Below are 57,671 nucleotides of genomic sequence, written 5' to 3' on the forward strand. Positions count from 1 at the left end.
ACCGCTCTGCCACGCTTCCATGTGCGCAATAATACGGAGCTTTTAGGCGACTGACAAGTGAAAATTACAGTGAATCTCATCAACTGCATATAGTTTCATCAAATCCTTACAATTTTGCTGCCAATTCTGCCCCTTCACGAATCGCACGCTTGGCATCTAGTTCAGCAGCCAGCTTTGCTCCACCAATAATATGGTAATTCGCTAAAGTCTTTTGATCCTCTGAAGGCATGACATCTTTGACTGACTCCTGACCAGCACAAACGACGACCGTATCTACACGCAGCAATTGATCATGCCCACCCACTTCAATCCATAAACCTTCATCCGTGATCGATTTATAGTGCACACCGCGTAACATGCGTACGCCATGTTTTTTTAATTGGGCACGATGAACCCAGCCCGTGGTTTTACCTAAGCCTGCTCCTAAAGCAGTAGTTTTACGCTGCAATAGATAAATTTCACGTACAGGTGGCTCGACTTCTGATGGCTGCAGTCCGCCTTCACTTACATAATTTGCATGCAGATCTACACCCCATTCCCGTTTCCATTCATCTACAGGTTGCGGTTGTGGCTGATGCGGTGGCTTTAATAAAAATTCTGATACATCAAAACCAATTCCTCCGGCACCAATGACCGCGACACGACCTCCTACTGGTGCACCGCGCAATACTTCAGCATAAGACAGGACTTGAGGTGCATCACTACCGGCAATTTTCAATTCACGCGGAACAACGCCCGTAGCAACAATGACTTCATCAAAACCTTCGCGTTCCAGTTGTTCCCGATTCACTCGGGTATTTAAACGGACATCTACCCCGGTCTTTTCCAGTTGTACTTTGAAATAGCGAATGGTTTCGTGGAATTCTTCTTTACCTGGAATCACTTTGGCCAGATTAAATTGCCCCCCCACTTCATTAGTGGCTTCAAATAAAGTCACATCATGACCGCGGCTGGCTGCGACTGTGGCTGCGGATAGACCTGCGACTCCACCACCCACTACGGCGATGCCTTTAGGCTTTTTGGTTTTGACATAGACCAGCTCGGTTTCATAACCAGCACGTGGATTCACTAGACAGGTAGCGCGTTTACTTTTAAAGGTATGATCCAGACAGGCCTGATTACAGGCGATACAGGTATTGATTTCATCAACACGATTGGTTGCAGTTTTATTCACCCAGAATGCATCTGCCAATAACGGGCGTGCCATTTGCACCATATCTGCCTGACCCGATGCCAAAATCACTTCAGCTGTTTCCGGCATATTGATCCGGTTCGATGCAATGACTGGAACAGCAACATGCTTTTTGACTTCTGCGGTGTAATCTACGAATGCAGCACGAGGAACAGAAGTGACAATCGTCGGAATACGTGCTTCATGCCAGCCAATACCGGTATTCAGTAAAGTTATTCCAGCCTTCTCTAATGCTTTAGCGATGGTAATCACTTCCTGCATGGTATTGCCATCATGTACCAGATCTAGTAAGGACAAGCGGAAACAGATAATAAATTTTTCACCAATTTCAGCACGGATTGCTTTAACAATCTCCACCGCAAAACGCATGCGGTTTTCAATTTCTCCACCCCAGCGATCAGTACGCTGATTGACATGACGGCTTAAGAACTGGTTAATCAAATACCCTTCAGACCCCATGATTTCCACGCCGTCATAGCCCGCTTTTTTAGCCAGTTTTGCAGTTTTAACATAGTCCTGAACCGTATCCAGAATCTGGTTTTCAGACATCTGACGTGGTTTAAAAGGTGAAATTGGCGATTTGATCGGGCTCGCAGATACCACAAAAGGCTGATAGCCATAACGTCCAGCATGCAAAATTTGCAACAGAATCTTGGCCCCATGCTTATGCACGGCATGCGTAACCAGTCGGTGCGGTGCAACATCACCCAAGGTATTCATCGTTCCACCAGCGGGCAATAACCAGCCTTGACGATTCGGTGAAATCCCGCCAGTAATCAGGAGACCCACACCACCTTTGGCACGTTCACCAAAATAAGCGGCCAGTTTAGGATAATTATAAAAACGATCTTCCAAGCCCGTATGCATTGATCCCATCACCACACGGTTTTTAATCGTGGTGAAACCTAGATGTAATGGTTTTAAAATATTTGCATAGCGCGTCGTTGTCATAAAATATCCCTGATTCTTATTTGGCTAAAAGCTTAAATCTTATCCATGTACTTTAACTGATTTTCAGAGGCTTTTTATGACTATTAAGTCCGCTTTCTCAGGCACAAATACCAATTGTGATATTCATGCCGTACCTTAATGGTGAACTTATTGCTGCCATTGATTTTTGCTGGATTTCCATAAGGCAATTACGCCGAGTACTGTACCAATGGGAAAACTGAGCAGCATCAGGATCGCCATAATTCTGGACAAGGTGCGTCCTGAACCATTGCCCTGTTTGACCTTGAGACAGGCCTGAATATTCAAAATAATCAGCACTGCTAAAAGCAGCAACACAATACCCAAGCTCAGCATAGAAATCGTCGACTGCTGATATTCCAGATATAAAAATGCAACCGTACTAAAAACCAGCAAACCGGCATAGATTCCATGCACAATCGACAGGGTTTCATTTTTGGCAGCCGGTTGCAGATTAGGTAAAGGAGGAATATTCGGGCTCATGAGGGCTATCCTAAAGATGTTTTTTCTTAATGATGTTATTGAATCTTCCCAGATTTTCCTATTTTTTAAGCGTTTGTCAAAAATACGGTAATTTTATGATTATCTAAGCCTATTGAATCAAGATTTTGAAACGAGTTTTTCTTTTCTAAAGCAAACCTAAATAAAATAATGATACAATTGATGCAATATGTGTTTTTTCAGGCCACCACTTCTGGCGTGCCTATTTCATATCATTAGGATGAACAATGTCTGATAATGCAACTATCTTGCAGAATGTCCCAGTAGGCAAAAAAGTTGGTATTGCCTTTTCTGGCGGTCTAGATACTTCTGCAGCTCTTTTGTGGATGAAACAAAAAGGCGCTGAACCTTATGCTTATACAGCAAACTTGGGTCAGCCAGACGAAGACGATTACGATGCGATTCCAAAAAAAGCTGAAGCTTATGGCGCAGTAAAAGCACGTTTGATCGACTGCCGTTTACAGCTTGCATTAGAAGGTATTGCTGCAATTCAATGTGGCGCGTTCCACATTTCTACAGGTGGCGTTCCATACTTCAACACGACTCCTCTTGGCCGTGCAGTAACAGGTACCATGCTGGTAACTGCAATGAAAGAAGATGACGTGAACATCTGGGGTGACGGTTCTACTTATAAAGGTAACGACATCGAGCGTTTCTACCGCTACGGTCTATTGACCAACCCTAACCTGAAAATCTACAAACCTTGGTTAGACCAGACCTTCATTGACGAGCTAGGTGGCCGTGCAGAAATGTCACAGTTCCTGATCGACAATGGCTTTGACTACAAAATGTCAAAAGAGAAAGCTTACTCAACTGACTCAAACATGTTGGGTGCAACTCACGAAGCCAAAGATCTTGAATACCTGAATGCCGGTATCAAAATCGTTGATCCAATCATGGGCGTTGCATTCTGGAAAGAAGACGTTGAAATCAAACCTGAAGAAGTATCCATTACTTTTGAAGAAGGTTTTCCTGTTGCAATCAATGGTCAACGTATCGAAGATCCAGTTGAGTTCATTCTTGAAGCGAACCGTATTGGTGGCCGTCATGGTCTAGGTATGTCAGATCAGATCGAAAACCGTATCATCGAAGCGAAATCTCGTGGTATTTACGAAGCTCCGGGCATGGCCCTTCTTCACATCGCTTATGAACGTCTGGTCACTGGTATTCATAACGAAGATACCATCGAACAATACCGTATCAACGGTCTTCGTTTGGGTCGTCTTCTGTACCAAGGTCGCTGGTTCGATTCTCAAGCATTGATGCTTCGTGAAACTGCACAGCGTTGGGTTGCCAAAGCGATCACTGGTACTGTGACTTTAGAACTGCGTCGTGGTAATGACTACACCATCATGAACACTGAGTCTCCTAACCTCACTTATGAAGCTGAGCGTTTGACTATGGAGAAAGGTGATTCTATGTTCTCTCCAGCGGATCGTATCGGTCAGTTGACTATGCGTAATCTGGACATCACAGATACACGTGCAAAACTGGGTATCTATACAGATTCTGGCTTACTTGCAGTAGGTACAGGTTCTACAGTACCTCAGTTAAAAGACAAAAACAAATAAGTTTGTTATAACGTCAAAAAAACCGCTCATCTGAGCGGTTTTTTTATAGATTCGATTTAGGTATTCACACTGTTCGGCTTTGCAGTGCGGATCGACTGATAATAAATCTGATTCCGTCCTAGCTGTTTAGCTCGATACAACGCCTGATCAGCAATTCCCAATAAGGCATCCTTATCAATGAAGTCTTCACCACGATAAACGGTGATGCCTAAACTAATGGTGATATGGTCAGCTACACCAGATTTCTCATGTGGAATTTCCAGACGTTCAATTGCATTAAAGATATTGGAAGCCACTGCATAGGCGCCATGCGCATCAGTTTCTGGAAGCAGTACCACAAACTCTTCACCACCATAACGGGCCACAAAGTCCATATGCCGGATCGCATTTTTAATAGTGAAGGCTATACTGGAAATGACATCGTCCCCTTTTTGATGCCCATAGAAATCATTATAGTTTTTAAAGTGATCTACATCGATAAACAAAATCGCCAAAGCATGCTGATTGCGGCGGGAACGTTCAAAGAAGATATCCAGTGTTTCATCGAAGGTTCGTCGGTTGGAGATTTTGGTCAGCTCATCATGCTGGCTTAAATGCAGTAATTCTGTGGTATGAATCCGCTGAATTTTCTCACTGATTCTGGCCCGCATAGTATAGAGAAAGATCATACGTTCCCTAGCAAAAAGCATATAACTAATCACACATCCCAATAGACTACTGCCGATCAGAATCCGCCCCAAGACCAGCGCATTAAAGTCGATCGATAACATGGATAACAGCCAGACCGTACAAAGTGCGGCAAACACCCCCGTGATTAACATCTGTAAAGGTTTTACTCCGGTCAGAATATACCCCAGAATGTAGATAATGGTGATGATCGCCATCGACTGATGTTGCAAGCTTACTGTTTGAATAGACATGGTCAGATAGGAGGTCGAGACTATCATCCAGAACATCAGCAGCATGGAAGCTTGCGGAAAAAAGCGTTTGATTTTAGGTAGACAGGAGAAGAAATAAAAAGCAAGTAAAGCTAGACTACCATTGATCAGCCCCAGCATACAGCGCACAAAATCATATACGAAATATTGTGAATCGATAATCCAGTAGTCGGTCGGAACCATAACCAGCAGAAAAATAAAATAGGTCAGTACACCTGCCCAGACATACTTTTCGACATGTTTACGTGCCCGCTCCAGGTTTTTGCTCCAGAACTCCTGTTCCATATTCTGAGGGAAAACCGAGCCTACACGCTGACTTTGCCGTGTGATTAATTCTTCTATTTTTTCTTTTTCATCTTGCAATTTTGCTAGATTGTACTTGTATTTCATTGCCAAGTATTTATGTAATTTTTTTATTAATTTTAAAATATCATACTTTTATAAATTAATTTATAGATATCCCTTATTTTGTATATATTTCTCGTTACCATTTTGGGCATAGATGCATTATCATTTGTTTTATTTCTCCGATTGAATTCGCCTTGAATACGATTACCCTTCTCCAGCCAGATGACTGGCATGCCCACCTGCGTGATGGTCTCGCTCTGCAACGCACCGTTCCTGATCTAGCCAAACAGTTTTCCCGCGCAATCTGTATGCCGAACCTTGTTCCACCAGTTAAAACTGTGGAAGAAGCATTAAGCTACCGTGAACGTATTATGGCGCATGTTCCTGAAGGTAGCGATTTTGATCCACGCATGGTGCTGTATTTCACAGATAATACCTCTCCAAGTGAAGTCAAAAAGATTAAAGATTCTGCGCATGTCAATGCCATTAAACTTTACCCGGCTGGCGCAACCACCAACTCGGATAGCGGTGTAAGCGACATTCGTAAAGTATATTCAGTCATTGAACAGCTTGAAGAGCATCAGGTGCCTTTATTGCTGCACGGTGAAGTGACGCATAATCATGTGGATATTTTTGACCGTGAAAAACGTTTCCTGGATGAAGTCTTAGCACCGTTACTGAAACAGTTCCCGAAACTAAAATTGGTGCTTGAACATATCACCACCAGCGAAGCAGCTAATTTCGTGCTGGAACAGGATCGCAATGTGGCCGCGACCATTACTCCACAGCACTTACTGTTTAACCGTAATGATATGCTGGTTGGTGGGATCAAGCCGCACTTCTATTGCCTGCCAATTTTAAAACGTCAGACGCATCAGCAAACGTTGCTTGAAGTAGCAACCAGCGGTAATCCTAAATTTTTCTTAGGCACCGACAGTGCACCGCACTCAAAAAATGCCAAAGAAAATGCGTGTGGCTGCGCAGGATGCTATAGTGCACTGACTGCAATTGAGTTATATGCTCAGGCCTTTGATCAAGTAGGTAAAATCGACCGTCTAGAAGGTTTTGCTAGCCATTTTGGTGCAGATTTCTACGGCCTCCCACGTAATACCAAAACCATTACGTTGGTCAAAGAAGATCAAGTTATTCCTGAAAGTCTAGACTACTTGGATGGTGAACAAATCGTTCCGCTATATGCAGGAAAAACTATTCAATGGAGAAAAATGTGACAAATGAAACTCTTCCAGTCATTGGTCAGCGTTTCCGTGGATTTTTGCCTGTTGTTGTCGATGTTGAGACAGCAGGCTTTAATGCACAGACTGATGCCTTGTTAGAAATTGCGGCCATTCCAATTGTTTATAATGAAGATGGTCAGTTTGTGCCCGGTGAAGCTTACCATGCACATATCAATCCTTTCGAAGGTGCCAACCTGGATCGCCGCTCTTTGGAATTTATCGGGATTGACCCGTCAAATCCAATGCGGATCGCGATGGCTGAAGATGAAAAAACCGCGTTAAAACGTATTTTTAAATCGGTCAATGAAGTGCGTCGTCAGCAAAATTGTACACATGCCGTTTTGGTCGGTCATAATGCGCATTTTGATTTGGGCTTTGTACAGGCAGCAATTGCCCGTACCGGAACCAAAAACCAGAACCCGTTCCACAGTTTTTCTGTGTTTGATACCGTGACTTTAAGTGCAGTGATGTTTGGTCAAACGGTTCTGGCTAAATCTTGTATTCAGGCCGGGATTGAGTTTGATGGCAAAGAAGCACACTCTGCGTTATACGATACGCAAAAGACTGCGGAACTGTTTTGCTATATTTTAAACAAACTCGCACCTCACCTGCTTGACACTTTGGTGGCGGATCAATAAGATACCGCCATCTTCTAAACGTCCCTATCGTCTAGAGGCCTAGGACATCGCCCTTTCACGGCGGTAACCGGGGTTCGAATCCCCGTAGGGACGCCATCTTATTTATCCCCCTTCTTCTTTTATTTTTTCCAAGAAACCTCTTTTTCTTATTAATGCTTTCAATCCTATTGTTATAAATTTGCATGACTGAGTTTGGTGCCCTTTCTCATCTGCTTAGGCTATAATCAAGTTGATATTAGGTTTTGATCAATTTTCCCATGTTAAAGAAAATCCTGCTTGTTTTACTTATTCTGGCCCCTTCAGCGATTTATATTTATGTGATCAATCGTGATGATAAAACTGCAGAGAGCCAAACAGAGCCTACACCTGCTGAAAAAACATCAAATGAGCAATACCAGACCCCAGATCACTAGTTTCTAAGGGGATTCCCAAATATTTATTTTTTAAATTAAAAGAAGAACTTTATGAGGAAATTCCAATTTATGTGATATTTCACATAATTAAAACTAAAATACTTTTTTTAAAATCTCTCCTTTTAATTGAGCTATGCAATCTCCCTCTCCACCTTCACAGCATTCGTCTGTTGAGGGTCAAACTCCGTCATTAAAACGTGCCATGGGCACACGTCATCTGATCATGCTTTCCCTTGGTGGCGCAATTGGTACCGGCCTGTTTATGGGTTCCGGTGAAGTGATTTCACAAGCTGGACCTTTGGGCGCAGTACTTGCCTATATTATTGGTGGCTTGATTGCCTATATGGTAATGCTCTGTCTTGGTGAACTGGCCGTACATTTACCCGTGTCTGGTTCCTTTGGTGCCTTTGCAACCCATTATATTGGGCCGGGTACAGGCTATATGGTGTCCTGGATGTACTGGCTGGGCTGGTCAGCCACCTTGGGTACCGAATTTACTGCCGCTGCGATTTTGATGCAGGAATGGTTCCCGCAAACTTCAATCTGGTTATGGACATTGATCTTTGCTGCAGGTGTACTGCTCTCCAATTTAAGCTCAACCCGTACCTTTGCCGAATCAGAATTCTGGCTATCACTGGTTAAAGTTGCGACTGTACTGATTTTCATTATTCTGGGCTTTGGCTGTATCTTTGGCTTTATTCCCTTTCAAGGTTATGAATCCGCACCGCTGTTCAGCAATCTGACTGAACATGGCTGGCTGCCAAATGGTTTAATTCCGTTATTCACCACATTATTAATCGTGAACTTTGCCTTTAATGGTACCGAGATGATCGGGATCGCTGCCGGTGAAACTGAAAATCCTGAGAAAAATGTGCCGAAAGCAATTCATGCTGCGGTATGGCGTCTGATGATTTTCTTTGTCGGCACCATCATTGTGATCAGCTCATTACTGACTTATACCGATGCAGGTCTACAGGTCGGTGGTCATGGGGGCTTAAGCAGCAGTCCGTTTGTATCCGTGTTTACCCAAATGGGTATTCCTTATGCCGAAGATTTCATCCGTTTCGTAATTATCACTGCACTGCTGTCGACTGCAAACTCTGGCCTTTATGCGGCTTCACGGATGATGTGGGCATTGTCTTCACAAAACCAGTTACCGCGACTGTTTGCTAAAGTCAGCAAATCCGGCGTGCCTTATGTAGCAGTCTGGGTCACCATGATTGGCGGTTTGCCTGGTCTGCTCTCTGAACAGTTTGGTGCTGATGTTATTTTCAAGAACCTGATGGGTGTTGCCGCTTTTACCATGGTGATTGTCTGGATGAGCATCTGCTGGAGCCAGTTTAATTTCCGTCGCCAATGGCTGAAATCTGGTCATAGCGTATCTGAGCTTAAATTCCGTACACCTTGGTTCCCCTTAGTTCCCATTCTAGGTTTTGTAACTTGTACTGCAACTGGTCTGAGTATGGCAGCTGACCCTGAAATGCTCTCTGGTTTTATTGGCTGTTTATTGTTTATGGCAGCATGTTATGCAAGTTACTACTGGCTTTATCATCAAAAAGCTTAAATTCTAAACTTTTGGACTGAAATAATTTCTTTAATAAACCCAATTCCGATTGGGTTTATTTTTTCATATCAGGTAAATCCGTTCAGAAAATAACATCTTAATAAAATAAAGTTTTTGTTTTGCCTAATGTTTAAACTGTTAAATACATTTTAGTAAAAACTCTTTTGACAAAATCCGGCTTAGTCCTTAATATAACCATCACCTCGCAACGTCCCTATCGTCTAGAGGCCTAGGACATCGCCCTTTCACGGCGGTAACCGGGGTTCGAATCCCCGTAGGGACGCCATTATCTGATCGCACACGATCAAGTCTTATACATAATCCATATTAATACGTTGCAGATTTGTAGTTTTTCACTACAATAACCCGCTTCATTCTTTTATTTTTTGACTCCTATGCACTCATCTCCGAATGATGCTACGCATCAGGGCAATTCTGCGCCTTTAAAACGCGCTATGAGTACTCGACATCTGGTCATGATTTCGCTTGGCGGCGCAATCGGAACAGGCCTATTTTTAGGTTCGGGTGAAGTCATTGCACAAACGGGGCCTGTAGGTGCCATTCTTTCTTATCTCCTTGGCGGGATCATCGCTTACATGGTTATGCTATGTCTGGGTGAACTTGCCGTTCATATGCCCGAATCGGGCTCATTTGGCGCCTATGCCAAACGCTATATTGGACCAGGGACTGGCTACACCATTACCTGGCTATACTGGCTGACCTGGTCAGTAACCCTGGGAACTGAATTTACCGCTGCAGCTTTATTAATGCAGGAATGGTTCCCGGATAGCTCCATGTGGATGTGGACACTGATCTTTGGTGCTTTCGTATTCGCACTGAATATGATTTCCACTCGCTGGTTTGCTGAATCTGAATTCTGGCTGGCACTGGTTAAAGTTGTTACTGTCGTGACCTTTATCCTGCTTGGCCTACTCGCTATCTTTGGTGTAGTAAGCTACCAAGGACAGGAAACTGCTCCGCTATTCAGTAACCTGACAGCTCAAGGCTGGTTCCCCGAAGGTTTATTTCCAATCTTCACAACCATGCTGATTGTAAACTTCGCTTTCTCTGGAACTGAACTGATTGGTGTGGCTGCGGGTGAAACCAAAGATCCGGCCAAAAATGTACCGAAAGCGATTAATACTGCAATTTTCCGCTTACTGATTTTCTTTGTAGGTACGATTATTGTGGTGACCTCCCTTCTTCCGCATCAGGAAGCAGGTCTGGCAGCTGAAGGTGTCAGTAGCAGTCCATTCGTGACAGTATTCCAGCATATTGGTATTCCTTATGCCGAAGATATTATCCGCTTTGTGATTATTACAGCACTGCTGTCTGCTGCTAACTCAGGTCTATTCGCTGCATCCCGTATGATGTGGTCATTGTCTTACAGCAAACAGTTACCAGCAGTATTTTCCCGCTTAAATGCGCGTGGTGTACCTTATATTGCAGTCATTGTCACCATGATTGGCGGTATGCCTGGTTTGCTGTCTGAACAGTTCGCACCGGAAACCATCTTCACTAACTTGCTAGGTATTGCAGCATTTACCATGGTAGTGGTCTGGATGAGCATCTGTCTCAGCATGTTTAACTTCCGCCGTGAATGGTACAAACAGGGTAAAACAGCGAATGATCTTGATTTTGCTGCGCCATTGTTCCCGATCGTACCGATTCTGGGTTTTCTGTTCTGTCTGATTACCTGTATCAGTATGGTGTTTGATCCGAGCATGCGTATCAGTTTCTTTGGCTGCTTGCTGTTTATCGCACTGTGCTATGCCAGCTACTACAAGTTCTATCACAAAAATGCTTAAACATTAAAATGACCAAAAGAGCAGCTTCGGCTGCTCTTTTTTATTTATACTGAAAATGTTCTAGGCAGCCAGCGTGGTGTGTCGATGAAAATTATTTATATTCATGGCATGAACAAGCAGAAATTCAGTTCTGCGTCTCTGCGTCAACGTTGGCTGAGTCTACTAAAACGCGGTCTGGAACAGTCACATCAACAGGCACATTTTGCTTATCTGAAACGGCATATCCGTATCCCTTTTTATGGCGACTTACTGTCCCGTCATCATTTACATAATGTGCTAAATGCCAGCACCTTAATGCCGCAAGACTGGCCTCGCTTTCCTTTCCAGTCTCCAATTAAATCCCAGCCACCACCCCATCTCAATCAATATTCACCTGAAATTTGTGAAATTCCCGAGCTAAAGGTTGAGGATGCCATGACCTTTAACCAGAAGCTGAAGTTTATTAGTATATTAAGCCGGAATACTCTATTACGGGATTTTGTAATCTTACTGAATCATTTCCCTCAGCTGCATGATACGCTGATCAAAAAATTCCTGATTGAAACCTATTCTTATCTGGCAAATTCCACATTCATGCAGCAGGTGCATCAGCGAATTGGCCAGAAAATGCATGGCGATAAACCCTGTATCCTGATGGCTCATTCTTTAGGAAGTGTGATTGCCTATCATTATCTGCTTCTGCATCCAGAACTGAATGTACAGCGTTTTATCAGCATGGGATCACCAATGGCTTTCCGGGTCATTCAGGAACATTTGCCACAGCCTGTTCACCGGCCAGAAGCTATTAAAGGTGACTGGATTAATTTTTATTGCAGTGATGACTTTTTAACTGCCTTTCCATTATCAGAACCGCCTTTTCAGTTTCAGCCGGCAATTATCAATCGGGAGATTCGTACTTCAATGTATCATCCGCATGATATTGATGGCTATGTCCAGCATCCGGAAGTCATCGAAGCCCTGCTGGAATTACTCTAAAAAGCATCTCAATTTACAGATTTAATTTTAATATTTTCTTTGTACTATTTTTCTGCTGAGTCAAATTCTTTATCCATACCTACTCATTTTCTGGTTTATTTATGACTCTTTTATAAATATACATATGTCTGTTAATTATTGTTTTATCAAAGATAATTTACACATTAACACCACAAAAAGCGCTGCTTTTGCTACGTTAATTTTTTCTATACTGTAAATATAATTCTATCGAACTCAGTGGGGTGTCGATGAAAGTTATTTTTATTCATGGAATGAATCAGCAACATCATAGCGCTGCCTCCATCCGCCAGCGCTGGCTCCATATACTTCAAAAAGGGATGCGCAAACATCAACAAGATGCCAGATTTAGTTATTTAAAACGTCACATTCGTATTCCATTTTATGGCGATCTGCTTTCACGTTATAATGTCCGCAATATTCTAGAAGCCGGCACCCTGATGCCACAGGAATGGCCCAGCTTTCCTTTTCGCAAGCCGGCTCAACCTCAGCTTCCTGCCCCTGTTCCACGTCCTGGCTGGCGTAGGCCCACAATTACCGATTTTTCCCAACCCGGTTCAAGTGACACCATGGATTTCAGGCAGAAATTCAATTATTTTACCGCTCTCGGCAGGAATGTGGCGCTTCGGGATTTTGCCTTATTGCTCAATTATTTTCCCACTCTGCATCGCACTCTGTTGCAGAGATTTCTGATTGAAACTTATCTTTATCTCGATAATCCTGATTTCATGAGGGAAGTACATGAACGGATTGCCAGACAACTGAGTGGTCGCAAACCCTGCATTGTCATTGCCCATTCTTTAGGAAGTGTGATTGCCTATAATCATCTCATCCAGCACCCTGAACTGAATGTACAGCGTTTTATTACTTTAGGTTCACCATTAGCCTTTCAGGTGATTCAATCCAGCCTGGCACAACCGGTGGTACGACCTGCGGCAATTAAAGGCGACTGGATCAATTTCTATTCAACAGATGATTATCTTACCGCCATTCCACTTACTCAACCGCCATTCAAGTTTGAACCTGAAATCATCAATCATGGCATTCGTACACATATTCACCGGCCACATGACATTACTGGCTATTTACTGCATCCTCAGGTTGTTGAAGCTATTCTGGAATTGCTTAAAAATCCGGCCTAAATCCTGCATTTTTCAAGTATTCTACTAATATTGTTTTAAATTTATGCACTCAAAAGAAAAATTCCAAAAAACTCTGGAAAAGCGTTTGACACCCCCCTGTTTTCACCCTAATATACGCCCACCTCTGAAACGTCCCTATCGTCTAGAGGCCTAGGACATCGCCCTTTCACGGCGGTAACCGGGGTTCGAATCCCCGTAGGGACGCCAATTTCAGAAGTAATATTTTATTAAGTCCCTATCGTCTAGAGGCCTAGGACATCGCCCTTTCACGGCGGTAACCGGGGTTCGAATCCCCGTAGGGACGCCATTACTTCAAATCAAAAGTTCTGGTTTAAAATATCACTTCTATACTGTCCCTATCGTCTAGAGGCCTAGGACATCGCCCTTTCACGGCGGTAACCGGGGTTCGAATCCCCGTAGGGACGCCATATTCGAGATGGTTAATTTAATTAACTTCTCATAAAAAAGCCCAAGCATGATGACTTGGGCTTTTTTATTGCATGTTCCTTCATTCCTGTTTTTTAATGTTTGATCAAATTGTCTCGATTGCAATTGTATTTGTTTATAAATAATTCATTCAAAAATCTTATTCTTTTACATTTCCCTTCAACTCGTTATCCATTCAATTTCATTTACAGCAATCGCACTATAAATCCGAACAAAAAATCAACACCGGTGGTATAAGCATGCCATTAAGGTAGAAAGCATAATATATCTGCAAGGATCAGATTATGTTCGTCAGTACAAAGTTAAGTTCGCCTGAATCATCTATTAAAAATCATAATCATCAATTTAATAACTTTAAAGATTGGGTCAACTTCTTTCAAGATCAACAGATTTCGACGACAGTAAAGACCGAACAGGCTGAGAACTATTTAAGAGGTTTAATCCATCAAGTTGATGTGGCTGGATTGGAATGGCTGGATCAATCCAGACATGTAGAGCAACATTTTCTGGAACAGCACCACCAAACCTGCGCAATTTTCCAGTCGTATGTAGAACGGCGTAAACAGCAGCAAGGACGTGAATACTTCCCGACTGTTTCACATGCATTTGAGTTCTTGGCCAAAGTCGCACCTGTAAAACTGGTAGACGGCTCATGGCTATATTCGACTGTACAAAACTGGAATCGTCCGGAAAATAAAGACCTGATTTATATCTATCTGGAAGAACTAGGCATGGGTCATACCCGTGCCAATCATGTCACCATGTATCAGGATTTGTTGAATCATTATGAGCTGAACAGCTATGCCGAGCAGCTGGATGCCAGTTACTATGAACAAGCGGCTGTCCAATTGGCACTGGCCTACGCACCACCCGAATATTTGCCGTTAGTGATTGGTTTCAATCTGGGTTATGAGCAGCTGCCCTTACACCTGTTAATTACCAATTATGAGCTGTCTGAACTCGGTATTGATCCACATTATTTCAATGTACACATTACCATTGATAATGCTCACAACGGTCATGCACAAAAATCGCTGCAAGCGTATTTAGATCAGTATGCACTCGCTGAAGATCCTGCCCAGTATCTAGACCTGATTAAAAAAGGTTATGTGCTGAATGATATTGGTAAAAGTTCTGCCAAGATCATCAAGCAACTGGATACTGAAAAACTGGCTTTGAAAGTGTTCCAGAACAAAGCGCTGATTGGACAATATATCCATAACCAGAAATGCCAGTTTAGTGGCAAGACCATTAATGAATGGTTATCCGATCCGGCACTGATTGCAGACTTCCTGAAAGTCATGATTGAAAAAGGCTGGATTGTAAAAGATGCACCTGTAGAACAAAGCCGTTTCTGGAAAATGATTGATGATCCAGATGGTAAAATGTTTGGTGTATTTAATGCCACTGAAAAACAGATTATTAAAGACTGGATTCAAGGTGAGACTTTAGCTGCTCGTCTGTCATCACGTAGCAGATCTCAAGTACATAACCAGATGGAACCGGTGTTGAACCGTATCGACCAGCAACAGATTCATCAGTTGAAAAGCCGTCTGAATCGCTGTGCCGCTGCCGAACAAAAGATTGATTTATTGATTCCTTATGTAGTACCGCATATGCATCATCAGGAAGTAGGCTTGTGGGCAACACGTCAGCTTTCCCAGCTGCTCTTCCCTTTCCAGACCCAAGCCATGACTTATTCTTAGAAAGATCATTCATAAAAAACAGGGCATTGTATATGCCCTGTTTTTGCTTCAATACATTATGCACATTAAGCCGATTTACGTGAATTGATCTGACCTTTAATCACAGCTTTCACATTGCCTTTTACGTAATTTAAAAATACCTTTAAAGGTGACAGTTTTGGATTTGGTCGATTACCTTTGGCAATTTCCTTAAATTGCGCGGCATACCAGATGATTTCCATAATCGCCATTTTATCGATCATTGGAATACCGGTTTTAATTTTCTCCACTGCATAACGTACATCCTGTCCTGCAACCAGACGGTTACCCAGATCAGGCTCGACCGCAAATGGACGTGCAATACCGACAAAATCACATGCGCTACTATCTAGGGCTGCATTCATACCTGCTGCGGTACGGAAGCCTCCCGTTACCATCAAATGACAATTAACTTCCTGACGGATCTTTTCGGCAAAGTCAAGGAAATAGGCTTCGCGGGCAACTGTTGATGCTTTACGTTTCTCTGCTTTTACTCCAGCCATTGCGGGTGCTTCATAGGTTCCGCCAGAAACTTCAATAATATCGATCCCGGCTGCATCCATCGCCTTAAAAACATAAATAACGTCTTCTTCACTAATGCCACCGCGCTGGAAGTCTGCCGAATTTAATTTTACTGAAATGATAAAATTCTCTGAAGTTGCTGCACGTACTGCCTTATAGGTTTCTAGCAAGAATCGGCTGCGGTTTTCAATACTACTACCCCACTGGTCTTGACGTTTATTGGTCAGTGGCGATAAAAACTGGCTAATCAGATAACCATGTGCCCCATGTAACTGCACGCCTTCAAATCCCGCCTTTTCACAAATGGCAGCTGAAGTCGCAAAGCGCTGGATAATATCTAAAATTTCATATTCACGTAGTTCACGTGGCGTACCGAAACTCATCGCCAGTGCTGGACTGAAAGGTACAGCTGAAGGTGCTACGGTTTCTTTATTCAAGCCTTTTGGGCATTGACGTCCAGGGTGAGATAACTGTACCAGTTGTACCATACCATGACGTTTTCCGACATTCGCCCAGGCTTTTAACTTTTCCAGGTCACGTTCAGTTTCTATTACCACTACACCGGGTTCATTCTTGGCACGAAAATCCACCATGACATTACCTGTAATCGCACAGCCTAAACCACCTTTGGCCCAAGCTTCATATAACTTTAAATGGGCTTGATTAGGTTGGCCTGCATCATTCGCCAACGCCTCACTCATGGCACCTTTAATGATACGGTTTTTAAACCGGGTATTACGGATCTGGATGGAATCGGCCAATTGTGTCATGTACTTTCCTGAAATGTTTATCTTATTTTGTATGTGTTATAACCCAACTTGCCATAATTGACAATTCATATTGTCAAATGGATACAAATTTTATTTGTAAATATTAAGCCAGTCTTAAAAAATTATTTTAAATTTTGGGATCGAAAGCATCCCGGATGGCTTCACCGATATAGATGAGCAAAGACAAGACAATGGCCAAAGTTAAAAAACCAGATAAAGCCAACCACGGCGCATTGAGATTATTTTTACCTTGCAGCAATAATTCCCCCAGAGAAGCGGTTTCAGGCGGCAAACCATAACCTAGAAAGTCCAGTGCAGTCAGTGCGCTGATATTGGCGGTCAGCATAAAAGGTAGTTGTGACAGGCTGGAACCGATGACATTCGGCAAGATATGCCGAAACATGATTCGACCGTGCCCTGCACCAATACTTTTCGCTGCCCAGACATATTCCAGATTTCTGGCCCGTAAAAATTCGGCACGCACCATCGACACCAGTGTCGTCCAGCCAAAAAAGAGCATGATCACAAACAGCCAGTAAATGTTCGGGCTAAACACACTGACCAGAATCATGACCATAAACAGCATTGGCAGGCTGCTCCAGACCTCAAGTGCACGTTGTCCGATCAGGTCAATCCAGCCACCATAATAGCCTTGAACTGCACCGACCAGCACACCTAATCCTGCCGACAGCAAAGTCAGTGCAAAGCCAAACAGCAAGGAAATACGCAGACCATATAAAATCCGTGCTAGCACATCACGTCCTTGATCATCGGTCCCCAGCCAATTTTGTTGGCTTGGTGCTGAAGGCACTGGAATATCGAGTGTCAAATTGGGTGTGTCATATGCAAAACGGATCACTGGCCAGATTGCCCAGCCTTTGGCATTAATCAGCTGCTGTACCGCAGGATCCTGATACTCGGCTTCAGTTTCAAAGACACCACCAAAAGTCGTTTCAGGATATGACTTTATTACTGGCAGATAATAAGAATCCTCATACTTGATCAGTAAGGGCTTATCGTTAGCGATCAGCTCAGCACCAAGTGACAAGATAAAAATAATGATAAAGGCAATGAAGCAGGCAAATCCGGTTTTATTATTTTTAAAACGTTGCAGACTGGCGCGTAGCATTGGTGACATTATTTTGACCCTCGTGAATCAAAATGGATTCGGGGATCAATCACCCGATACAGCACATCACTGATCAAACGCAGCACCAAGCCCAATAAGGTAAAAATAAACAAGGTTCCAAAAATGACCGGATAATCCCGCTGCAGAATCGCCTCAAATCCCAGCATGCCCAAACCATCCAGATTGAAGATGATTTCAATAAACAGGTTCCCGACAAATAAAATACCGAGCAAAGCTTCTGGCAATCCAGCGATCAACACCAGCACAGCATTGCGCAGTACATGCCGGTAGAGCACTGCTATGTCCTGTAGTCCCTTCGCTCTTGCTGCCAGCACATATTGTTTACTGAGCTCTTCCATAAAGGAAAATTTCACCAGATAAGTNNAAAATTTTCCGAGCTTAACCCTTGTAAAGGAAACCATTGCAGATAGGAACCACCTGCAAAAAATACAATCAGCAAAATGGCAAAGATAAAGGCTGGAATGGCATAGCCCACAGCTAGCAGCAAAGATGTCGTTTGATCAAACAGGCTGCCATGCTTTTTGGCCTTCTGGATGCCAAGAGGAATAGAGACCAGATAGATCAGCAAGGTACTCCAGAAACCTAGAGACAGTGAAACTGGCAGTTTTTCCCAGATCAGTTCAGTCACAGCTTGACCTTTAAAAAAACTCTGGCCTAAATCGAACTGGGAATAGCTTTTCAACATCTCCCAGAACCGTAGATGAACCGGTTGATCAAATCCATACTGAATCTTGATCTGCTCCAGCATTTCGGGCGTCAGGCCTTGCTGTCCCTGATACTGCAAGCCACCGATCGCCAAATTATTCGCATGCTGTGCCTGATAGATGGCCTGTTCCACTGGACCACCCGGTGCAAGCTGAATCACTACAAAATTGATCAGTAGAACCATCAATAATGTCGGAATCATAAGAAGCAAACGTTTGACGATATAAGTGCTCATGGCACTCCCCGAAGCTGAAAACCTAGCGATATTTTAAGTACGGTGCCACTTGTCTGGCTTTAGCTGTATCCACCCACCAGTAATCAATACCCGCTGAAAGCTTGGGCTTGATGTTGGGCCGCTGATACATGTTCCAGTAAGCATACCAGTATTCGCCCGTACCATAGGTCGGAATATGATAATAACCAGCCCGTAACAAACGATCTAAAGCTCGGGTACTATAAATCAGCTGCTCCCGGCTTTGTGCCTGAACTACCTGATCAATCACCCGATCAATCACCGGATTTTGAATACCGGCATAATTATAATTGCCAGGCTGACGTGCCGCCTGACTGCCCCAAAACTGTTTCTGTTCCTGCCCTGGTGTCAGCGATTGCGGCATGGTATCTACAATTATATCAAACTGATAATTTCTTAGTCGCTCATAGTACTGAGCCGTTTCCACCATCCGAATATGCGCCTGAATCCCCAGACGTTTTAAATGGCGTAGATAAGGCATTAGATGACGCTGCTGTTCAGCTTGGTGCAGTAGAAATTCGATCTGTACAGGTTTACCTTGAGCAGTCACCAGGTTTCCCTGCTGATAACGGTAACCGGCATTCAATAAAATTTGTCGCGCCTGTAATAAATTTTTGCGGTTAAACCCGGAGGCATCTGATTGCGGATAATGCCAATCCTGTAATACCGTCTGACGTTGCACCGGATGCAATTTAGATAAATTTGGCCGTAATATTTTCAGCTCTTGGGCACTCGGCTTGCCTGTAGATGCCAGTTCACTGTTACTAAAAAAACTGTTCAGACGCTGATATTCCCCATGAAACAAGGCTTTATTTAGCCATTCAAAATCATAGGCCAGAGTTAAAGCTTGCCGGAAGTGGATATCGGCAAAGGGCTGACGCCGCATATTAAAAATCAGGCTTTGGGTTGGAATCGGATTGTGATGGTGAAAACGATAGGTTTTGATCTGGCCTTGCTGTACCGCAGGAAAGCGATAATCACTTACCCAGCGGTTAACCTGTTTTTCTTCATGCAGTGTGAACTGGCCCGACTTAAAAGCTTCAAACTTGATTTCCGGACTACGGTAATAACGATACTGTATGCGATCAAAATTATAACGCCCACGATTGACCAGCAGATCTTTACCCCAGTAATGCGGATTACGTTTATAGGAAATACTGCGTCCTGCATCAATACGTTCAATCACATAAGGCCCAGAACCCAAGATCGGTTTCAGGTTAATATCCTTGAAATTACGCTTTTGCCATTCCTGCTGGGAATAAATCGGCATTTGCGTCACAATCATGGCCATTTCCGGATTATGGCGAGATTTAAAACTCATCTTAACTTTTGAAGGTGACAGAACTTCGGTTTTTTTAATATCTGCCAGATACATCTGCAAGCCGAAATTAGACTGGGTCTGGTACAGATCAAAACTATATTTCACATCCTTAGCCGTCACTGGCTGACCATTACTGAATCTGGCTTCAGGATTTAAATGGAAAATAATATAAGCAGTCTGCTTTGGATCGAAACTGACTTTCTCAGCCAACAAGGGATAATAGACACCGGGTTCATCCAGGGATTTCGACATAAGGCTGTCAAAAATATAGTTAATCCCTTCAGTGACATTGCCCTTACCATTCATGCTGTTCAGATTATTAAAACTGCCATCGGCTGCCTGAATAAGAATGCCGCCTTTGGGCGCTTGCGGATTGGCATAAGGCAGAGATTTAGCCTGTGCATATTTGGGCGCACTATGCAGTGCAATATAAGGTGTCGTAATGACTGCTGCCCCGCTAGAACTGATGATCCAGGGGGCAGCAAGAATCCATAAGACATGGACGGGATTAAACAATTTCACGATCCAGAAATTAGTTTGGAACCTTAATCACATCACCAATACGCAATTGAGTATTGGGTTTCAGCTCATTCATTTCTGCCAGCTCATTGGTTGCCATACCATAACGGGATGCCAGACCGATCAAGGTATCGCCACGCTTCACCTTGTATTCAGTGACCAGCTTCGGAAGCTGAAGCGTTTGGCCCACACGTAAACCTGCACGTGGACTAAGATTGTTCAGGCTCGCCAGATCAGTAACAGGTACTCCTACACGATTGGCAATCGCAATCAGAGATTCCCCGGATTTTACCGTATAGGATTCTGTCGCCTTAGAAGATGCAGATTTTGTTGCGACTTTCAATGCTGGCTCTTTTTTGGCGATCTGAATATCTTCATTAATTTTTAAACGCTGTCCAACCCGCACATTGCTAGTGGTGCTTAGGCCGTTCAGGTCTGCCAGATAACGTAATTGCAGATGATATTGCCGGGCAATCGAGCTTAAGGTTTCACCAGATTTCACGATGTGAGTATCTGATTTGACATTTTTTTCCTGAGTCTCGGTGATCACTTCCTGCACAGGTTCAGGGCTGCCAGATAATTTCAGATGCTGACCCACCCGCAGATTGGCACTACGGGAAATATTGTTCAGGTTGGCAATCTGATCCATCGACAGATTATATTTTGCTGCAATCCCGGTCAGCGTATCACCCGATTGAACCGTATAGCTGTCAGGAACCTGACTACCGGCCGGAATCTTGATGGTTTGACCGATGCGTAAGCCACTGTTTGCAGACAGGCCATTTAACGCTGCCAGTTCAGATACCGTCAATTTACTTTGATTAGCAATGCTGTACAGGGTTTCACCACGTTTGACCTGATAGCTTTCTGTTGGCGTATGATCAACCTTAACGTTCTCAAACTTCTGTTCGATTTTTTCGGTTTTTTTGCTGCTCGCAGTCAGTTCTTCAACTTCATTGAGAGGAACATTAATCTTCTGTCCGACCATCAAACTGCTACCCGCGGTTAAACCCGGAGTTAGTGCGGCAAGTTCAGCATTCGACAATACATAGCGATCTGCAATCAGTTTCAGGTATTCACCACGTTTAACAATATAGGACTTGGTCTGAACTTTGGCAGTTTCGGCTTTTTTACTGTCTTCAGCTTTCGCTTTGCTGGCACTTTCTTTTAAGGAAAGCTTTTGCCCCACAAATAAACCACTGGTCGTACTCAGATCATTATAATCAGCCAACTGTTTGACGCTCAGGCCGAACTGACTGGCAACACTGGTCAATGAATCATTGGCCTGAACCACATAGCTTTCCGGTTTCTCTTTGGCTTTCGGTGCTTCCTGTACGGGCTTGGCATCATAGAGATAAATTGTCGTACCCACATATAGCGTAGAGTTTGGATCAATCTGGTTCCATTTCGCGACATCACGCCAGTTCACGCCATTTTTGGCTGCAATCAATGCCAGATTATCGCCCGGTAAAACCTTATAGGTACTGCGCTTACCTTTCGGTGCCACAACCACGACTTCTGAATCAGTCTTGACATAGTTTTTGCCCTGATTGAGTCGGGCTTCAACTGAATCTGCACTGGTATTTACAGCGACTTCTTTCGGATATGAGAATCCTTTGGTCAGCTCTTTACCTTGCTGCTCGGCAATAGACTGACTGGTCTGAATTGCAGTCAGTTTAATCTTGCCATCATAAGGGTCAACAATTTCTGTACCTGCAGGTGCCAGTGCTTTCAGCTCTTCAATGACCTGTGCCTGTTCAGCCGCAGTCGCTACAGGTTGTAAAAGCTCATCCACGGTTTTATTAATTTCTTCTGCTGACACCACTTTCTGGATTTGCTGACGTTCAGCTGCGGTAATTGGTGGCTCGACCTGGATAGGCTTCACCGAAGCAACTGGCGTCACAGCAACTGGAATACGTGGCGCACTTGGAATAGGCAATTCACTTTTTGCAGCAAATTCAGCAAGTGCTTCGGAACCACGTGGTGTGCTGACCCGTTTGGTGGTTTGTGCAGTTAGATTAGGTGTCGTGGTGGTTGACACTGCTGCTGGTGCAGTCGTGGCTGGTTTAGGTGTTGTGGTCGCAGTTGGAGCTTTAGTTGCTGTTGCTGTCTTAGCAGTCGTAGTGGCAAGCACCGGTGGAGTCTGCTTGGCAGGTACGATGGTGGTACTGGTTGATGCTGGTGCTACAGTTGGATTTGGAGTTACTGTAGTGGTCGTTTTAGGCGAGTTACTGACAGTACCTGCCCATAAGCCGCTTGAACTAGACTGCAGTTTTTTCAGTTTTCCATCAATCGATGGACTTAAGTCAGCCGGAATCAAAATACGGCGCGGACTTTCCGGATCAATACGATCACCACGATGCCCCGGGTTAAGCTGATACAGTTCAGCACGGCTTAAACCGGTAATGGCTGCAATCTCATTTAAATTGGCTGCACCGACAGTCACTTCACGAAAGTGAGGACGGTTGGCAATTGGTGGCAAACTCACGCCATAAGTACCCGGATTTTTCACAATCTGCGCAACTGCCAGGAAACGCGGCACATAGTTCATGGTTTCCTGAGGCAGTTTCAAGGACCAGTAATCGGTAGGCAAGCCTGCGGCCTTATTACGGTTAATCGCCTGCTGGATACGGCCTGGACCGGCATTATAAGAGGCCAAAGCCAATTCCCAGGAACCAAACTGGTTATATAAACTGCCTAGAAACTCATAAGCCGCACGGGTTGATTCCACCACATCACGACGGCCATCGTAGAGGGATGTCTGTTTCAAGCCATAAATACGCCCGGTACTTGGAATGAACTGCCATAAACCTGCTGCTGCTGCACTACTGGTCGCCGCCGGGTCATAAGAACTTTCAATAATCGGCAATAAAGCCAGTTCCGTAGGCATGCCACGGCGCTCTGCTTCTTTCACCGTATAATAGAGATAACGCGATGCACGGGCACTCAGGCGGTCCAGATACGGCTGACGGGAAATAAACCAGCCACGCTGTGCATCAATACGCGGATTCCAGGTATTCAGATCCATCTTGAAACCCACGGTCATCCGTTTCCAGATATCACCATGCTTCAAAATCAGTAAGCGATCACCTTCAACCGCACGCATATCCGTTGCAGAAAGTAAATCTTCCAGCCCATCCAAACTGCTTGCATCTAGATATTGTGAGCCAACCTGCTTGCTTGACGCTTTTTGGGTCGCACTTTGTGTAGAAGAACAGCCCGTCAGTCCCAAGGAAGCGAGTGCCGTTCCAAGTACAGAAAATTTTAAAAATGTTGGTAATGCAGGCTGCCACAAAATTGCAGTTGGTTTATACATAAAGAAATCCAAACAATTCGTATATAAATTTATTTTTTAGATATGCCATTGTAGTGAAGCATGTCGTGGACACAAGGCATTAATTTACCCCGATTTCACGTTAAATGTTACAAGAAATTAAAAAAACTGGTGTATCTAGACGCATCAAGCGTATTTGCGTTATACAATATCCGCTTCAGCAAGTTCTTTTTTGATCGGATTTTAATTTATGTCTCACACTATCACGCTATATGTTGATGGCGCCTGTCGCGGCAACCCGGGTTTAGGCGGTTGGGGGGCGTACATAATTACCGAACAGCAGGAACACAAAATTTGCGGTGGCGAAGATCATACCACCAATAATCGCATGGAGCTGACCGCGGCGATCGAAGGCATCCAGTTCTGTCCGAAAGATGCCAAGCTGATCATTTATACTGATTCCAATTATGTCAAACAAGGTATTACCGAATGGATTCATGGCTGGAAAAGGAAGAATTGGAAAGACGTTAAAAATCCGGATCTATGGCAAAAACTGGATGCCACCTGCCAAGGTCGGGATATTGAATGGCACTGGGTAAAAGGCCATGCCGGACATCCTGGCAATGAAATGGCCGACCAACTGGCCAATCAGGGTGCAGATGAAACCTTAAAAAAATCCAAATCAGTTACTGCAATCACTGAAAATAAAAAAAAATCTGAACCTGACTGGCTTCTAGACGACCCTTTCGGGCTGGATCTTGTCGATAGTGAAGAAGAACTCGAAGAGAGCATGGAAATGGCCGAAGAAGAAATGGAACAGACTGAAAATTTAGAAACAACTGAAAATACCGATGAGTCTGCTTCAGTCACTTCAGATTCAACCGAACTACATCCGCAAATTGTGATTACACCGCCGACCTTAGAGCTGCATGGCCCCCGTCAATTGATTCTGGATACGGAAACCACCGGTTTCTATTATCAGGATGGTGACCGGATCATTGAGGTGGGTGCGATCGAAATGATTAACCGGAAACTGACCGGCAGCTCAATCCATATTTATATCAATCCGAAAAAACCGGTTGGCGATTCGGTGAATGTCCACGGTATCACCGACGAGTTCCTGCAAGACAAGCCGCTGTTTGAAGAAATCTCACAGGTACTGTTTGACTATCTGCAAGGTGCCGAAATTATTGCGCATAACGCGACCTTCGATATGAACTTCCTGGATATGGAATTCAAGCGCGCAGGTTTTGTCGCGCTTTCTGAAGTTTGTGAAGTGACCGATACCCTGGCAATGGCCAAGTCCAAGCATCCGGGACAGAAAAACTCTCTGGACGCCCTCGTCCGTCGTTATGAAATTCCACAGCGTGACCGTACCTTCCACGGTGCCTTGCTCGATGCGGAAATTCTGTCCGATGTTTATCTGGCCATGACCGGTGGACAGGTCTCTTTTGATATGGATGCCCTGTCACATACCGAAGAACAAGGCGGCAGTTCAGGCAGTGTAAAAATTGAAATTGAATTGCCTGTGATTCTTCCATCAGATGAAGAACTTGCCGAACATGAGAAATGGATCAAACAATTTGAAGAAAAGCATGGAACGCCTTGCCTTTTTGCAAAATAAAATCTAAATTTCAAGCAGTAATTTCGCTTTTAAAATACAGTTCTTCAGTTATAGTAATTCCAAAGAGGCCCCGTCCGATAAAGCGGGGCTCATATATAGATAATACTCAAGGAAAGGTGCAGATCCATGTCTTACCAAACCTCTATACATTTTGATCCAACAGCTTTACTGATAATAAAAAATGAGGTTGATAACTCGATCAAGTTAGTCGAATCAGCAGTAAGCACCTTGGTAGAAGATCAAACTTTACCTTTTGGCATTGACGATGCATTAAATCAGTTCGAACAATGTGCACAGGTACTGGCACTGATTGATATGCCGAATCTGGCACAAATTGCACAATATTCAGCAGAACTGATGCGCAAGATTATGGGGAATCCGGCGCAGGTCAACACTCAGGATGTGATCGCATTGAGTGAAGGCACCACCATGCTAAAACGCTATATCGAATTTATCTGCTTACGTGAAGTGAAAATTCCGCAGTTCCTGCTCGATACCCTGAACCGTCTGGAACTTGCGCTTGGTAAACCATTAACCACTGAAGGTCAGCATATTGAACCTTTGCTTGACCTGATTACCCCAGACTTCCAGTTACCCCAAGTACCAGGTCTGGAAAAATCCAAATATGTGCAACGCCTGTACAAGCTGTCTCTTAACAAACTGCTAAAACAGGAAGAAAGCGAGATGGACCTACAAGCGATTAAACTGGTCGGTACTTATCTGGCAGGCCTTTCAGCAAGTCATTCTAGCAAGCAATACTGGCATCTGGTGCATGTTGCTTTTGATAATATTGATCACCTGCTCATTAATGAACCACGTTTACGTACTTTAATCAGTATTGAACGCAACATGTCGCAGTACTTTAGTTCAGCCGACAGCTTCAAAGCTTCTCTATCTGATCTGGCAAATGTATTAAGCTTATGTATCAGTCAGGAAGATGCAACTGCACAGCAAATCCGTAGCCAGCTGAATATTGGTGATGATCTACTGACAGATATGCAGCTTCAGGTGTTCAGCCGTCATCTGTATGGTCCGGACTTCGAAACCATGCATACCATTAGCGAACTGGTGACTGCGGAAATGACCCAGATCCGCAATGATATCGAATACAACTATCAGCACATGACACCTGAAAAAATTCAGGAACTTCAGACTCAGCTGAATAGCCTGGCCAATATCTTCAAGGTTCTGAACCTGAACGAAGCCTATCATGATTTAAACCGTCAGGCAGCTTCACTCAGCCAGGTAGATATTCTGAAAGATGAGTCTTTTGCCCAGCAGTTGATGAATGTGATTCTATCCGCGATGAACTCGATTGGTGTATTGGAGCGCCATCATACTTCGAGCCGCTTGCAGCTACGTGTGAATAACATGAATATCTCATTGGATCGTCTGGACGAAGCACACAACGCTTTGTTAAATGAAACCAAGGCATTAATTGAATTGTCTAGCCAGATTCTGACTGATTATCTGCAAGATCAGGACCTGGCCAAACTTGAACCTGTACCCATCCAGTTCTGTGAAATTGGCGGTGCCATGCTGTTCCTGAATGCTGAACATGTGAAAGCTGCATTCAATACGACTGCCCTGTTCATCAAAAATCGTATTGAACAGTCGCTTGCATTAACACCAGTAGAAATTCATCATGCGCTGGATGCATTGGCTAGTGCCGACATGATGATCGATAACTTAAAGAATAAACAGCCTGTATTACAGTCCATGTTTAAGGTAGCATTAGACAGTAGTGAGAAACTGAAAATCGTTGCCTAATGTCTAAAAAATTATCACTTGCTTATATTTTCCAGCAGCAACAGTTGCTGGTCGACCAACACTTTCAACTGCCTCAAGTTGAAGCTCTGGCAAGTGATTTGCTGCTGAATCCGGGTGATCAGGTGGTTGCCCGTGATCTTCTTCCAGATGAGCCAATTCCTGAAGGCTTGCAACTGGTTCCAATCCGTCAATTATTACAGTTTTGGAATGTTCAGCAATTTGAACAGGCCAGTCGTGCTGTGCAACTATTGGAATGGCGCCGGAATCACAAATTCTGTAGCCACTGTGGCACCCCGACTGAAGCCCATGCTGTTGAATATGCCATGGTTTGCCCAGCCTGCCATTATCGTCAGTATCCACGGGTGCAACCTTGTGTGATTACTGTGATTACCCGTGGTGAGGATGAAATTCTGCTGGCCAAAAATGCACGCAATACCAAAAGCCAGATGTATGGCCTGATTGCCGGATTTGTCGAAGTTGGGGAAACGCTAGAAGAAGCGGTACGCCGCGAGACGCTGGAAGAAGTCGGCTTAAAAGTGAAAAATATCCAGTATCTGGCCAGTCAGCCGTGGCCTTTCCCGAGTAACCTGATGATTGCCTTCAAAGCAGAATATGCAGATGGTGAGTTGCAATTACAGGAAGAAGAAATTAGCGACGCGAAATTCTTCAAATTTGATCAGCTGCCTGAAATTCCGTTTAAAGGCAGTATAGCTCATGCCATGATCATGCATGTGACTCAAGGCACACCAGTCGCAGATGATACCCGTGAATGGCTCTAAAGTTTTCAATTTAAAAAGCCCGGTTTTTATACCGGGCTTTTTTGTGGGAATTACCATGATCACAGATCTTCATTTAAAAGCATCTTCTAGCGCCCACATCACACGCGGCTTGGTTTCAAAGAACCGGCTAAACAAACTGGACAATGAACCGATCATCGTAATATGGCCCAATTTCGGAATGGTAATCAGCTCGCTATGATTGCCATGGTCTTTTAATACCCGGTCCAGATCCTGACTGTTGAAATGACCGACAATATTGTCCCGCTCTGCCATGAACAGATAATGTTTGGTGGAGGTCTTTTCCACGAAATAATATGGCATCACCTGCTGATACGGAATCGACTGGTCAAAAGCCTCCGCACAGATTGGATCATCTTTATAGTCAAAATGATAAGGACCTGCCAGTCCAATAATGGCGCGGATCTGTTCCTGCTCAATCATAGCCTTTTGTGGATGATACAGGGCTGACATGACATTAAATGCCCCCGCTGAATGTCCCATCAAGACCAGATTTTCCGTAGAAACATTTAACTGATCGGCATGCTGCTGCAAATGATTTAGCAAGAGATGCAGGTCATTAATATAGATCGGAAAAATGTGTTCAGGCGCTAGGTGATAGTTCATCACCACCACATCATAGCCCTCTTTGGCAAAGGCCTCGCCAATGAAATGGTAATCATTTTTATCACCGTGTAGCCAGGCACCCCCATGGACAAAGATAATCAGGGGGCGATGCGCTAAAGGCTGATGACTTAAAAACAGATCAAAACGTTGACGAGCTTTTAAGCCATAGGCTAACTGGGTTTCAACACTATAACCCTGTTTGGGGGTTAACCGGTTCAGCGCATAACTGCCAAAATCATAGATTCGGAAATCTTTATAACGTTGTTGGACTTCAAGGATCTGATCTGACAGCTGCGTTTTAAATTGACCGACCTTATGGAACATCAGTCGGTTCAACTGTATCAGGATCAATGGCGACTGGAGTCTGTTCAACACCCGACTGTGCATAAGATGCAGGCGCTGCAAAATTCTGGTTAGTATTATAACCAGAGCGCTGATCCACATTGTCGATGAGCGTGACAATTTTCGTGATATTCCCCACTTGTTGCAGCACCTGATTCAGGTCATCGATTTCTGCACTATTCAGACGTCCCATCACATACAGCACGCCATCTTCAGTATGCACATGCACTTTGCTGTCAGATACTACTGGTGCTTTCATAATCAGGCCACGGGTATTCGCCGTCACGGCGGTATCCTGCATGATCGTAGTGTAGCTGCTCTGGTTACCCACAGTAATAAAATTGTGCACCGCTTTGACGTCACTCATGGATTTGACATTATCTTCTGCCAATTGCTTGAGATGCGCATCCGGTACCTGCCCGGTCAACAGGACATTACCATGGAAGCTTTCAATATTGACCCTTGACTGTTTAAAACGTGAATCCAGTTTATAAAGATTAATTTTTGCAGTACGTACAATAGAAGAATCGATAAATACCTGTCCTAGCGTCCGAGCTCCATTTTCGGTACCTACAGGAGCCGTACCAGTACCGCTAGAAATAAAGCTGGCACAACCCGATAAACTTGCGACACACAGCATTGTTATTGCAATACGCTTAACCACTCAGCAAGACTCCTTAATTTTAATCAGTCTTATTTCAATATAATAATCTGTTTTTTCAAGGCCAGATGTTCTTCATCATACTTGAACTTTCCCATGATGCTGCAAATTTTATCTACCGCATCAGATCTTATTTTATTCAAAGATTAATAAACTCTTGATCAAAAGTAAAAGCATTTTCAAACCAGTGCAGATCATAAGGGTATTGAGAAAAATCATGCTGTATGGTTTTTGCAAAATACCGATTAAAATCAAAACAAATCACATCAAAACGATAGTAATAATGTGCAAACTGTGGATTTTTTTGAATAAAACATACAGCCGTTTGTAGGACTTTTCGTTGCTTGGCAGAGGAAACCGATTCAAAAGCCAATGCATAAGCTGTTTTAGCCCGTGCTTTTACCTCGACAAAGACCAGTTCCTGCTCACGCTGCATGACCAGATCAAGTTCACCATAGCGACTATGCCAGTTTCTGGCAATGAGCTGAAAGTCTTGTTGCTGCATTAGTTGGGCAGCTTGTTGTTCTGCCCATGCACCTAATTGTTTCTGCATCGTTGACCCTTATAGTGCCTTAAGACCTTTGGCACTCTGCTGAAAACAGGACGGCGTACGTTGTATGCCTTGATCCGATACCCGAATCATTCCAGTACGACCCTGGAATTCAATATTGCGTATTTTTTTATTATTTAAATAATACTGGGTGATTTGCCAGGCATCGCCACCAAAAGCAATCAAACGCTGATAGGACATATTCACCGGTGCCTGTTGATAAGCCTGCATCACATCAGGCCAGTTAGCAAAATAAAGTACCGGCACATCGCAGAACTTGATGCCTCGTGGCGGAGCATGCTGTTCATTAATTGCATTCGCGACTGTGTAAATCCGTTTATGTCCTAAACCCTGTAAGGATGCCAGCCAGTCCGCATTGCCGAGCAATAGGATCCCCTGCTTGCTCTTCAGAAAAAATGGCGGCTTCTGGATCATTTCCAGTTGCAGCTCACTCTGGCTAAGTAGTGACATTAGCAAGAGTTCATGTTCTGACTCACTGCCCGGTTGACGCAGCACAAACAGTTGCTGAATCCCATCTAGCGCAATCTGCTTCTGTAAGGCAGCTGCATCTTCTTTTTTCGACAGGCTAAATTGCCAGATATTTGGGGCCGTTAGGCTAGTTTCATTCAAACTCAGTGTACGAATCTTGGGTTTAGTCTGCACCAGCTGCTCTACATCCTGACGTCCCAGAGGACCGATCACCATTTGCGTCTTTTTACTGACATGCTGTTTGAGTAACTGAGAGATTTTTTTCTGGTCTGAATTGACCCATTTCAATGGTACTTTCTGTCCGGACGCCGTATATGCACTGAGAAATCCTTGCTTGATACTCGAAGCAGCTCGCGCCAAGGGGCCGGTTTCAGGTAGAATAATCAGCACTTCCGCTTGTACGCTGCTGACGCAGACCAGTAACCCCAAGCCCAAAATTTTATTTTGAATCTTCCATTTTTTATTATTCGACTTATTCCACATGGAGAAACCTATGAGTGCTCAGTTATTTGTTGTTGCGACTCCAATCGGGCACTTAGATGATATTAGTTATCGTGCAATTAATGTATTGAAATCGGTGAGTCTTATTGCAGCTGAGGATACACGAACTTCTGCACAATTACTTAAACATTTTAATATTCAAACACCTTTGACAGCCTGTCATGAACATAATGAAAGCAACAAGATTGATCAGCTGATTCAACGCCTGCTCAATGGTGAAGATATGGCATTAATCAGTGATGCAGGTACACCACTGATTAGCGATCCAGGATTCAAGTTTGTCCGTGCTGCGCAAGAACATAATATTCGTGTGGTTCCTGTGCCGGGTGCATGTGCTGCAATTGCCGCATTAAGCGCAGTAGGTTTACCGAGTGACCGTTTCAGCTTTGAAGGTTTTTTGCCGTCTAAACAAAGCCAGCGGCTCTTGACTCTGGAAAAACTGAAAGATGAAACCCAGACCTTAATTTTCTATGAAGCACCGCACCGCATTCTGGAATGTGTTAAAGATCTGGCAGCGGTATTCGGTGCAGAACGTCCTGTAGGTTTTGCCCGTGAAATTACCAAGACCTTTGAAACCATCAAGAAAATGACACTGGGTGAACTGGTCGAATTTGTTGCCAATGACCATAACCAGCAAAAAGGTGAAATTGTACTGGTGATTGGTGGTTCTATCGAAGAGAAAGATCTGGATCAGGAAAAACTAGACAAGCTGTTACTACGTTTATTACAGGACCTGTCTGTCAAAGCAGCTTCACAACTGGCTGCAGATTTGACCGGGATCAAGAAAAAAATTGCTTATCAACGTGCTCTGGAACTGACTTCTGCCAACGATTAATTTTTTTTTACTGATAAAAACACCACAATCAATGTGGTGTTTTTTTATTTGCTAATACTAAGTGCAATTATTCTCTTGCAACGGATTCATCAGCTGGAACTTCAGTAATACGGCCACCACTTGCCAGAAAAGCTGCAATTTCATCTTCCAGTGCCTGACGTTTTTTCTGCTTAGCAGTTACAGTCAAAGTTTCAGCTTCCAATACGTCTGTATCATTCACAACTTCTTCGCTACTTGCAGCGCCTTTTTCTGCTGCTTTTGCTTCATCGTCGTCGATTACAGGATCTTCTACATCATCATAATCATTTACGTCTGTCATTTTGCTCTCCCCACAAATGGCTTCGCTTTTATCTATTGAACCAAGCTTTAAATTAACTGAAATTTAGCAATCTCTTTAGTCTTCGCCTAGCCCTAATTTTCAAAAAATCGTATCTTTTTTAAACAAAATGGTTACTCTTTATAGATGTTTGTTTAAAAAATTTACATTCGACCACTAGGCTGAGTAACGTGTATCTTTGAGTAAACTTAAACCATTCGCCTGAGCCATAAATGCATCTTTCAGCACTGCCTGTTGCTCTACCTGTTTCAGCCCGAAATTACGTGCCCACACCACTGGGAAAAGCTCTGTAGTTTCCATCCAGCCAATCGCCGACATGCTATGCATCATGGCATCATTCTGACCTTTACGGCGATGCTCATAACGTTTCAAGGTCTGTTCATGAGCCCATACCCCACGCGCTTTGTCATGCAGCAACACGTCACAGAGTACAGCAGCATCCAGACAGCCGATATTGACACCTTGTCCAGCGAGCGGATGAATCACATGCGCAGCGTCACCAATTAATGCTAAACCATCCTGTACATACTGCTGTGCAGCACGAGCTTTGAGTGGGAATTTCGCTCGCGGTGTCGCTTCCAGCACTTCACCCAGCATATGATAGCTTTCACGGGTCAATAGTTGAGTGAATTCAGCATCTGATAGCACTGCATACTCATCAGCATAATCATCAGGTAATGTCCAGACTATGGATTGCCAATGACCGTGTTCTTCTTGCTTAAGACTTGCCATTGGCAGATAAGCCAAAGGACCGGTTTCCAGAAAAATCTGACGAGCCACATGTTGATGTGGCTGGACTGTTCTAATCGCACAGCTGATTCCAGCCTGTTTGTAATCCAGCACATCAATATCGATAAAGGCTTGCTCGCGCACAAAGGAGTTCGCGCCATCTGCGCCAATGACCAACTTGGTTTTGAGCTGGGTGCCATCTGCCAGATGAATGATCCAGACATTTACACCACGTTCAACCCCACTAACTTTGACCTGTGTGCGGTAATCTTGTACATCTTCAAGCATCTTTTGCTGAATGGCCAGATTCAGGATACTCGGTTCTACCATCGAGCCTAGCGCCTGCTCTACAGAAGGTGTTCTTTCTGAAGAATGACCAAAGTTGATTTCACCATAGCCATTTTTATTCCATACCTGCATTCCAGTATATGGCTGCTGGCGTGCAAGTTTTTCCCACACACCTACGGTTTTTAATAAATGAATGGTCGCCTGACTTAGCGCCAAAACCCGCGGATTGGCTACGCTTAAAGTTTTGTCTGCATCCAGAATAGGCGCAGCATCCAGAACAGTCGCTTGCACACCACCTTGAGCAAGTAATAAAGCGGTCAAGCCACCTACTAGTCCACCACCAACAATGACAACATCTAATACATCAGAACTTGGATTCAGACTCATGCTTTTAACCCCATGGCATAGTTAGCGACCAATGGCTTGATACCAGGAATGGTATCAAAAGCAATCAGTCCGGTATTGCGGATCAGTTTCAGGAATGGATTCTGATTACTAAAACCACGTACGACTGAATCACAGAACTTGATCACTCTTTGCTGATCATTCAAACGGGATTTTTCATAATCCTGTAATACTGCTGCATCACCTAAGTCCGCGCCTTGTGACTGCTGCTCTTTCAGGTAACGCACCAGTACATGCGCATCTCGCATACACAGGTTGAAACCCTGACCCGCTACTGGATGAATCGTATGTGCAGCATTTCCCATCAGGACCACACGGCCCACAGCTTGTTTTTCTGCTAATACTTGGGACAATGGGAAACTGAAGCGCTTACCTGTTTTCTGGAATTTACCGGCACGATCGCCATAGGTTTCTTGTAAAGCACTCAGGAAATGCTGATCATTTTCTTCACCCAGCCATTCTCCTTCTGTTCCTTTTTTCACAGGCCAGACCACAGAACGACGATATTCACCTGGAAGTGGTAATAAGGCTAAAGGTCCTAGGTGGCTAAAGCGTTCAAAGCCAACATGATTATGTGGTTTAGAAGTTTGAACGGTAGTGACAATAGCGACCTGATCATAATCATGTTCTGAAGCCCCAATGCCCAGCGCTTTACGACAGAAAGAATCACGCCCATCAGCAGCAATCACCAGTTTGGATTGGAGTTTCAATAAAGCATCACCACGTTGTGCTTCAAGATAAGCAAACTCAGCATTTTGAGTCAGAGAGCTGACCTGAACCCCATCAATCAGTTCAATGAGTGGTTCTTTTTTGACTTGAGTTAATAGCACACGACCTAGCCAGGCATTTTCAATGACCTGGCCAAAGCTTTCGACTTTTTCCTGTTCTGCAATTAAGCGCGCCTTACCAAAACTGCCCTGCTCAGTGATATTCACTTCAAGAATCGGCGTTGCATGTTCCTGCAAGGCATCCCAAAGCCCAAGTTCCTGATAAATCTGTACACTACGACGTGACAAGGCACTATTACGTGCATCAAAGCTGGAATGATAGGGTGCAAGGTTTACATCATCATAATCTGGATATTTGATCGCTTCCAAAAGTTTGACTGCAATATTGGTTTTGGCCAACATCAGCGCGAGACTCAAGCCGACCATACCACCACCGACAATGATGACTTCTTGTTGCATGCTGTAATCCTTTTAATATCGTATCTATATACATAGATACTTATAATCATGATGAATTTTATATTAGCCTAAAAAATTTCTTTTTTATAATAAATTAGGTAGCGGTTTCGAAGCGAAGTCTGCTTGTGGTTAATTTATAGCTAACCTCAACGGCCTACTTAAATTTTTCAAAATACAGAAGTGTCGTCTGCCTGATGAAAAGCAGAAGAATTTTGCACTGATTGTTAGGTTTAAAAGCTTGGCTTGGTATGAAATGATAAGGATGGAATCTGGATATAATTTTTTGAATTAACAATATTTATATTTTTAAATTTATAAAATATTTTTTATTTCAATTATTTAAAGCAAATCTCATTCTAAAAAATCATACGATACATAGCTTTAGCTCATATCGCATGTTGATGTAAGGATTAACTCGCTTTCAATGTATAGGCATGGTCATTCAAACTTGCCAATATCTGAACAAATTGAGGAATGGTCTCGGCATTCAAGGTATAAGGATTGAATTCATCTAGATTATGCTCGGCAAAGAATCCAAGAATATCCTGATGGATATTGGCATATTTCATATGCCAGTCTGAGAAGAGTCGATCATTCACATCTTCAAAATACAGAACTTCACAATTTTTATGTCGAGGATCTTTCAGGATTTTTTTATAGAACAGATCTTCGATCTTATTCCTATCTCCTTCCAGACATTGAACAAAGTAACCATTCCCATAATACAGAGCCCCAAAAATCGCATTACGTGAATTGAAATTCAACGCTTCTGTAAGAATATTGAATAGATCATTCATTGGATCTGCGCAGTCATACAGCTTACTGACATATAAAAGTCTTGCGTCGCTCATTGTCTACCTCAATATTTTAGATTATATATATTACTCAATATTTTTTCCGTTAAATATATATAACTGATTTTATAAAAATTTTCTATGATTAGATGCAAAATAATTTATCGAATAGTAAAATAACTTGAAAAATAAAATGAATTTTTATATAAATTCAGCCACTTGCTTTCAACACACATTTCCAAAATATTTCTATATTAAAAAGCCTCAAAATATTGCTATTTGAAATCGGCCATCAAGTATCAGTTTTTTTACTTTCTAAATGCTCATGTAATTTGAGCACCAGATATCTTTGCCAGAACAGCAGCAAGCCAGCAAAAATGTAAATCAGCGATTTGTTCTCGATCAGTAGTGCAACTGCTACAAATCCACTAGCAAAGATAAAGGAAAGGATTAAATGAGTCGCGCTGTTCAATTTTGAAACAACAGCCAAGTCGAGCTCAAGCAACTTATTAAGTATGTACATTCTTCTAGCTCTCTTCTTATAATATTTTTAAAGAGTAATAGTTTTTAATTTCTAAATGATACAAAAAACATGCCTATTTAATAATCAACCTTGTACTCTTTGACTTACAGCTATTCAAGTTCTTTACCCCTATTTTAGTTAATTGAATTTTCATATGATGATTACATCAGGAACAGGGAGTTCCACATAAGAATAACAATAGATAAACACAAGGACAGTAAGGTACGACAGGAGTTATACCAAGCTAACCCATACAAAGAACCCCGGCAGGATGCCGGGGTTCTTTATTATCTAATGATTAAAAATTTGAAGATGATACTGAAGTTTCTAAACAGAAATCTTAGCAATCACTATTACCTATATCTTTCATCTACTTATAGAAAATTCCCAAATTTTGGTGTGAAGAAGATAATGTATACGTGGTCTTTGAATTGATTCATAAATGGTTTCTGAAATTTCTTTTATTAAGCTGATTACTTTTACTTTTTATTAAAATTTTGAAACATATTTTAAAGGGACTAATAAATAATAATAATTAATAAAAAATTCAATTTTCATTTATTTAAAATACTCTAGCAAACAATCGAATTCCCGTAAAATAGGCTACTTTTATATAAAAATAACCGTAATAATTTTAGATTAAATAATCAGTAATATTCACGGTCTTTCACTAGGTATATTTGTGAGACAAACATTGAGTATGATAGTTTAAATTAAATACTTTAATAAAATAATAACTATGCTTTATTCAGTGCAATTTCTTAGGGGGATTGCTGCCTTAATGGTAGTTATAAGCCATACCTCCTTTAAAGGACAACAATACAATGTTGATACGCTTCAGTGGTATCACATAGGCGGTTCTGGCGTTGATTTATTTTTCATAATCTCTGGCTTTATTATGTGTTATACAACATATAATAAAAAAGTTAATTTTCTAAATTTCATGAGAAACCGATTCATCAGAATCATTCCTCTTTATTGGGTTCTCAGTTTTTTTGCTTTAATCGTATTTCTGATTTTTCCAAATCTTATAAATTCATCCGGTGGTGAAACAGGAATTTTTGAATCCTTCTTCTTAATTCCGAATGGCAGTAAATTTTTAATCAATAATGGATGGACCTTAAGCTATGAATTTTATTATTATTTTATTTTTTCATTTTTCCTAATCTTTTTATTAAAAGACTTATATAAATATCTTTTTATCATTCTATATTTTTCAGTTGTTGTGGCTATAGGTTTAATACTCCAACCAAAATCTGAATTTTTGATGTTTTTAACCCATAATCTTTTGCTTGAATTTGCTTTAGGCGTTCTGGCATTTATCATTATAAGAAATACTAACCTTTCCCGATTAATGTCTTTATTTATGATTCTTGTCGGCGCTTCCCTATTAGCCTATCAAAACTTTTATAAATTACCTGATTTCATCACCTTGAGATCATTAAAAATCGGGATCCCGATGTTTTTCATTTTTGTTGGGTGCGTAGCTTTAGAAGACTTAATCACAGAAACCAAATCACTAATTTTAAGATTTTTTAATCACCTTGGAGATTCATCTTACTCTTTATATTTGATTCATCCTTTTACTTTAAGCCCAGTTGCTATGGTTTTAAACAAACTCAATATATTAAACCCTTATCTATTTAGTTCTATACTTATTACCTCATCTATCCTGGCAGGCTCTATTACGTATCTGGTTTTAGAAAAAAGGTTAATTAAATTAGGCAAAGAACCATTTAACTTCTTTAGATATTTTTATCCGGTAGATAGAAAAAACTTATAGATATTTTTTGATCTCTTTAGGCATTATCAAAAATTTAAATAATAAAAACGGAGCCTGAGCTCCGTTTCTGTTAAATGTCCTTTATATTTTTAAGATTAACTAATCTTTTATAGAAATCAGTTAATTAAAAATATCAATGACTTCAATTAACTTTTAGTCAGTTAACGTACTACTCGAGCTTGAGACTCATGATGTACATCGCGTCGACCCAATTTTGTACCAGTATAGATCAGATACAAGGCAGACAAACCAACCAATACATAAATAATTCGAGATAGTGCACTCATTTCACCAAAGATGGCAGCGACTAAATCAAAGTTAAACGCACCAACCAGACCCCAGTTGATGCCACCAATAATCGCTAAAGCATAAGCAATCCAGTCAAGCGTATTTAGTCTCATCATTTTTCTCCTGCTCTTCTTTGAGTTTATTTAAGGAACAGGTCAAGTATGAGAACGAAATCGGAATTAATATGTTGCTTTGATGCTAAAAACTCAATTGCTGTGTTGAATTCCTGTCATCTTATAATTCTCAATTTTAACAAAGTTAATTTTATTTGAATAAGTCGCGATTAACGTAAGTAAAAGTCTTGCATGTTTTTCGATAGTATCTTTGTTCTATCTAGCTATTGGATAACTTATTGCCTAAGAAATTAATCCATTTTTTCTTAAAATTTTATAAATATTCATTTTAATATCAATAAATTAAAAAATTACTATCATTCATGAATACATTTTTAACTTTCTACTATATAAAAAAGCCGGTGAGATCACCGGCTTTTTTATATCTTTTATTTAAGCAGCATGGGCTTTGGCCATTAAGGCTTCAATATCTTCCACGGTTTTCACAACTTTTGCAGTTAGCACTAGTGGGCCATTTTTGGTAGCAACCACATCATCTTCAATCCGAATTCCGATACCACGCCATTTAGCATCCACAGTTTCATCATCTGGCGCAATATAAAGACCCGGCTCAACGGTCACGACCATACCTTCTTCATATGCACGCCATTCACCGTTGGCTTTATATGTACCTACATCATGGACATCCATACCGAGCCAATGCCCAGTACCGTGTATATAGAACTGGCGGAAACTTTCAGTCTGGATAATTTCGTCAATCTCCCCCTGCATAATCCCCAGATCAAGTAAACCTTGAACCAGAATGCGAACCGCCACATTATGCGGCTCTTTATAAGAATTCCCGATTTGAACAGCATTGATCGCAGCAATCTGTGCATCCAGTACGACATTATATAAAGCTTTTTGTTCTAGGCTAAATTTACCATTCACCGGAAAAGTACGGGTAATGTCCGAAGCATAAAACTGATATTCACAGGCAGCATCAATCAGAACCAGATCACCATCCTTCAGTTCTTTGTCATTCTCTACATAATGCAGAATACAGGCATTTTCACCGCCACCGACAATACTGTTGTACGATGGTACACAGCCATTTTTACCAAACACATAATTCAGTTCAGCTTCTAAAGCATATTCCATCATGCCTGGACGAACTTTCTGCATAGCCAGTGTATGGGCTTCTGCAGAAATATCCGATGCAAGCTGCATCAGTTCAATTTCATTTTCATCTTTATGCAGACGCATTTCATCGACAATACGATCCAGCTGCATGATCTGTGACGGTGCAGAAGTACCGCGGCGGCTTTCACCACTGGCTGTTGCGATCCATTTGGCTACACGTGCATCAAATTCGGCATTGTGTCCAATCCGGTAGAAAAGTTTGTCTTTGTTCTGAAGCTTGGTGAGAATTTCCTCATCCAGCAGATCAATCGCATAGGCTTCGTCCGCTTCATAATCATCAACGGCGCCATCCACTCCGGCACGGTAGCCATTCCAGATTTCCATTTCACGATCACGTTCACGGCAGAACAGACTATAGGTATAGCCTTCTTCTTCAGTATCAAAAGTTTCAATGACTGCAACTGCTTCAGGCTCAGCAAATCCGGTCAGGTAAAAGAAACTGCTGTCCGCGCGGTATTTATAATCTGCATCGCGGTTACGCAGGGCTACCGGGCTGGTGGCAATAATCGCGATACTACGTAATCCCATTTCCCCTGCGAGGATGTCACGACGTTCCTGAAAATCGGCTTGAGTCAGTTTCTTCATTACACCTTACTTCTTATCAATTGCTACTGTTATTTAAAATTTGGTCCTGAAAACAGGTCAGATTAATTTACTATCATCTTCATTAGAAGGATCAGCAAAAAATATGCCGGTTTTCAGAACCGTTTTTAATTTGTGTCTAGAACCGCTTAAACTTAACTCGGACGTTTCGGCGAGAAAATTTCAACTACAGATTGCGCTTCAGTTGCAGAAGCTGGAGCTGGTGCTTTTTGCGTGAATTTCTGCAATAAAGGTGTTTCTTCAACCTCTACTTTTTTACGACCGACGGAAAGGCTTACCGGAATCAGACGAACAAACTCATACAGCTCCTGATAACTTTCTTCACCCTCGGCATCGTTATCGGAGTCTTCAAACTCGACTGCTGCAACATCTTGTAAATGTTCAATCAGTTCCATTTCATCATTGCGAATATGACCTGAAGCCAAACCAAAACCAAGCACTACACCTGCACACCAGTCGGCCAGAGCCTGAACGCGTTCAGCCAAGCTATGCTCATCATCTGGTAGTAATGGCAGATAATCCAGCTCATCTTCAGACAGCGCATGAAATATGTCTTCTGCCTCACCCGTTAACAATTCTAATGCTTCAGGATTCAGTTCAGGAACATCTAGCGTTTCTAAAATCTGTACCCATTCATCACTTGAAGGTGCCTGAGTGACACAGACAATTCCGGTAAGCAAACCATGCAGTTCGCTTGGGCTAGAAATTTCTTCAATTGAAGAAAAATTGCGGTACCATTCTGACCAACCTGAAATATCGTCTTGCATTCGTTTATCCAATCTCTATACTGCTTTATATATTACCTTTGTTTGCAACACTGTGCGACCTCGATATGTTAGAAGAATTACAGCGTCTACAAGTGCATATTGGCGTTTTAAAAACGCGACTTGCACAACTTGAAAGTGAGAATACCAGTTTACGTGAGAAGCAAGAGGCTTCAAGCGTGCAACATGAAACTCAAATTGAACAAAAAAATAGCTTTATTGCGCAAAAACAACAAGAAATCCAGAACCTCAATCAGCAACTGACAGAATCACATAACCAGTTTCAGCATTTAAACCAGGATGCTACGGCACTGGCAGACCGTTATAGCCGTCTAGAAAAAAGTTGTACTGATCTAAAGAACCGTTTTCAGGAAATTCTGGCTGAACGCAATGAGTTGCGGGTGCTGAAAGAAAAGTTATTGCTGGAACAGCGTCATGCACAGCAAGAAATTCAGCGCCTGAATCAGGAATCTGAACGTCTTACCCAAAAAAATGAAAATGCCAAAGCTAAAGTTGAAGCCATTATTCAACGTCTGGCGATTTTGGGAACAGCCCAAGATCAAAATGCACAGGAAATTCAGCAATTGGCCCATCCTACTGAAGTGACTGAGGAAGCTTCATCATGAATGAACAAATCGCAATCGACTTAAAGGTATTGGGTCATAGTTTCCGTCTGGCCTCCACTGCAGATCAGCAGGATGAACTACAACGTGCAGCGCAATTACTCAATGAAAAATACGATGAATTTCGCCGTAAAGCCCCTCGTATGGAACCAAGTAAACTGATCATTATGGTGGCACTGGAACTGATGCAGGAAGTATTGACGATGAATAAATCCCTGCAACAATATGCGCACTGCGAACGTTTGTTACAAACTATTTTGGAAGAAGTTGAAGAACTAACTGAATAATCGAGTTTTTTGTATAAACTTCGGTCGTTCGACTAAACTGTTTACAGTTCACGAACAGCATAGAGTTGCCACATCAGCATTATCGTTTATACTTAGTCTAACTCTGAGATGTTCGCCAGCGGGTCAGATTCCCCTGAGCCGATATTTAAATCTTAGGATTGAGTTCTGCATATTTAGAGTGTATGCCCATCCGGTATGGGAAACCCAGCAAGTATGCGTCTCGTCCACCTTGAACTTTAGGGTTCAAGGGTAATGACATGCAGCGGCATCCTCGGAGTGCTTCTATTTTTCTCAAAATATTTCATCATTTATCTTCTCTTATAAATCTCAAATTTATTGCATTTTTCCTGGTTTAACTTCTCTATACTTCTACCTTTTTCGTCTTTTAAAAAATTGACTAGATCTAAACATAGATCGATTAATTCATCATAAATGTTTCATTATTTTTAAAATTCAATCAAAAATTCATACAGATGCCTATAATACTCGCTATGTTACTCCCCTCTATTTAAGTTATGGCATTTTATTAATCTAATGCCCTAAAATCTTGAAGACTATATTTATGACGACGATGAATCTTTCCGAACTTCGCAAACAGCTACGTAAACAGCGCCGTCAACTCTCTCGATTTACCCAGAAACAGACTCAACAACGTATCCTGAATATGATTCGGACTTTGCCAGAATTTCATGCAAGCAAATCTGTGGGGGTTTATCTGGATGCTTTCGGTGAGGTTCGGACTCAGTCGCTGATTGAATACTGCTTTAAGCATCATAAACGGGTTTATCTCCCAAATATTTGCAATATGAATCAGCAGCTCATGTGGGTAGAAATTAGTCAAAATCAGTATCGTTCCCAGCGTTTTGCTCATCATCGGTTGGGAATGCGTGAACCCATGGCTACACGTGGTCTGCATGTCTCAAAACTAGATCTTTTAGTTATGCCACTATTAGCCTGTGATCAATATGGCACCCGAATTGGTATGGGTGGTGGCTATTATGATCGTACGCTGGCAACAGCAGCGCACCGTCCTTTTCGTCTGGGGTTAGTACATGACTTTCAGCTGATCCAACAGCCTTTAACTCGAGAAGCTTGGGATCAGCCTTTAGATGCCCTGCTTACGCCTACACTTTTACAACGTTTTAAGCGTTAAATGATGTATTTCCAAATACATAAGTACTTTAAAATCACATAATTAGTCATTTTTTATACAATTTAGTCGCTATAGCCCTTGTAATTTTTAAATTACCCATCACTATTAAAAACATGGCAACACCGTTGTCACTCATTAGGAGTGCCCATGTCTGAAATTATTATGAATCAAGAAACCTTAGAGCCTCAGGTTCCAAGTGTATTACCACTTTTGGCGCTACGTGATGTGGTGGTGTATCCACACATGCAAATTGCGCTATTTGTCGGTCGTGAAAAATCGATCAATGCAGTTGATGTGGCTCGTAACAGTGACAATCTAGTATTTGTAGTTGCGCAAAAAGATTCGCTTACAGAAGAAATTGATCACGACAACTTATATCAATACGGTACTGTCGCGAAGATTGTGCAAGTTGTGAATCACGAAAATGATGAAAACTGTATTAAAGTCCTGATTGAAGGACTGTATCGTGCCAAGCTCAAAACCATCATTGATGAAAATGAGTATTTGACTGCTGAGCATGAACTTAGCCCAATGACTGTATCAATCGATGAAACAACTCAAGCTACGCGCTTGCAGGAGCTGCGTGCCCTGTTCGCTCAGTATGCTGAAGCAAAACTTCGTAATGCTCGTGAGCTGATTGCAGCTGCGAATAAAATCGAAGACTTGCTGCAACTGTTATTCTTCGTAGCGACCCGTGTTCCTTTAAATATCGAAGTGAAACAGAAATTTCTGGAATACGATGAGTTCGATGCACATTTAACTGAGTTGATGACTTATTTATTGCAACAGTCTGAAGAACAGCAGATTGAACAGACTTTGCATGACTCTGTTAAACGCCAGATGGAAAAGAACCAGCGCGAATACTTCCTGAATGAAAAAATGAAAGTCATTCAGCGCGAGCTTTCCGATATGAATGGCGGTGCGGAAGATGACGTTGCGGAAATCGAAAAACGTCTGGCTGAAGCTGATCTGCCTGAGCATGTGCGTAAAAAAGCGGAATCTGAGTTCCGTAAACTCAAAGCAATGCAACCAGCCTCTAGCGAAGCTGCGGTAGTTCGCAACTATCTAGAAGTGATTCTAGATACGCCATGGAACAAAGCCAGCAAAGTTAGCATTAACTTGAATAAAGCTCAGGAAATCCTGGATGCCGATCACTATGGTCTGGACGATGTCAAAGACCGTATTGTGGAATATCTGGCAGTTCAGTCTCGCGTGAAAAAATTACGCGGTCCAATCCTGTGTCTAGTTGGTCCTCCGGGTGTAGGTAAAACTTCACTAGGTGAGTCTATTGCCAAAGCGACTGGCCGTGAGTTTGTCCGTATGGCCCTCGGTGGTGTACGTGATGAAGCTGAAATCCGTGGTCACCGTCGTACCTACATTGGTGCGATGCCAGGTAAGATCGTGCAGTCATTGACCAAAGTTGGCGTGAAAAACCCGCTGTTCCTGCTCGATGAGATCGACAAGATGGCTCAAGACTACCGTGGTGATCCAGCTTCTGCGATGCTTGAAGTACTTGATCCATCACAGAACAACAAGTTCAACGATCACTATCTTGATCTGGACCTTGACCTGTCAGAAGTAATGTTCATCTGTACTGCCAATAGCATGAATATTCCAGAGGCCCTGCTGGACCGTATGGAAGTGATCCGTCTGCCTGGTTATACCGAAGAAGAGAAAGTTAACATTGCTGACCGTTACCTTGTTCCTAAAGCAATCAAGAACAATGGTCTACGTACTAAAGAGTTGACTGTGCATGAAGAAGCGATTCGTGACATCGTGCGTCGTTATACGCGTGAAGCCGGTGTTCGTAACCTTGAACGTGAAGTGTCTAAAATTGCACGTAAAGTAGTGAAAGAAGCGGTTAGCAAGAAAGCTAAGAATCTTCAGGTTGAAGTGAATGCGGGTAATCTTCCAGACTACTTGGGTCCACATAAATTTGACTACGGCATGGCGGAAGAAGAAGCTCAAATCGGCCGCGTAAATGGCTTGGCTTGGACTTCAGTGGGTGGTGAGTTACTGACCATTGAAGTTGCAGCAGTACCTGGTAAAGGGAAATTCATTACCACCGGTTCACTTGGTGATGTGATGAAAGAATCGATTACCGCTGCCATGACTGTCGTTCGTACCCGTGCGGCTGAGTTAGGCATCGAAGCTTCCCGCTTTGAAGAAACTGATGTGCACGTGCATTTACCAGAAGGTGCGACTCCGAAAGATGGTCCATCTGCAGGTTTAGCCCTGACCACTGCCCTAGTGTCTGCATTCACTGGTATTGCGATTCGTCCAGATATTGCGATGACAGGTGAAACCAGCTTAAGTGGCCGTGCAATGCGTATCGGTGGCTTGAAAGAGAAACTGCTTGCTGCGCACCGTGGTGGCATCAAACTGGTGTTCATTCCACAGGAAAACGTTCGCGACCTTGCGGAAATTCCTGAGAATGTAAAAGAAGGCCTAGAAATCAAAGCTGTGAAATCGATTGATGAGATTTTACCTTTGGCTTTGATCGATATGCCGAAAGCACTGGTGAAACCACCAATTGTGAAAGCAAGTGAAGAAGCTAAAGCTGCACGTCATTAAGACCTAAAGGCTTCGAAAAACACCCTGTTCTGACAGGGTGTTTTTGTATCCAGGCGAGGATAATTTTAAAGACGAATCACCATATCGACCAAGCCATTCACGACCTGAGCCATCTTGGTCAGATCCAGTTTATCTAAGGTATCCTGCTCGGTATTGTAGTAAGGATTACGATAATGCGCTGTGTCTGTAATCAGCATAGTTGAATAGTTAAACTTGGCATAATTCAGATAACCGGAAAAATTCATATCCTGAGCGAACGCCGGACTAATAAAACGCTGACAGTCTAGACGCTTGAAACGTTGCATGGACGAACAGTAATCTCCTGTCAAACCGGCCGATGCCAAATGTCCAATCGCAGCAATAAAGTTTCCATGTCGGGGATAGATCCATTTCAAACCTTTCGGATAGGTCTGCACCAGATTTTCATCATAATAGCCAATAGAATCCAGAATAATGACACCTTTCACTTTCTTTTTCTGGGCCTTTAATGCTTTGGCATGTAGATAGCTTCCCATATGTTCAGTCTTGAAATAGGGTGGCTCCTCCAGTGTATAGAAAGCGAACTCGATATTATGTTTGAGTTTTGACTTTTGTAAGGCCAGTAATCGGGCTGTTTCCAATACCCCAGCCACACCGGAAGCATTGTTATCTGCTCCATACAGATCACTAAAGACATCATAATGTGCGCCAATGACCAGTTTGGTTTTGGCTTTGGAATTCAGCTGACATACCACATTTCTATAGCTTAGGCTATTTACAATATAATTTTGGAATTGACATGGGATGCCAAGCAGACGCATCTGTTCTTTGAGCCAAGCTGAAACCCGGTTTAATTCACTGGTATTTTTAAAATTCCGGTATTCGTCTACACTGATAATCTGTTTGATAAACAGTTCCAGATGTTCTGGCTGAGCCTGTTTGGAGGAAAAATTCGCAGGCGCAGCAAAGCTCATGCCTGAACTGGTTAAACCGAGAATAATTAGTAGAAAAGTACAATATCTTTTAATAATGAGACTGGTCCGCATTTCTTATTATCCATTCCTTTATTATCAAGCGGATACTTGAATCATGGATATTAAAGCAACATTAAATTCATGATTTCAATTTCAATTTGTTTCCCTAGCTCAACTTCGTGTTGTTTGATCGTTATAATGAAGTATCTAATTATTGATCCAGCTCTATGAAAATCCGTATCTTAACCATCGGCCAGAAAATGCCGGCTTGGGTGCTGACAGGCTTTGAAGACTATTTCAAACGTATCCAGCCTTTTGTACAGACTCAGGTGATTGAATTGCCGATGGCGAAACGGGGCAAAAACGATTCTGAAGCCGATATTCTGAAATACCGGAATATTGAAGGTGACAGTATCTTAAATACCTTAAAACAGAATGAAGTTCTGATTGCATTAGAAGTCGGTGGACGTGAGTTTAGTACAGAAAAATTGGCTGAAACCATGAAAGGCTGGATGCTGGAAGGTCATGATATTGCCTTGGCGATTGGTGGGCCAGATGGCCATTCTGAAGCAGTCCGCAAAGCAGCAGCCTGGCATTGGTCGCTGTCTAAACTCACCTTGCCACATCCGCTAGTCCGTGTAATGCTGATTGAACAACTGTATCGTGCCATGAGCATTAACCATAATCATCCTTATCACCGTGCAGGCTGATTTGTTGATGCGTTCTGATTATGCAACGTTTTGTTGAACAATCACCCCTGCCTTTACTTCCCTTTTTATTGCATGATTAAAACATTGAATTAATGTGGTTTGACTTATGAACTTACAGACTTTGCCCGGCTTATTTATTTCTCATGGTTCTCCCATGCTCGCGCTCAATCCTGAGCAGGTTGGCCCGGCATTGCACCGTTTAAGGCTGAATCTGCCACGTCCAACTGCCATTATTGTTATGTCGGCACATTGGGAAAGTGAAGCTCTGGAAGTCAATACAGGTATTCGTCCTGAAACTTGGCATGACTTCCGTGGCTTTCCACCTGAATTGTATGAGTTACGCTACCCAGCTCCCGGCAATCCAGAGCTGGCTGAGCAAGTCTTAGGCTTATTGGCCAATGCCGGTCTCTCTGCACATGCCAACAGCACCCGTCCGCGTGATCATGGCGTCTGGATGCCGCTCTTACATATGTATCCAGAAGCAGATATCCCAGTAGTTGAAATTTCTTTACCGATGTCGATGAGTGCAGAAGAGATTTACAAGATTGGCCAGACGTTGGCGTCACTTCGTGAGCAGCAGGTTTTCCTGATCGGGTCAGGGAGCATTACCCATAATTTGCGTGAATTGTCCTGGCAGGGAAATAGCGATGAAGTTCCGGAATGGGCATCGACCTTCCGCAACTATGTGGCTAATAAATTAACCCATAGTGATTTTGATGCTGTGCTGGACTGGCAGTCTATTCCTCAGTTAAAACGTAATCACCCAACGCTGGAACACTTTGCTCCACTGTTCTTTGCCATGGGTACCGGCAACCGTTTCAGTATCGTGCACAGCAGTTTTACGATGGGCGCTTTGGGGATGGATATTTACCGTTTTGACTGACAGTTAACTCCAACCATTTAATATTCGACTTTTTAATATGGATACATTTTGTTAGCAAAAGCTACGATTTGTATCCATATTTTTTGCTAATCTCTTGATTATAATCACGTTGAAACTTTAGCACATAGAATATAAACCAATGAAATTCAGTATTTTTGCGCTTGCCCTACTCCCTTTGGCTTTAACTGCATGTCAATCTTCTCATATTCCTGCCGCTTCAGGAGATACAGCTATTTCTACTCTATCCACCACATTAAAAACGCCTACACAAATTTTACCCGCTTATACCTGGGAACTTGATCGTGGGCTGCAACGCCCGATTGTTCTGAGCTTTGATCAGCAAGGCAGACTGAGTGTCGCTTCTGGCTGTAATGGCCTTGGCACGAGCTGGACTGTTAAAGATAATACCCTGAGTACGGGTGACATGATGGGCACCATGATGGCGTGTGATGCACCATTAATGGAACAGGAACGTTTTATCAGCCAGCTTCTGCAAAAGCGTGATATTCCGTTTAGTCTGGATCTAAATGATACCAATCAGCCGAAACTGAGTATTACTGCAACTGATGGTCAAAAATATGTCTTTACCGGAAAAATGACACCGGAAACCAAATACCAAGGTCAGGCAGAAACCATTTTCCTGGAAGTTTCGCCACAGACTAAAGCCTGTATGGGTGTAGCTCAGCAAACCTGCTTACAGGTGAAAGAAATCAAATATGATGAAAAAGGTTTAAAGACTCAGGTCGATAAAGATTGGACTTTATTTTACGATCAGATTGAAGATTTTCAGCATACACCGAATGAGCGTCAGATTATTCGGGTAAAACGTTATGAAATCAAAAATCCGGGAGCTGACCAGTCTAAATATGCCTATGTATTCGACATGGCTGTAGAGCGTGAAACAGTCAAAGGCACTCTTTAAAGATAAAATCTGAACATAAAAAAACCGAGGCATTCACCTCGGTTTTTTTTCAAGCTTAAACTAAGTCAGACTTAGAATACGCCTTGAGAAAGCATTGCATCAGCAACTTTTACGAAGCCAGCGATGTTTGCGCCGTCTACATAGTTTACAGTACCGTCTTCTTTAGTACCGTATTTCACACAGTTGCGGTGAATTTCTTTCATGATCGCGTGCAGACGCTCGTCAACTTCTTCGAAAGTCCAGCCTAAACGCAATGCGTTTTGAGACATTTCAAGACCAGAAGTTGCTACACCACCGGCGTTAGATGCTTTACCTGGAGCATAAAGGATTTTCGCTTCAACGAATTTCTCAACTGCTTCAAGTGTAGAAGGCATGTTCGCACCTTCAGCAACACAGATTACGCCGTTTGCAAGAAGCGCTGCTGCATCATTCGCATCAAGTTCGTTTTGAGTCGCACATGGAAGCGCGATATCACATTTGATACCCCAAGGACGTTGACCTTCAAGGTATTCAAAACCGTGTTTAGAGGCAAATTCAGAGATACGGCCACGTTTAACGTTTTTTAGTTCCATCACTTCAGCAAGAAGCTCTTCAGTGAAACCGTCTTTAACGTGAACAGTACCCGCAGAGTCAGATAGAGAAACAACTTTAGCACCCAGGAACATTGCTTTTTCAGCAGCGTACTGCGCAACGTTACCAGAACCAGAGATAGTTACCACTTTATCTTTAAAGCTTTCGCCACGAGTTTTCAGCATTTCTTCAGCGAAATACACTGTACCATAACCAGTTGCTTCTGGACGAGCTAGAGAACCACCGAAAGTCAGGCCTTTACCAGTGAATACACATGAAGTGTCATTGCTGAGTTTTTTCATCATACCAGCCATGTAGCCAACTTCACGGCCACCCACACCGATATCACCCGCTGGGATATCTGTATTAGAACCAAGATGACGATAAAGCTCGATGATTAACGCCTGGCAGAAACGCATGATTTCGCCTTCTGATTTGCCTTTAGGGTCAAAATCAGAACCGCCTTTACCACCACCCATAGGCAATGTAGTCAGGGCATTTTTGAAAGTTTGCTCGAAACCGAGGAATTTCAAAATAGAAAGGTTCACTGACGGGTGGAAACGCATACCACCTTTGAATGGACCAATCGCTGAGTTGTACTGTACGCGGAACGCACGGTTAACCTGTGTTTGACCTTGGTCATCTACCCAAGCAACACGGAACTGGATCGCACGTTCAGGTTCAACTAGACGTTCTAGTAAACCATGTGCTGCGTATTGTGGATTCTTTTCAATGAATGGCCACAAACTGGTCATCACTTCTTCTACAGCTTGAAGAAATTCGGGTTGATGTGCGTCACGTGATTTTACGTAATCTAGGAACTCATTAAGTGTGTTGTATTTCAACGCTTAATCCTCAGCAGAAAATGGATCAAAATTGGTCAAATTTACAATCAATGTTAAATTTTGGCGCAAAATATTAAATATCTTTTGTAACTAATCTACAATACTTTTTTGAAAAATAGTTTAAATTTAATTTGATAACAATTATTTATATTGATTATGAATATTTTTTCTGTGTGCTTAAATGCCAATTGAATCAATGCTTAATTGTTAATTTATGCCTGATAATAATGCACAAAGTGACCTTTAATCGTGCATAACTTATGTTCCTTAAAAACATGTTAAAATTGTTAAATTGACATATTTTGTTTCATTCACTCTAAGGCTCAGTCCGAGCAGCCTAGGTTATTCATGAATTCGCAGATCTCTCTAGTCCAGTCTATTGATGCTTTATTGCCCCAAACCCAGTGCGGTTTATGTGGTCATCGTGATGGCTGCTTGCCCTATGCTCAGTCCATTGCTGAGGGCGAAGATGCCAATAAATGTGTACCGGGTGGACAGCCCGTCGCTGATGCTCTGGCAGTATTGTTAAATCGTTCTAAACTACCCGCTGAAGAAAGTGTCTGGCCCATTCAGGCGGATGGTCGTCCTCAGCGCATGAAAGCCATCATCCGTGAAGATGAATGTATTGGCTGTACTAAATGCATTAGCGCTTGCCCGGTCGATGCGATTATTGGCTCAGGCAAATTAATGCATACCGTGCTCACTGACCTGTGTACCGGCTGTGAACTCTGCATTCCGCCTTGCCCGGTAGACTGTATTGATCTGGTCGAAGATCTTCAGCCTTTGCCAACTGAAGCTCAGCGTATTGCTGAACAGGATGACTTGCGCAAACGTTACTACGCGCATATTCAACGCGAAGAAAAACGTCGCATCGACCGTAAGGGACCTGTCGTTCGTGCCGAGATTAATACTGCCCTATTTGCCCAGTTCTCTGCTCAGGTCGATCAGGTTCCAGCCATTGAAATCGTGAAAAAACCAACCGATGAAGTGGTTACACTTGATGCCAAAACCACGATTGAGCTTGCTAAATTACGCACACAAATCAAAAAGTTAGAAAAACAGCTTTCTATTCGTGAGGATGCATGCAAACGCCTGCAACTTGAAGAACTGACGCAGCAATTACAGGCTTTACAGGGATAAGATCATGACAACAGTAACAGCTAAACCTGTAAAAAACATGACTAAAAAACAGATTCAAACTTTCTTTGAGCGCCTGCGTGAACAGCGTCCGAATCCGAAAACTGAACTGAACTATTCCAGCCCATTTGAATTACTGGTTGCGGTGACCCTGTCTGCCCAGGCTACGGATGTAAGCGTGAATAAAGCGACTGATAAACTGTTTCCTGTCGCCAATACACCGGAAGCGATTTATGCACTCGGTGTGGATGGGCTGAAGGAATATATTAAAACGATTGGCCTGTATAACTCCAAAGCTGTGAACGTCATTAAAGCTTGTGAAATGCTCATCAAGAAGCATAACAGCATGGTACCGGATAATCGTGCAGATTTGGAAGCTTTACCGGGTGTAGGCCGTAAAACCGCGAATGTGGTGCTGAATACCGCCTTTGGCCAGCCCACTATGGCTGTGGATACACATATCTTTCGTGTTGGTAACCGTACCGGGTTGGCAGTAGGTAAAAACGTGCTTGAGGTCGAGCATCGTCTGGTAAAAGTGATTCCAAAAGAATTTATTATTGATTCACATCACTGGCTGATTTTACATGGCCGCTATTGCTGCATCGCACGTAAACCAAAGTGTCACGAATGTGTAGTCGCCGATGTCTGTAACTGGCCGGACCGTTTTGAATTTGGCGCAGGTCGCGCTATTCCGGTGAAAAATATTGAAGCTGAACTTTAGGTTCAGCTTTTTTAATTTAAGTACTCGAAATTTTTTTATTTTTTATTTTGCTCAGCCTGTTCTTGCTTGCGCTTTTGCTCAAGCTCGGCCTGTAATTTAGGATGCAGCTGACGCTCAGGTACCTTACCCGCATTTTCAGCACGTTCTTCCTGACGTACTTTTTTCAGCATCTTGAAGCTGACATAGAACAGTGCAAACAGTACTGCCAGAAATACAATCATCAATCCCAATACAGCAAATTTCACGGCAGATCCTTTTGAACAACGCAATAAAAAGAGCCCTAATATGACTTAGGGCTCTTTGAAAGTCAAAATGATCGGAAACCGATTATTTTGCTTGATCCAGAATCGCGAACAGATCTTTTTGAACTTCTTCGATTGGACGTAGACCGTTTAACTTGTCATAAGTCGGTGCATTTTCGCCTGAAGCTGCACGGCCTTGATAGAAGCCAACCAGCTGTTCAGTTTCAGTGTGGTATGAACCTAAACGGCGACGAATAGTTTCTTCCTGGTCATCTGGACGTTGTACCAAATCTTCACCAGTTTCATCATCTTTACCTTCCACTTTTGGTGGGTTGTAAACGATGTGATAAACACGACCAGACGCCGGGTGTTGACGACGACCAGATAGACGTTGAACGATTTCTTCATCCGGCACATCAATTTCAATCACATGATCAATTGCAATGCCTTCTTTTTCCAGCGCTTCAGCTTGAGGAATCGTACGTGGGAAACCATCAAAGATGCAGCCATTTGCACAGTCAGGTTGTGCAATACGCTCTTTGACCAGACCAATGATCAATTCATCAGAAACCAAACCGCCATCGTCCATGACGCTTTTGGCTTGTAGACCTAATTCAGTTCCTTCACGAATTGCAGCACGGAGCATATCACCGGTTGAAATTTGTGGGATATTGTAGCGCTTACAGATCAACTGAGCTTGTGTACCTTTACCTGCTCCAGGTGGTCCGAGTAAGATAATGCGCATATATAAACATCCTCATTTTTTAACTATGTATAAGATACCCAGCTGCACACGACCAAAACGTGTGCTGCTCTTTGGCATCTAATTATAAGAAAGCCACAAACAAATGGATTAAACCCGCAACAAAACCGGTAACTCCCCCCAGGACAATCAAGATCCATTCATCTTCCTGAAAAGCAGGACGTAATAGATTCTGAAACTCGTTAGGCGTCAAATCACGTATGCGGTCTCTAAACATTTGGTAGATCTTCTGTGCACGGCTCGCATTAAACGCAGGGTCGCTTACAGGCACCATCGTAATTTCAATCGAGCGATCGATCAAGTCTGTCTTGAGTTTTGCATACTCTTTTGGCCCTAAAGACAACTGTAAAGAGGTCCGAACCAGCGGTGTTTCCATAATTTCGTTAATATGACGTTTGACAATACGGCGGGTTTTATCTTTTTTACCACCATACATCATTTCTGTCATGATCGATTTTAGCGTAATCAGATCTTCTGTGACCACACTTGCAAATACGTCAGAGACTTCCTCCTGACGTTTCATAAATGCGCCTTGTATGTTATAGGTGCCAATTCGAGGAATCACCGGCTTGATCCAAGGGAATCTATGATCGACTGTACGCTTAAAGAATTGCGGGTATTTAATATAATGCGGTTCTACCGGATTAAATACCATCCAGATCGCAATCCAGTTGGTCAGGAAGCCCCAGATAGCAGCCCAGAAAGGTACGGTCCAGTGCCATGGAACCACAAACCAGACCACCATCTGGAACAGGCCAAAGAACATCCCGATCAGGGCACTGATATGCCAGATAAAGTTAATTTCTTTCTGCCCGACTTTCAGGAACATGCGCACCATTAAACGGCGATCACCTTCCATTTGACTGACTACCATGTCACGCATATCGACCAGTGACTCGACGTTCATGGTCAGTTCAGTCACTAATTCTTTTAATACCTGTGGCAGCTGTTTATGGGCTTGGGCATAAATACGGCGCTTGATTGAATAAGGCAAGTTTTCCCATAGCACCGCATTACGGTCCATCATGACTTCATCAATCAGATGTTCGAGTTCAAAACCGACCTGTTCCCCGATAATACGTGCCATATCATCCGGATCCATTGCCTGCAAGAACTCTTGGATAGAACCCAATTTAGATAAGGTATTATCCGTGATAATTCCCGAGATTCTTCCAGCTTTACGCGGCACAATACCTTGCCAGCCAACAGGAAGTGGCCCGACATGAAAACCCCAAAAATTAATTGGATAAAACACCATTTTTAGCGCCATCCACACGTGAGCCCATGTTACGAATGCGGTCACCGGGATAATGCTGAGCACTGCCCAAAAATCTGGGCGATTCAAGAAGGCTTGCCACAATTCATTGACGTACTCAAGCATGCATAAATTCCATATTTAATTTTTTGTTCACAGAATACAGGTTTTAATAAAGTTGAATATTTTGTCTATAAACCGATACTTAAAGTATAGGAGAATTGTAGTCTGGGTTCAGTTTCGGCTACAACGCGACCATTACTGTCCTGTAATTTCTCCCCCGCCCCAATACCGATACTAAAACTACTGATCCGTTCTGAACTAAGCAAAACATAAGCCAGATCAATGCCCCCACCTAAACGGCTTTCGTATTTGCTCTCGACCTGTTTGCTATCGATATGACCGGCATAAGCCCCTACATAATAACCATTTTTGTCCTTGCCGGTGAGGTGTGCAGGATAACGAAAGCCGACTTGTGCTCCAACTGTACGATCATCGTTGAGAAAAGCACCACCTTTCACATAAGCAATCCCATAAGGATTCACCCATTCAGTGTTTAGATGGATAAGTTTCTGGGTAAATCCGACCCCAACATTAAATACTTTAGGCTCACGATCCTCAGTTCTGTTTGTCGTATTATTCACTTGATCATGTGCATATACCCCATTTGCAAAGAATGCAAATGCCAACAAAGGGTAAACTTTGTTCATTCCTTCACCATCTTCCTTAATTATAGTTTTTGGTAGAGTCCTATTTTTATTTAATTTTGACTTTATCAGAATTATTAAAACTCTTGTATACAGCACTTTACAATTTTCATGTCTGCAAAGTCAAAGTTTAAACACAGGAATTGCTACAGCCAGTTTTCATTATCAAATCCCGTACAGTTGCGCTAGAATACTCCACTTTGATTCCTTTCCCTCTGGTCTTAAGTCGATCGCGTATGAAGCAGCACTTTCCTTTAAAAAATGCACAACAAGAAAAGCGCATCTATAGCAGTCGGGTCTGGATCTCTGTCGGTATTGTGATTTTCTTTATGCTGCTGCTGATCAGCCGCTATGCCTATTTGCAAATTTTTAATTTTGAAACCTTCTCTACGGCTTCTGACCAGAACCGTATTCGCCTGCAGCCCTTAGCCCCAGCACGCGGTTATATTTACGATCGTAACGGTATTCTGCTTGCCGATAATTATCCTGTTTTCACGGCCACTTTAAGCCGCGCCGATGTACAAGATATTGATGATACGCTGAAACGTCTTACACCGATTCTGGAATTGACTGAAGAAGATATTGAACGTTTTCAGGCACGAGTCAAGACGGCGCGTAAAACTGAGCGGGTATCGATCAAGCTGAATCTGAATGAAAATGATATTGCCCGTTTTAGTGAAGTAAAATATCTATTTCCGGGCGTCAATATTGAAACCCAGATGACCCGTTACTATCCGCATGGTGAACTCTTTGCGCATGTGATTGGTTATGTCGGCCGTATTAATGACAAAGAACTTAAAGAAATTGATAAGGATCTCTATGCCGGGTCTAACCTGATCGGGAAAATCGGGGTAGAAAAATACTATGAAGATCTCTTACATGGTGTGCCGGGTAATGAATCTGTTGAGGCTGATGCTTTCGGTAATGTTCTGCGTCACTTAGGCCGTAAAGAGCCGGTACGCGGTAATGATCTGTATTTATCACTGGATTATGGTCTACAAACCATTGCCACTGAACAACTGGCCGGTCGTCGTGGTGCTATTGTCGCAATTGACCCACGTACAGGTGAAATTCTAGCGCTGGTTTCCAGTCCAAGTTTTAACCCTAATTTATTTGTCACCGGGATTAGTAGCAAAGATTATTCAGGTCTTCGTGACAGTTTAGATCAACCACTTTATAACCGTGCTGTTCAAGGGGCTTATCCTCCAGGTTCAACGATCAAACCGATGTTTGGTATGGGCGGTCTGCATTATGGACTGGTCGACTGGAGTACAGCGATTTCTGACCCGGGCTACTTTACCTTACCGGGCGATAGCCACCGCTTCCGTGACCATAAGAAAACTGGTCATGGTGCTGTGAATCTGCATAAAGCTCAAGTGGTGTCCTGCGACACCTATTTCTATGTCATGTCCTATCGGATGGGCATTGAAAAAATGAATAGCTGGATGCGCCAGTTCGGCTTTGGCGAAAAAACCGGTGTGGATTTACCAAGTGAAAGTTCAGGTCTTTACCCAAGTCCTGAATGGAAAATGCGTACCCGTAAATCCAAATGGTCACGTGGTGAAACCATTTCGGTGAGTATTGGTCAGGGTGCATTTACCGCCACACCATTACAGCTCGCTATGGCAACTGCTATTACAGCAAATCAAGGCTCACATGTTACGCCTCACGTACTGCGTGAAAGTAAAGGGGCAAAACCTTTCACCGTACATAATGCTACCAATGGTAAAATCGACTTTAATGGTCAACCAGATGACTGGATCAAAATGCGTGATGCGATGATCGATGTGGTTCAGTCAGGTACAGGTCGCGGAATCCGCACACCGATGTATCAAATCGCAGGTAAAACCGGTACGGCACAGGTGAAAAGTATTGCGCAAGGTAAGCGCTATAATGAAGCCCTGCTGACTGAACGCCAGCTGGATCATGGTCTGTTTGTTGGTTTTGCTCCTGCTGAAACCCCTGAAATTGCAGTAGTCGTTGTCTGGGAAAATGGTCGACATGGTGGTTCTGCTGCACAACTGGCTAAACCGTTATTTGATTACTGGTTACTGTCTCGCGATAAAAATCCGATTCACCCTGCCGGCCATCAAATCAGTGGCGGTCTTATGACAGCAGGTATTAAACCGGGTGAATTGCCAAGTGGACCAAATCTGTTAAGCGCAGATCCGAATGCGACCCCAACGCAAGAAGGCAG

The 57,671-nt window shown here is 42.8% G+C and carries 48 protein-coding genes, 5 tRNA genes, 1 other RNA gene and 1 pseudogene (1 of these 55 running past the window's edge); 29 read left to right on the top strand and 26 right to left on the bottom strand.

Annotated elements, in window-relative coordinates; translation table 11 throughout:
* Positions 1-106 precede the first annotated feature (106 nt).
* A complete protein-coding gene (locus B3J29_RS02325) occupies positions 107-2,143 on the bottom strand; it encodes an NADPH-dependent 2,4-dienoyl-CoA reductase (RefSeq protein ID WP_286964261.1) in 2,037 nt (678 codons plus the stop codon).
* 147 nt (positions 2,144-2,290) lie between these two features.
* On the bottom strand, positions 2,291-2,644 hold the full coding sequence (locus tag B3J29_RS02330; RefSeq protein ID WP_286964262.1) for a hypothetical protein: 354 nt from the start codon (positions 2,642-2,644) through the stop codon (positions 2,291-2,293).
* 245 nt (positions 2,645-2,889) lie between these two features.
* Here B3J29_RS02330 and argG point away from each other — a divergent pair, with 245 nt between their 5' ends.
* Entirely contained in the window at positions 2,890-4,233 is a 1,344-nt protein-coding gene (argG, locus tag B3J29_RS02335; RefSeq protein ID WP_286964263.1) for an argininosuccinate synthase, read from the top strand.
* Between the two features lie 56 nt (positions 4,234-4,289).
* Here argG and B3J29_RS02340 read toward each other — a convergent pair whose 3' ends face one another.
* Positions 4,290-5,561, bottom strand: a complete 1,272-nt coding sequence (locus B3J29_RS02340; protein ID WP_286964264.1) for a GGDEF domain-containing protein — start codon at positions 5,559-5,561, stop codon at positions 4,290-4,292.
* Positions 5,562-5,713: 152 nt separating this feature from the next.
* Here B3J29_RS02340 and pyrC point away from each other — a divergent pair, with 152 nt between their 5' ends.
* The 12 genes from pyrC (at position 5,714) to B3J29_RS02400 (ending at position 15,465) form a co-directional block, all read left to right on the top strand.
* Positions 5,714-6,748, top strand: coding sequence for a dihydroorotase (gene pyrC, locus B3J29_RS02345; protein ID WP_286964266.1), 1,035 nt, complete (start codon positions 5,714-5,716; stop codon positions 6,746-6,748).
* Positions 6,733-7,392: a ribonuclease T gene (gene rnt, locus B3J29_RS02350; RefSeq protein WP_034704922.1), complete on the top strand. Its 660-nt coding sequence runs from the start codon at positions 6,733-6,735 to the stop codon at positions 7,390-7,392. The genes pyrC and rnt overlap by 16 nt, the downstream gene beginning before the upstream one ends.
* Before the next feature lie 20 nt (positions 7,393-7,412).
* Positions 7,413-7,488, top strand: a tRNA-Glu gene (locus B3J29_RS02355).
* A 450-nt stretch (positions 7,489-7,938) separates the two neighbouring features.
* Positions 7,939-9,369: an amino acid permease gene (locus B3J29_RS02360; RefSeq protein WP_286964267.1), complete on the top strand. Its 1,431-nt coding sequence runs from the start codon at positions 7,939-7,941 to the stop codon at positions 9,367-9,369.
* 210 nt (positions 9,370-9,579) lie between these two features.
* Positions 9,580-9,655, top strand: a tRNA-Glu gene (locus tag B3J29_RS02365).
* Between the two features lie 109 nt (positions 9,656-9,764).
* The gene (locus tag B3J29_RS02370; protein ID WP_286964268.1) at positions 9,765-11,177 is read left to right on the top strand and encodes an amino acid permease; all 1,413 of its coding nucleotides are present in this window, start codon (positions 9,765-9,767) and stop codon (positions 11,175-11,177) included.
* Between the two features lie 84 nt (positions 11,178-11,261).
* Entirely contained in the window at positions 11,262-12,152 is an 891-nt protein-coding gene (locus B3J29_RS02375; RefSeq protein ID WP_286964269.1) for an alpha/beta fold hydrolase, read from the top strand.
* 248 nt (positions 12,153-12,400) lie between these two features.
* Positions 12,401-13,312, top strand: coding sequence for an alpha/beta hydrolase (locus tag B3J29_RS02380; protein WP_286964270.1), 912 nt, complete (start codon positions 12,401-12,403; stop codon positions 13,310-13,312).
* Positions 13,313-13,443: 131 nt separating this feature from the next.
* A tRNA-Glu gene (locus B3J29_RS02385) sits at positions 13,444-13,519 on the top strand.
* A 24-nt stretch (positions 13,520-13,543) separates the two neighbouring features.
* Positions 13,544-13,619: transfer RNA gene (locus B3J29_RS02390), tRNA-Glu, on the top strand.
* A gap of 45 nt (positions 13,620-13,664) precedes the next feature.
* Positions 13,665-13,740: transfer RNA gene (locus B3J29_RS02395), tRNA-Glu, on the top strand.
* 303 nt (positions 13,741-14,043) lie between these two features.
* Positions 14,044-15,465 carry an iron-containing redox enzyme family protein gene (locus B3J29_RS02400; RefSeq protein ID WP_286964271.1) on the top strand — a complete coding sequence of 474 codons (1,422 nt, stop codon included), beginning with the start codon at positions 14,044-14,046 and terminating at the stop codon, positions 15,463-15,465.
* Positions 15,466-15,530: 65 nt separating this feature from the next.
* Here the strand turns inward: B3J29_RS02400 and B3J29_RS02405 are convergent, their stop codons facing one another.
* The 5 genes and pseudogenes from B3J29_RS02405 to B3J29_RS02425 form a co-directional block, all read right to left on the bottom strand.
* The gene (locus tag B3J29_RS02405; RefSeq protein WP_286964272.1) at positions 15,531-16,775 is read right to left on the bottom strand and encodes an NADH:flavin oxidoreductase/NADH oxidase family protein; all 1,245 of its coding nucleotides are present in this window, start codon (positions 16,773-16,775) and stop codon (positions 15,531-15,533) included.
* Positions 16,776-16,902: 127 nt separating this feature from the next.
* Entirely contained in the window at positions 16,903-17,913 is a 1,011-nt protein-coding gene (locus tag B3J29_RS02410; protein ID WP_286964273.1) for an ABC transporter permease, read from the bottom strand.
* Positions 17,913-18,865: pseudogene (locus B3J29_RS02415) on the bottom strand (ABC transporter permease subunit). The gene B3J29_RS02410 and the pseudogene B3J29_RS02415 overlap by 1 nt, the downstream one beginning before the upstream one ends.
* A gap of 22 nt (positions 18,866-18,887) precedes the next feature.
* On the bottom strand, positions 18,888-20,720 hold the full coding sequence (locus B3J29_RS02420) for an extracellular solute-binding protein (protein ID WP_286964274.1): 1,833 nt from the start codon (positions 20,718-20,720) through the stop codon (positions 18,888-18,890).
* 16 nt (positions 20,721-20,736) lie between these two features.
* Positions 20,737-24,039 (bottom strand): lytic transglycosylase, encoded by a 3,303-nt coding sequence (locus tag B3J29_RS02425; RefSeq protein WP_286964275.1) that lies wholly within the window; start codon positions 24,037-24,039, stop codon positions 20,737-20,739.
* Between the two features lie 208 nt (positions 24,040-24,247).
* Between B3J29_RS02425 and dnaQ the strand changes: the two genes are divergently transcribed.
* The 3 genes from dnaQ (at position 24,248) to nudC (ending at position 28,170) form a co-directional block, all read left to right on the top strand.
* Complete coding sequence (gene dnaQ, locus B3J29_RS02430) at positions 24,248-25,621, top strand: DNA polymerase III subunit epsilon (protein WP_286964276.1); 1,374 nt, start codon at positions 24,248-24,250, stop codon at positions 25,619-25,621.
* A 126-nt stretch (positions 25,622-25,747) separates the two neighbouring features.
* Positions 25,748-27,391 (top strand): chemotaxis protein, encoded by a 1,644-nt coding sequence (locus tag B3J29_RS02435; protein WP_286964277.1) that lies wholly within the window; start codon positions 25,748-25,750, stop codon positions 27,389-27,391.
* Positions 27,391-28,170 (top strand): NAD(+) diphosphatase, encoded by a 780-nt coding sequence (nudC, locus tag B3J29_RS02440; RefSeq protein ID WP_286964278.1) that lies wholly within the window; start codon positions 27,391-27,393, stop codon positions 28,168-28,170. The genes B3J29_RS02435 and nudC overlap by 1 nt, the downstream gene beginning before the upstream one ends.
* Before the next feature lie 69 nt (positions 28,171-28,239).
* Here nudC and B3J29_RS02445 read toward each other — a convergent pair whose 3' ends face one another.
* From B3J29_RS02445 to B3J29_RS02460, 4 genes are all read right to left on the bottom strand, one after another.
* Positions 28,240-29,118, bottom strand: a complete 879-nt coding sequence (locus B3J29_RS02445; RefSeq protein WP_286964279.1) for an alpha/beta hydrolase — start codon at positions 29,116-29,118, stop codon at positions 28,240-28,242.
* Entirely contained in the window at positions 29,108-29,800 is a 693-nt protein-coding gene (locus tag B3J29_RS02450) for a BON domain-containing protein (protein WP_004782863.1), read from the bottom strand. The genes B3J29_RS02445 and B3J29_RS02450 overlap by 11 nt, the downstream gene beginning before the upstream one ends.
* A 136-nt stretch (positions 29,801-29,936) precedes the next feature.
* Complete coding sequence (locus tag B3J29_RS02455; protein WP_034170475.1) at positions 29,937-30,350, bottom strand: YraN family protein; 414 nt, start codon at positions 30,348-30,350, stop codon at positions 29,937-29,939.
* Positions 30,351-30,359: 9 nt separating this feature from the next.
* Positions 30,360-31,319: a penicillin-binding protein activator gene (locus B3J29_RS02460; RefSeq protein ID WP_005234759.1), complete on the bottom strand. Its 960-nt coding sequence runs from the start codon at positions 31,317-31,319 to the stop codon at positions 30,360-30,362.
* A gap of 10 nt (positions 31,320-31,329) precedes the next feature.
* Between B3J29_RS02460 and rsmI the strand changes: the two genes are divergently transcribed.
* Positions 31,330-32,172, top strand: a complete 843-nt coding sequence (gene rsmI / locus B3J29_RS02465; RefSeq protein ID WP_125278947.1) for a 16S rRNA (cytidine(1402)-2'-O)-methyltransferase — start codon at positions 31,330-31,332, stop codon at positions 32,170-32,172.
* A 67-nt stretch (positions 32,173-32,239) separates the two neighbouring features.
* Here rsmI and B3J29_RS02470 read toward each other — a convergent pair whose 3' ends face one another.
* The 5 genes from B3J29_RS02470 to B3J29_RS02490 all read right to left on the bottom strand — a co-directional run bounded on the left by B3J29_RS02470 (position 32,240) and on the right by B3J29_RS02490 (position 36,402).
* Positions 32,240-32,491 carry a hypothetical protein gene (locus B3J29_RS02470; protein WP_004782870.1) on the bottom strand — a complete coding sequence of 84 codons (252 nt, stop codon included), beginning with the start codon at positions 32,489-32,491 and terminating at the stop codon, positions 32,240-32,242.
* 174 nt (positions 32,492-32,665) lie between these two features.
* Positions 32,666-33,913: an FAD-dependent monooxygenase gene (locus B3J29_RS02475; RefSeq protein ID WP_286964280.1), complete on the bottom strand. Its 1,248-nt coding sequence runs from the start codon at positions 33,911-33,913 to the stop codon at positions 32,666-32,668.
* Positions 33,910-35,118 carry a 2-octaprenyl-6-methoxyphenyl hydroxylase gene (gene ubiH / locus B3J29_RS02480; protein WP_286964281.1) on the bottom strand — a complete coding sequence of 403 codons (1,209 nt, stop codon included), beginning with the start codon at positions 35,116-35,118 and terminating at the stop codon, positions 33,910-33,912. Before ubiH ends, B3J29_RS02475 begins: the two co-directional genes overlap by 4 nt.
* Positions 35,119-35,528: 410 nt before the next feature.
* Positions 35,529-35,969, bottom strand: a complete 441-nt coding sequence (locus B3J29_RS02485; RefSeq protein WP_286964282.1) for a BLUF domain-containing protein — start codon at positions 35,967-35,969, stop codon at positions 35,529-35,531.
* A gap of 235 nt (positions 35,970-36,204) precedes the next feature.
* Entirely contained in the window at positions 36,205-36,402 is a 198-nt protein-coding gene (locus B3J29_RS02490) for a hypothetical protein (protein WP_286964283.1), read from the bottom strand.
* Between the two features lie 772 nt (positions 36,403-37,174).
* Here B3J29_RS02490 and B3J29_RS02495 point away from each other — a divergent pair.
* Positions 37,175-38,218: an acyltransferase family protein gene (locus B3J29_RS02495; protein WP_286964285.1), complete on the top strand. Its 1,044-nt coding sequence runs from the start codon at positions 37,175-37,177 to the stop codon at positions 38,216-38,218.
* A 161-nt stretch (positions 38,219-38,379) separates the two neighbouring features.
* Here the strand turns inward: B3J29_RS02495 and B3J29_RS02500 are convergent, their stop codons facing one another.
* The 3 genes from B3J29_RS02500 to B3J29_RS02510 form a co-directional block, all read right to left on the bottom strand.
* Positions 38,380-38,619: a DUF378 domain-containing protein gene (locus B3J29_RS02500; RefSeq protein WP_034703714.1), complete on the bottom strand. Its 240-nt coding sequence runs from the start codon at positions 38,617-38,619 to the stop codon at positions 38,380-38,382.
* A 393-nt stretch (positions 38,620-39,012) separates the two neighbouring features.
* Positions 39,013-40,347 carry a Xaa-Pro aminopeptidase gene (gene pepP, locus B3J29_RS02505; protein WP_286964287.1) on the bottom strand — a complete coding sequence of 445 codons (1,335 nt, stop codon included), beginning with the start codon at positions 40,345-40,347 and terminating at the stop codon, positions 39,013-39,015.
* A 152-nt stretch (positions 40,348-40,499) separates the two neighbouring features.
* Positions 40,500-41,132 carry a UPF0149 family protein gene (locus B3J29_RS02510; RefSeq protein ID WP_180013945.1) on the bottom strand — a complete coding sequence of 211 codons (633 nt, stop codon included), beginning with the start codon at positions 41,130-41,132 and terminating at the stop codon, positions 40,500-40,502.
* 65 nt (positions 41,133-41,197) lie between these two features.
* On the opposite strand from B3J29_RS02510, the gene B3J29_RS02515 reads away from it, so the two are divergent.
* The 5 genes from B3J29_RS02515 (at position 41,198) to lon (ending at position 45,766) form a co-directional block, all read left to right on the top strand.
* Positions 41,198-41,755, top strand: a complete 558-nt coding sequence (locus tag B3J29_RS02515) for a hypothetical protein (protein WP_286964290.1) — start codon at positions 41,198-41,200, stop codon at positions 41,753-41,755.
* Complete coding sequence (locus tag B3J29_RS02520; protein ID WP_004782886.1) at positions 41,752-42,039, top strand: cell division protein ZapA; 288 nt, start codon at positions 41,752-41,754, stop codon at positions 42,037-42,039. Before B3J29_RS02515 ends, B3J29_RS02520 begins: the two co-directional genes overlap by 4 nt.
* A gap of 97 nt (positions 42,040-42,136) precedes the next feature.
* Positions 42,137-42,321, top strand: a non-coding RNA gene (gene ssrS, locus B3J29_RS02525) — 6S RNA.
* 289 nt (positions 42,322-42,610) lie between these two features.
* Entirely contained in the window at positions 42,611-43,192 is a 582-nt protein-coding gene (locus B3J29_RS02530) for a 5-formyltetrahydrofolate cyclo-ligase (RefSeq protein WP_286964350.1), read from the top strand.
* 147 nt (positions 43,193-43,339) lie between these two features.
* Positions 43,340-45,766 carry an endopeptidase La gene (lon, locus tag B3J29_RS02535; RefSeq protein WP_286964291.1) on the top strand — a complete coding sequence of 809 codons (2,427 nt, stop codon included), beginning with the start codon at positions 43,340-43,342 and terminating at the stop codon, positions 45,764-45,766.
* 65 nt (positions 45,767-45,831) lie between these two features.
* On the opposite strand, the gene B3J29_RS02540 is transcribed toward lon, so the two are convergent.
* A complete protein-coding gene (locus tag B3J29_RS02540; RefSeq protein ID WP_286964293.1) occupies positions 45,832-46,791 on the bottom strand; it encodes a M28 family peptidase in 960 nt (319 codons plus the stop codon).
* Between the two features lie 155 nt (positions 46,792-46,946).
* On the opposite strand from B3J29_RS02540, the gene rlmH reads away from it, so the two are divergent.
* The 3 genes from rlmH (at position 46,947) to B3J29_RS02555 (ending at position 49,234) form a co-directional block, all read left to right on the top strand.
* A complete protein-coding gene (rlmH, locus tag B3J29_RS02545) occupies positions 46,947-47,429 on the top strand; it encodes a 23S rRNA (pseudouridine(1915)-N(3))-methyltransferase RlmH (protein ID WP_286964294.1) in 483 nt (160 codons plus the stop codon).
* A 106-nt stretch (positions 47,430-47,535) separates the two neighbouring features.
* Complete coding sequence (locus B3J29_RS02550) at positions 47,536-48,312, top strand: dioxygenase (protein WP_286964295.1); 777 nt, start codon at positions 47,536-47,538, stop codon at positions 48,310-48,312.
* Positions 48,313-48,451: 139 nt separating this feature from the next.
* Positions 48,452-49,234 (top strand): META and DUF4377 domain-containing protein, encoded by a 783-nt coding sequence (locus B3J29_RS02555; RefSeq protein ID WP_286964296.1) that lies wholly within the window; start codon positions 48,452-48,454, stop codon positions 49,232-49,234.
* A 71-nt stretch (positions 49,235-49,305) separates the two neighbouring features.
* On the opposite strand, the gene gdhA is transcribed toward B3J29_RS02555, so the two are convergent.
* Positions 49,306-50,649: an NADP-specific glutamate dehydrogenase gene (gdhA, locus tag B3J29_RS02560; RefSeq protein WP_284879859.1), complete on the bottom strand. Its 1,344-nt coding sequence runs from the start codon at positions 50,647-50,649 to the stop codon at positions 49,306-49,308.
* A 348-nt stretch (positions 50,650-50,997) separates the two neighbouring features.
* Here gdhA and B3J29_RS02565 point away from each other — a divergent pair, with 348 nt between their 5' ends.
* Together B3J29_RS02565 and nth are read left to right on the top strand one after the other, a co-directional pair.
* Positions 50,998-51,789, top strand: a complete 792-nt coding sequence (locus tag B3J29_RS02565) for an RnfABCDGE type electron transport complex subunit B (RefSeq protein ID WP_286964298.1) — start codon at positions 50,998-51,000, stop codon at positions 51,787-51,789.
* 4 nt (positions 51,790-51,793) lie between these two features.
* Positions 51,794-52,507 (top strand): endonuclease III, encoded by a 714-nt coding sequence (gene nth, locus B3J29_RS02570; RefSeq protein ID WP_286964300.1) that lies wholly within the window; start codon positions 51,794-51,796, stop codon positions 52,505-52,507.
* A gap of 35 nt (positions 52,508-52,542) precedes the next feature.
* Here the strand turns inward: nth and B3J29_RS02575 are convergent, their stop codons facing one another.
* The 4 genes from B3J29_RS02575 to B3J29_RS02590 all read right to left on the bottom strand — a co-directional run bounded on the left by B3J29_RS02575 (position 52,543) and on the right by B3J29_RS02590 (position 55,477).
* A complete protein-coding gene (locus B3J29_RS02575) occupies positions 52,543-52,752 on the bottom strand; it encodes a hypothetical protein (RefSeq protein ID WP_034170490.1) in 210 nt (69 codons plus the stop codon).
* An 82-nt stretch (positions 52,753-52,834) separates the two neighbouring features.
* A complete protein-coding gene (gene adk, locus B3J29_RS02580) occupies positions 52,835-53,494 on the bottom strand; it encodes an adenylate kinase (RefSeq protein ID WP_286964301.1) in 660 nt (219 codons plus the stop codon).
* A gap of 82 nt (positions 53,495-53,576) precedes the next feature.
* On the bottom strand, positions 53,577-54,893 hold the full coding sequence (locus B3J29_RS02585; RefSeq protein ID WP_262737918.1) for a hypothetical protein: 1,317 nt from the start codon (positions 54,891-54,893) through the stop codon (positions 53,577-53,579).
* A 65-nt stretch (positions 54,894-54,958) separates the two neighbouring features.
* A complete protein-coding gene (locus B3J29_RS02590; RefSeq protein ID WP_286964302.1) occupies positions 54,959-55,477 on the bottom strand; it encodes a hypothetical protein in 519 nt (172 codons plus the stop codon).
* A gap of 233 nt (positions 55,478-55,710) precedes the next feature.
* Here B3J29_RS02590 and mrdA point away from each other — a divergent pair, with 233 nt between their 5' ends.
* A protein-coding gene (gene mrdA / locus B3J29_RS02595; RefSeq protein WP_286964304.1) for a penicillin-binding protein 2 crosses the window boundary here: on the top strand, positions 55,711-57,671 show its 5' portion. The gene runs 82 nt beyond the window's last position; only the first 1,961 of its 2,043 coding nucleotides appear in the window; the start codon lies at positions 55,711-55,713; its stop codon lies beyond the right edge, outside the window.

Origin of the sequence: Acinetobacter sp. UBA5984, assembly GCF_002429925.1 — a bacterium.
GTDB lineage: Bacteria > Pseudomonadota > Gammaproteobacteria > Pseudomonadales > Moraxellaceae > Acinetobacter > Acinetobacter variabilis.

Coding starts and splice junctions, on each gene's coding strand:
- B3J29_RS02475 (WP_286964280.1), bottom strand. CDS start 33,913: ATGAGTCTGAATCCAAGTTCTGATGTATTAGATGTTGTCATTGTTGGT.
- nudC (WP_286964278.1), top strand. CDS start 27,391: ATGTCTAAAAAATTATCACTTGCTTATATTTTCCAGCAGCAACAGTTG.
- B3J29_RS02455 (WP_034170475.1), bottom strand. CDS start 30,350: ATGCAGAAACAATTAGGTGCATGGGCAGAACAACAAGCTGCCCAACTA.
- B3J29_RS02500 (WP_034703714.1), bottom strand. CDS start 38,619: ATGAGACTAAATACGCTTGACTGGATTGCTTATGCTTTAGCGATTATT.
- rsmI (WP_125278947.1), top strand. CDS start 31,330: ATGAGTGCTCAGTTATTTGTTGTTGCGACTCCAATCGGGCACTTAGAT.
- B3J29_RS02520 (WP_004782886.1), top strand. CDS start 41,752: ATGAATGAACAAATCGCAATCGACTTAAAGGTATTGGGTCATAGTTTC.
- dnaQ (WP_286964276.1), top strand. CDS start 24,248: ATGTCTCACACTATCACGCTATATGTTGATGGCGCCTGTCGCGGCAAC.
- rnt (WP_034704922.1), top strand. CDS start 6,733: ATGGAGAAAAATGTGACAAATGAAACTCTTCCAGTCATTGGTCAGCGT.
- B3J29_RS02425 (WP_286964275.1), bottom strand. CDS start 24,039: ATGTATAAACCAACTGCAATTTTGTGGCAGCCTGCATTACCAACATTT.
- B3J29_RS02445 (WP_286964279.1), bottom strand. CDS start 29,118: ATGTTCCATAAGGTCGGTCAATTTAAAACGCAGCTGTCAGATCAGATC.
- B3J29_RS02360 (WP_286964267.1), top strand. CDS start 7,939: ATGCAATCTCCCTCTCCACCTTCACAGCATTCGTCTGTTGAGGGTCAA.
- B3J29_RS02515 (WP_286964290.1), top strand. CDS start 41,198: ATGTTAGAAGAATTACAGCGTCTACAAGTGCATATTGGCGTTTTAAAA.
- rlmH (WP_286964294.1), top strand. CDS start 46,947: ATGAAAATCCGTATCTTAACCATCGGCCAGAAAATGCCGGCTTGGGTG.
- B3J29_RS02495 (WP_286964285.1), top strand. CDS start 37,175: ATGCTTTATTCAGTGCAATTTCTTAGGGGGATTGCTGCCTTAATGGTA.
- B3J29_RS02485 (WP_286964282.1), bottom strand. CDS start 35,969: ATGAGCGACGCAAGACTTTTATATGTCAGTAAGCTGTATGACTGCGCA.
- B3J29_RS02530 (WP_286964350.1), top strand. CDS start 42,611: ATGAATCTTTCCGAACTTCGCAAACAGCTACGTAAACAGCGCCGTCAA.
- B3J29_RS02375 (WP_286964269.1), top strand. CDS start 11,262: ATGAAAATTATTTATATTCATGGCATGAACAAGCAGAAATTCAGTTCT.
- B3J29_RS02510 (WP_180013945.1), bottom strand. CDS start 41,132: ATGCAAGACGATATTTCAGGTTGGTCAGAATGGTACCGCAATTTTTCT.
- B3J29_RS02565 (WP_286964298.1), top strand. CDS start 50,998: ATGAATTCGCAGATCTCTCTAGTCCAGTCTATTGATGCTTTATTGCCC.
- B3J29_RS02540 (WP_286964293.1), bottom strand. CDS start 46,791: ATGCGGACCAGTCTCATTATTAAAAGATATTGTACTTTTCTACTAATT.
- adk (WP_286964301.1), bottom strand. CDS start 53,494: ATGCGCATTATCTTACTCGGACCACCTGGAGCAGGTAAAGGTACACAA.
- B3J29_RS02585 (WP_262737918.1), bottom strand. CDS start 54,893: ATGCTTGAGTACGTCAATGAATTGTGGCAAGCCTTCTTGAATCGCCCA.
- B3J29_RS02405 (WP_286964272.1), bottom strand. CDS start 16,775: ATGACACAATTGGCCGATTCCATCCAGATCCGTAATACCCGGTTTAAA.
- B3J29_RS02330 (WP_286964262.1), bottom strand. CDS start 2,644: ATGAGCCCGAATATTCCTCCTTTACCTAATCTGCAACCGGCTGCCAAA.
- B3J29_RS02410 (WP_286964273.1), bottom strand. CDS start 17,913: ATGTCACCAATGCTACGCGCCAGTCTGCAACGTTTTAAAAATAATAAA.
- B3J29_RS02435 (WP_286964277.1), top strand. CDS start 25,748: ATGTCTTACCAAACCTCTATACATTTTGATCCAACAGCTTTACTGATA.
- nth (WP_286964300.1), top strand. CDS start 51,794: ATGACAACAGTAACAGCTAAACCTGTAAAAAACATGACTAAAAAACAG.
- argG (WP_286964263.1), top strand. CDS start 2,890: ATGTCTGATAATGCAACTATCTTGCAGAATGTCCCAGTAGGCAAAAAA.
- B3J29_RS02550 (WP_286964295.1), top strand. CDS start 47,536: ATGAACTTACAGACTTTGCCCGGCTTATTTATTTCTCATGGTTCTCCC.
- B3J29_RS02340 (WP_286964264.1), bottom strand. CDS start 5,561: ATGAAATACAAGTACAATCTAGCAAAATTGCAAGATGAAAAAGAAAAA.
- pepP (WP_286964287.1), bottom strand. CDS start 40,347: ATGAAGAAACTGACTCAAGCCGATTTTCAGGAACGTCGTGACATCCTC.
- B3J29_RS02590 (WP_286964302.1), bottom strand. CDS start 55,477: ATGAACAAAGTTTACCCTTTGTTGGCATTTGCATTCTTTGCAAATGGG.
- B3J29_RS02325 (WP_286964261.1), bottom strand. CDS start 2,143: ATGACAACGACGCGCTATGCAAATATTTTAAAACCATTACATCTAGGT.
- B3J29_RS02380 (WP_286964270.1), top strand. CDS start 12,401: ATGAAAGTTATTTTTATTCATGGAATGAATCAGCAACATCATAGCGCT.
- B3J29_RS02555 (WP_286964296.1), top strand. CDS start 48,452: ATGAAATTCAGTATTTTTGCGCTTGCCCTACTCCCTTTGGCTTTAACT.
- B3J29_RS02370 (WP_286964268.1), top strand. CDS start 9,765: ATGCACTCATCTCCGAATGATGCTACGCATCAGGGCAATTCTGCGCCT.
- B3J29_RS02470 (WP_004782870.1), bottom strand. CDS start 32,491: ATGACAGACGTAAATGATTATGATGATGTAGAAGATCCTGTAATCGAC.
- B3J29_RS02400 (WP_286964271.1), top strand. CDS start 14,044: ATGTTCGTCAGTACAAAGTTAAGTTCGCCTGAATCATCTATTAAAAAT.
- ubiH (WP_286964281.1), bottom strand. CDS start 35,118: ATGCAACAAGAAGTCATCATTGTCGGTGGTGGTATGGTCGGCTTGAGT.
- lon (WP_286964291.1), top strand. CDS start 43,340: ATGTCTGAAATTATTATGAATCAAGAAACCTTAGAGCCTCAGGTTCCA.
- B3J29_RS02460 (WP_005234759.1), bottom strand. CDS start 31,319: ATGTGGAATAAGTCGAATAATAAAAAATGGAAGATTCAAAATAAAATT.